This window comes from Streptomyces sp. NPDC056738, from assembly GCF_042790435.1.
In the GTDB taxonomy this organism is placed as follows: domain Bacteria; phylum Actinomycetota; class Actinomycetes; order Streptomycetales; family Streptomycetaceae; genus Streptomyces.
In genome coordinates this window covers 1-55615 of record NZ_JBHTZF010000029.1, presented here as the reverse complement: position 1 = coordinate 55615, position 55615 = coordinate 1, and the positions used below count along the sequence as shown (strand labels likewise).

Annotated in this window: 58 protein-coding genes and 3 pseudogenes (1 of these 61 cut by a window edge); 27 read left to right on the top strand and 34 right to left on the bottom strand. The window is 68.7% G+C overall.

Going from position 1 to position 55615, the window contains the following annotated elements:
* The 5 genes from ACFRIC_RS41320 to ACFRIC_RS41300 all read left to right on the top strand — a co-directional run.
* Nucleotides 1-2306: the 3' portion of a hypothetical protein gene (locus tag ACFRIC_RS41320; protein WP_382797167.1), read on the top strand. The gene continues 1159 nt to the left of window position 1, outside the view; only the last 2306 of its 3465 coding nucleotides appear in the window; the start codon falls outside the window, past its left edge; the stop codon is at nt 2304-2306.
* A 400-nt stretch (nt 2307-2706) separates the two neighbouring features.
* The gene (locus ACFRIC_RS41315) at nt 2707-3093 is read left to right on the top strand and encodes a DUF6192 family protein (RefSeq protein ID WP_382797154.1); all 387 of its coding nucleotides are present in this window, start codon (nt 2707-2709) and stop codon (nt 3091-3093) included.
* A gap of 3 nt (nt 3094-3096) precedes the next feature.
* On the top strand, nt 3097-3507 hold the full coding sequence (locus tag ACFRIC_RS41310; protein ID WP_382797152.1) for a RacP protein: 411 nt from the start codon (nt 3097-3099) through the stop codon (nt 3505-3507).
* Nucleotides 3508-3547: 40 nt separating this feature from the next.
* A complete protein-coding gene (locus ACFRIC_RS41305; protein ID WP_382797150.1) occupies nt 3548-4441 on the top strand; it encodes an IS5 family transposase in 894 nt (297 codons plus the stop codon).
* A 109-nt stretch (nt 4442-4550) separates the two neighbouring features.
* The gene (locus ACFRIC_RS41300) at nt 4551-5519 is read left to right on the top strand and encodes a Tn3 family transposase (RefSeq protein ID WP_382797148.1); all 969 of its coding nucleotides are present in this window, start codon (nt 4551-4553) and stop codon (nt 5517-5519) included.
* 60 nt (nt 5520-5579) lie between these two features.
* Here ACFRIC_RS41300 and ACFRIC_RS41295 read toward each other — a convergent pair whose 3' ends face one another.
* From ACFRIC_RS41295 to ACFRIC_RS41245, 11 genes are all read right to left on the bottom strand, one after another.
* Nucleotides 5580-6311 carry a cation transporter gene (locus ACFRIC_RS41295; RefSeq protein WP_382797146.1) on the bottom strand — a complete coding sequence of 244 codons (732 nt, stop codon included), beginning with the start codon at nt 6309-6311 and terminating at the stop codon, nt 5580-5582.
* Nucleotides 6311-6646 carry an ArsR/SmtB family transcription factor gene (locus tag ACFRIC_RS41290; RefSeq protein WP_382797144.1) on the bottom strand — a complete coding sequence of 112 codons (336 nt, stop codon included), beginning with the start codon at nt 6644-6646 and terminating at the stop codon, nt 6311-6313. The genes ACFRIC_RS41295 and ACFRIC_RS41290 overlap by 1 nt, the downstream gene beginning before the upstream one ends.
* Nucleotides 6647-6743: 97 nt before the next feature.
* Complete coding sequence (locus tag ACFRIC_RS41285; protein ID WP_382797143.1) at nt 6744-6905, bottom strand: hypothetical protein; 162 nt, start codon at nt 6903-6905, stop codon at nt 6744-6746.
* Between the two features lie 26 nt (nt 6906-6931).
* Nucleotides 6932-8368, bottom strand: a complete 1437-nt coding sequence (locus ACFRIC_RS41280) for a sensor histidine kinase (RefSeq protein WP_382797141.1) — start codon at nt 8366-8368, stop codon at nt 6932-6934.
* Nucleotides 8365-9096 carry a response regulator transcription factor gene (locus ACFRIC_RS41275; RefSeq protein WP_382797139.1) on the bottom strand — a complete coding sequence of 244 codons (732 nt, stop codon included), beginning with the start codon at nt 9094-9096 and terminating at the stop codon, nt 8365-8367. The genes ACFRIC_RS41280 and ACFRIC_RS41275 overlap by 4 nt, the downstream gene beginning before the upstream one ends.
* Nucleotides 9097-9281: 185 nt before the next feature.
* The gene (locus ACFRIC_RS41270; RefSeq protein WP_382797137.1) at nt 9282-9935 is read right to left on the bottom strand and encodes a hypothetical protein; all 654 of its coding nucleotides are present in this window, start codon (nt 9933-9935) and stop codon (nt 9282-9284) included.
* Nucleotides 9936-9964: 29 nt separating this feature from the next.
* Nucleotides 9965-10363, bottom strand: coding sequence for a PepSY domain-containing protein (locus ACFRIC_RS41265; RefSeq protein ID WP_382797135.1), 399 nt, complete (start codon nt 10361-10363; stop codon nt 9965-9967).
* Nucleotides 10364-10640: 277 nt separating this feature from the next.
* A complete protein-coding gene (locus ACFRIC_RS41260) occupies nt 10641-11444 on the bottom strand; it encodes an IS5 family transposase (protein WP_382797134.1) in 804 nt (267 codons plus the stop codon).
* Nucleotides 11445-11818: 374 nt separating this feature from the next.
* Nucleotides 11819-12952, bottom strand: a complete 1134-nt coding sequence (locus tag ACFRIC_RS41255) for an MFS transporter (RefSeq protein ID WP_382797133.1) — start codon at nt 12950-12952, stop codon at nt 11819-11821.
* A 39-nt stretch (nt 12953-12991) separates the two neighbouring features.
* Nucleotides 12992-13564, bottom strand: coding sequence for a Chromate resistance protein ChrB (locus ACFRIC_RS41250; protein WP_382797132.1), 573 nt, complete (start codon nt 13562-13564; stop codon nt 12992-12994).
* A 47-nt stretch (nt 13565-13611) separates the two neighbouring features.
* Nucleotides 13612-14448, bottom strand: a complete 837-nt coding sequence (locus tag ACFRIC_RS41245) for an undecaprenyl-diphosphate phosphatase (RefSeq protein WP_382797130.1) — start codon at nt 14446-14448, stop codon at nt 13612-13614.
* A 108-nt stretch (nt 14449-14556) separates the two neighbouring features.
* Here ACFRIC_RS41245 and ACFRIC_RS41240 point away from each other — a divergent pair, with 108 nt between their 5' ends.
* Together ACFRIC_RS41240 and ACFRIC_RS41235 are read left to right on the top strand one after the other, a co-directional pair.
* Nucleotides 14557-14946, top strand: a complete 390-nt coding sequence (locus ACFRIC_RS41240) for a BlaI/MecI/CopY family transcriptional regulator (RefSeq protein WP_382797128.1) — start codon at nt 14557-14559, stop codon at nt 14944-14946.
* A gap of 319 nt (nt 14947-15265) precedes the next feature.
* A complete protein-coding gene (locus ACFRIC_RS41235; RefSeq protein WP_382797126.1) occupies nt 15266-15910 on the top strand; it encodes a M56 family metallopeptidase in 645 nt (214 codons plus the stop codon).
* Between the two features lie 186 nt (nt 15911-16096).
* Here ACFRIC_RS41235 and ACFRIC_RS41230 read toward each other — a convergent pair whose 3' ends face one another.
* The 3 genes from ACFRIC_RS41230 to ACFRIC_RS41220 all read right to left on the bottom strand — a co-directional run bounded on the left by ACFRIC_RS41230 (nt 16097) and on the right by ACFRIC_RS41220 (nt 18154).
* On the bottom strand, nt 16097-16696 hold the full coding sequence (locus tag ACFRIC_RS41230) for a cation transporter (protein ID WP_382797124.1): 600 nt from the start codon (nt 16694-16696) through the stop codon (nt 16097-16099).
* A 46-nt stretch (nt 16697-16742) separates the two neighbouring features.
* The gene (locus ACFRIC_RS41225; protein ID WP_382797122.1) at nt 16743-17615 is read right to left on the bottom strand and encodes a recombinase family protein; all 873 of its coding nucleotides are present in this window, start codon (nt 17613-17615) and stop codon (nt 16743-16745) included.
* A 149-nt stretch (nt 17616-17764) separates the two neighbouring features.
* The gene (locus ACFRIC_RS41220; RefSeq protein WP_382797120.1) at nt 17765-18154 is read right to left on the bottom strand and encodes an ArsR/SmtB family transcription factor; all 390 of its coding nucleotides are present in this window, start codon (nt 18152-18154) and stop codon (nt 17765-17767) included.
* Nucleotides 18155-18249: 95 nt separating this feature from the next.
* On the opposite strand from ACFRIC_RS41220, the gene ACFRIC_RS41215 reads away from it, so the two are divergent.
* A complete protein-coding gene (locus ACFRIC_RS41215; protein ID WP_382797118.1) occupies nt 18250-20241 on the top strand; it encodes a heavy metal translocating P-type ATPase in 1992 nt (663 codons plus the stop codon).
* Complete coding sequence (locus ACFRIC_RS41210) at nt 20238-20645, top strand: (2Fe-2S) ferredoxin domain-containing protein (RefSeq protein ID WP_382797116.1); 408 nt, start codon at nt 20238-20240, stop codon at nt 20643-20645. The genes ACFRIC_RS41215 and ACFRIC_RS41210 overlap by 4 nt, the downstream gene beginning before the upstream one ends.
* 153 nt (nt 20646-20798) lie before the next feature.
* Here the strand turns inward: ACFRIC_RS41210 and ACFRIC_RS41205 are convergent, their stop codons facing one another.
* From ACFRIC_RS41205 to ACFRIC_RS41195, 3 genes are all read right to left on the bottom strand, one after another.
* Nucleotides 20799-21119 (bottom strand): hypothetical protein, encoded by a 321-nt coding sequence (locus ACFRIC_RS41205; RefSeq protein WP_382797115.1) that lies wholly within the window; start codon nt 21117-21119, stop codon nt 20799-20801.
* A gap of 42 nt (nt 21120-21161) precedes the next feature.
* Nucleotides 21162-21488, bottom strand: a complete 327-nt coding sequence (locus tag ACFRIC_RS41200; protein ID WP_382797113.1) for a hypothetical protein — start codon at nt 21486-21488, stop codon at nt 21162-21164.
* 722 nt (nt 21489-22210) lie between these two features.
* Entirely contained in the window at nt 22211-22783 is a 573-nt protein-coding gene (locus tag ACFRIC_RS41195) for a TetR/AcrR family transcriptional regulator (RefSeq protein WP_382797111.1), read from the bottom strand.
* A 121-nt stretch (nt 22784-22904) separates the two neighbouring features.
* Here ACFRIC_RS41195 and ACFRIC_RS41190 point away from each other — a divergent pair, with 121 nt between their 5' ends.
* From ACFRIC_RS41190 to ACFRIC_RS41180, 3 genes are all read left to right on the top strand, one after another.
* Nucleotides 22905-24167 (top strand): MFS transporter, encoded by a 1263-nt coding sequence (locus ACFRIC_RS41190; protein WP_382797109.1) that lies wholly within the window; start codon nt 22905-22907, stop codon nt 24165-24167.
* 7 nt (nt 24168-24174) lie between these two features.
* Nucleotides 24175-25851: a family 20 glycosylhydrolase gene (locus ACFRIC_RS41185; RefSeq protein WP_382797107.1), complete on the top strand. Its 1677-nt coding sequence runs from the start codon at nt 24175-24177 to the stop codon at nt 25849-25851.
* Nucleotides 25852-26260: 409 nt separating this feature from the next.
* Nucleotides 26261-26410 carry a hypothetical protein gene (locus ACFRIC_RS41180; RefSeq protein WP_382797105.1) on the top strand — a complete coding sequence of 50 codons (150 nt, stop codon included), beginning with the start codon at nt 26261-26263 and terminating at the stop codon, nt 26408-26410.
* A 160-nt stretch (nt 26411-26570) separates the two neighbouring features.
* Here the strand turns inward: ACFRIC_RS41180 and ACFRIC_RS41175 are convergent, their stop codons facing one another.
* Together ACFRIC_RS41175 and ACFRIC_RS41170 are read right to left on the bottom strand one after the other, a co-directional pair.
* The gene (locus ACFRIC_RS41175) at nt 26571-26783 is read right to left on the bottom strand and encodes a hypothetical protein (RefSeq protein WP_382797104.1); all 213 of its coding nucleotides are present in this window, start codon (nt 26781-26783) and stop codon (nt 26571-26573) included.
* Between the two features lie 45 nt (nt 26784-26828).
* Entirely contained in the window at nt 26829-27230 is a 402-nt protein-coding gene (locus ACFRIC_RS41170; protein ID WP_382797103.1) for a DUF6233 domain-containing protein, read from the bottom strand.
* A gap of 129 nt (nt 27231-27359) precedes the next feature.
* Here ACFRIC_RS41170 and ACFRIC_RS41165 point away from each other — a divergent pair, with 129 nt between their 5' ends.
* The 4 genes from ACFRIC_RS41165 to ACFRIC_RS41150 all read left to right on the top strand — a co-directional run bounded on the left by ACFRIC_RS41165 (nt 27360) and on the right by ACFRIC_RS41150 (nt 31384).
* Entirely contained in the window at nt 27360-28328 is a 969-nt protein-coding gene (locus ACFRIC_RS41165; RefSeq protein WP_382797166.1) for a hypothetical protein, read from the top strand.
* 224 nt (nt 28329-28552) lie between these two features.
* On the top strand, nt 28553-28888 hold the full coding sequence (locus ACFRIC_RS41160) for an ArsR/SmtB family transcription factor (RefSeq protein WP_382797101.1): 336 nt from the start codon (nt 28553-28555) through the stop codon (nt 28886-28888).
* Between the two features lies 1 nt (nt 28889).
* A complete protein-coding gene (locus ACFRIC_RS41155; RefSeq protein ID WP_382797099.1) occupies nt 28890-29609 on the top strand; it encodes a cation transporter in 720 nt (239 codons plus the stop codon).
* Nucleotides 29610-29779: 170 nt separating this feature from the next.
* Nucleotides 29780-31384, top strand: coding sequence for an ISL3 family transposase (locus ACFRIC_RS41150; protein WP_382797097.1), 1605 nt, complete (start codon nt 29780-29782; stop codon nt 31382-31384).
* Between the two features lie 139 nt (nt 31385-31523).
* Here ACFRIC_RS41150 and ACFRIC_RS41145 read toward each other — a convergent pair whose 3' ends face one another.
* Nucleotides 31524-31760, bottom strand: coding sequence for a hypothetical protein (locus tag ACFRIC_RS41145; RefSeq protein ID WP_382797096.1), 237 nt, complete (start codon nt 31758-31760; stop codon nt 31524-31526).
* Between the two features lie 203 nt (nt 31761-31963).
* Here ACFRIC_RS41145 and ACFRIC_RS41140 point away from each other — a divergent pair, with 203 nt between their 5' ends.
* On the top strand, nt 31964-32161 hold the full coding sequence (locus ACFRIC_RS41140) for a hypothetical protein (protein WP_382797095.1): 198 nt from the start codon (nt 31964-31966) through the stop codon (nt 32159-32161).
* A 445-nt stretch (nt 32162-32606) separates the two neighbouring features.
* Here ACFRIC_RS41140 and ACFRIC_RS41135 read toward each other — a convergent pair whose 3' ends face one another.
* Together ACFRIC_RS41135 and ACFRIC_RS41130 are read right to left on the bottom strand one after the other, a co-directional pair.
* Nucleotides 32607-33074 (bottom strand): SUKH-3 domain-containing protein, encoded by a 468-nt coding sequence (locus ACFRIC_RS41135; RefSeq protein ID WP_351867950.1) that lies wholly within the window; start codon nt 33072-33074, stop codon nt 32607-32609.
* A gap of 132 nt (nt 33075-33206) precedes the next feature.
* Nucleotides 33207-34712 (bottom strand): ISL3 family transposase, encoded by a 1506-nt coding sequence (locus ACFRIC_RS41130; protein ID WP_382797093.1) that lies wholly within the window; start codon nt 34710-34712, stop codon nt 33207-33209.
* A gap of 311 nt (nt 34713-35023) precedes the next feature.
* On the opposite strand from ACFRIC_RS41130, the gene ACFRIC_RS41125 reads away from it, so the two are divergent.
* The gene (locus ACFRIC_RS41125; RefSeq protein WP_382797091.1) at nt 35024-35638 is read left to right on the top strand and encodes a hypothetical protein; all 615 of its coding nucleotides are present in this window, start codon (nt 35024-35026) and stop codon (nt 35636-35638) included.
* A gap of 563 nt (nt 35639-36201) precedes the next feature.
* On the opposite strand, the gene ACFRIC_RS41120 is transcribed toward ACFRIC_RS41125, so the two are convergent.
* From ACFRIC_RS41120 to ACFRIC_RS41105, 4 genes are all read right to left on the bottom strand, one after another.
* Entirely contained in the window at nt 36202-36939 is a 738-nt protein-coding gene (locus ACFRIC_RS41120) for a hypothetical protein (protein ID WP_382797089.1), read from the bottom strand.
* A gap of 566 nt (nt 36940-37505) precedes the next feature.
* On the bottom strand, nt 37506-39293 hold the full coding sequence (locus tag ACFRIC_RS41115) for a WD40 repeat domain-containing protein (RefSeq protein ID WP_382797088.1): 1788 nt from the start codon (nt 39291-39293) through the stop codon (nt 37506-37508).
* A gap of 81 nt (nt 39294-39374) precedes the next feature.
* Complete coding sequence (locus tag ACFRIC_RS41110) at nt 39375-39848, bottom strand: hypothetical protein (RefSeq protein ID WP_382797086.1); 474 nt, start codon at nt 39846-39848, stop codon at nt 39375-39377.
* 31 nt (nt 39849-39879) lie between these two features.
* Nucleotides 39880-41061, bottom strand: coding sequence for a PP2C family protein-serine/threonine phosphatase (locus tag ACFRIC_RS41105; protein ID WP_382797164.1), 1182 nt, complete (start codon nt 41059-41061; stop codon nt 39880-39882).
* Between the two features lie 376 nt (nt 41062-41437).
* On the opposite strand from ACFRIC_RS41105, the gene ACFRIC_RS41100 reads away from it, so the two are divergent.
* Nucleotides 41438-42712: an IS701 family transposase gene (locus ACFRIC_RS41100; protein ID WP_382797084.1), complete on the top strand. Its 1275-nt coding sequence runs from the start codon at nt 41438-41440 to the stop codon at nt 42710-42712.
* 165 nt (nt 42713-42877) lie between these two features.
* Nucleotides 42878-43429 carry a hypothetical protein gene (locus tag ACFRIC_RS41095; RefSeq protein WP_382797082.1) on the top strand — a complete coding sequence of 184 codons (552 nt, stop codon included), beginning with the start codon at nt 42878-42880 and terminating at the stop codon, nt 43427-43429.
* A 15-nt stretch (nt 43430-43444) separates the two neighbouring features.
* On the opposite strand, the pseudogene ACFRIC_RS41090 reads toward ACFRIC_RS41095, so the two are convergent.
* Nucleotides 43445-44327 (bottom strand): annotated as a pseudogene (locus ACFRIC_RS41090) (IS5 family transposase).
* A gap of 121 nt (nt 44328-44448) precedes the next feature.
* Here ACFRIC_RS41090 and ACFRIC_RS41085 point away from each other — a divergent pair.
* Entirely contained in the window at nt 44449-44574 is a 126-nt protein-coding gene (locus ACFRIC_RS41085; protein ID WP_382797081.1) for a hypothetical protein, read from the top strand.
* A gap of 441 nt (nt 44575-45015) precedes the next feature.
* Entirely contained in the window at nt 45016-45513 is a 498-nt protein-coding gene (locus tag ACFRIC_RS41080) for a MarR family winged helix-turn-helix transcriptional regulator (RefSeq protein ID WP_382797080.1), read from the top strand.
* Between the two features lie 253 nt (nt 45514-45766).
* On the opposite strand, the gene ACFRIC_RS41075 is transcribed toward ACFRIC_RS41080, so the two are convergent.
* From ACFRIC_RS41075 to ACFRIC_RS41050, 6 genes and pseudogenes are all read right to left on the bottom strand, one after another.
* Complete coding sequence (locus ACFRIC_RS41075) at nt 45767-46933, bottom strand: PP2C family protein-serine/threonine phosphatase (RefSeq protein ID WP_382797078.1); 1167 nt, start codon at nt 46931-46933, stop codon at nt 45767-45769.
* Between the two features lie 432 nt (nt 46934-47365).
* Nucleotides 47366-47887, bottom strand: coding sequence for a MarR family winged helix-turn-helix transcriptional regulator (locus ACFRIC_RS41070; protein ID WP_382797076.1), 522 nt, complete (start codon nt 47885-47887; stop codon nt 47366-47368).
* Nucleotides 47888-47944: 57 nt separating this feature from the next.
* A complete protein-coding gene (locus ACFRIC_RS41065; protein ID WP_382797074.1) occupies nt 47945-48436 on the bottom strand; it encodes an STAS domain-containing protein in 492 nt (163 codons plus the stop codon).
* Nucleotides 48433-49515, bottom strand: a complete 1083-nt coding sequence (locus tag ACFRIC_RS41060) for a B12-binding domain-containing protein (protein ID WP_382797072.1) — start codon at nt 49513-49515, stop codon at nt 48433-48435. The genes ACFRIC_RS41065 and ACFRIC_RS41060 overlap by 4 nt, the downstream gene beginning before the upstream one ends.
* Nucleotides 49512-51110: a SpoIIE family protein phosphatase gene (locus ACFRIC_RS41055; protein ID WP_382797163.1), complete on the bottom strand. Its 1599-nt coding sequence runs from the start codon at nt 51108-51110 to the stop codon at nt 49512-49514. The genes ACFRIC_RS41060 and ACFRIC_RS41055 overlap by 4 nt, the downstream gene beginning before the upstream one ends.
* An 824-nt stretch (nt 51111-51934) precedes the next feature.
* Nucleotides 51935-52587, bottom strand: a pseudogene (locus ACFRIC_RS41050) (type III effector protein).
* A gap of 138 nt (nt 52588-52725) precedes the next feature.
* On the opposite strand from ACFRIC_RS41050, the gene ACFRIC_RS41045 reads away from it, so the two are divergent.
* The 3 genes from ACFRIC_RS41045 (at nt 52726) to ACFRIC_RS41035 (ending at nt 54324) form a co-directional block, all read left to right on the top strand.
* Nucleotides 52726-53157: an Hsp20/alpha crystallin family protein gene (locus ACFRIC_RS41045; RefSeq protein ID WP_382797070.1), complete on the top strand. Its 432-nt coding sequence runs from the start codon at nt 52726-52728 to the stop codon at nt 53155-53157.
* Nucleotides 53158-53338: 181 nt separating this feature from the next.
* Nucleotides 53339-53779 carry a DUF2267 domain-containing protein gene (locus ACFRIC_RS41040; RefSeq protein ID WP_382797068.1) on the top strand — a complete coding sequence of 147 codons (441 nt, stop codon included), beginning with the start codon at nt 53339-53341 and terminating at the stop codon, nt 53777-53779.
* A gap of 191 nt (nt 53780-53970) precedes the next feature.
* Nucleotides 53971-54324 carry a type II toxin-antitoxin system PemK/MazF family toxin gene (locus ACFRIC_RS41035; protein WP_382797066.1) on the top strand — a complete coding sequence of 118 codons (354 nt, stop codon included), beginning with the start codon at nt 53971-53973 and terminating at the stop codon, nt 54322-54324.
* A 325-nt stretch (nt 54325-54649) separates the two neighbouring features.
* Here ACFRIC_RS41035 and ACFRIC_RS41030 read toward each other — a convergent pair whose 3' ends face one another.
* The gene (locus ACFRIC_RS41030; RefSeq protein ID WP_382797064.1) at nt 54650-54826 is read right to left on the bottom strand and encodes a CsbD family protein; all 177 of its coding nucleotides are present in this window, start codon (nt 54824-54826) and stop codon (nt 54650-54652) included.
* 181 nt (nt 54827-55007) lie between these two features.
* On the opposite strand from ACFRIC_RS41030, the gene ACFRIC_RS41025 reads away from it, so the two are divergent.
* Entirely contained in the window at nt 55008-55178 is a 171-nt protein-coding gene (locus tag ACFRIC_RS41025) for a hydrophobic protein (RefSeq protein WP_067385923.1), read from the top strand.
* 331 nt (nt 55179-55509) lie between these two features.
* A pseudogene (locus ACFRIC_RS41020) lies at nt 55510-55615 on the top strand (PRC-barrel domain containing protein); the annotation flags it as partial.

Sequence of the window (55615 nt, the reverse complement as noted above, 5' to 3'; positions counted from 1 at the left end):
CGCTAAAGGTCAGCTGGCTGAGCGTCCTGGCCCGCACCCCGCTCGTGCTTGCGATGCTCTGCCAGCTCCACGCCGCCCACCCCGACGAACCCCTCCCTAAAAGCCGCTACAGGCTTTACAGCAACTTCATCGGTCTCCTGCAAAGACCTCAGCCTCCTGTCACAGCACCTGCCGAGCGTTATCCAGCCATCCACCGCTACGAGAAGCCAGAGGTCCGCGCCCAAGCGGATATTGTCCTGGCCACCATCGATAACCTCATCGACCACCTGGCCGCCCAACGCCAGGCAGGGGACCGTAGGTCCGCCGTCGACATCGTTCAGAACGAGCCTCGACGCCGTGCGCAGCGTCCCCAGCACGTACGCGCCGACGAGTGGAATACCTTTCTGAATAGCGTCCTGCGCCGCAGCGGCCTGCTCACCCCGCGCTCCGACGACCTTGACTTCCTTCACCAAACCCTTCAGGAATATCTGGCTGCCCGGCACCTCATCCGAGACGTAAGCCCCCAAGCCGTCTCAGATGCATTCCCCCAATCTCGCCGGCACCGGCCCCGAACTGCTGAGGCCGACGCTGCAAGGGCTTGGTTCCTCAGATGCTGGCAGTCCCCCGACGCCAACCCGTTGAAGAGGTTGTGCGCACCTTGGTTCCGCAGATGCTGGCAGTCCCCCCGCGAGGAATCGTCGTACATCGGCTTCCTTATCGAGGGCGCCCAAGAGAGTGGGCTCACGATGGGCATCAAGTGCCTAACGGGCCTGGCATCTAGGGGAGGGTTGAACGGCCGTCGATTCATTGCTGAACTAGCCCGCCTGGGCACTCTCCTGCCCGACGCCATCGTTCGCACGGCCTGCGATGGCTTCCTTGTTTCCACCCGCGACAGCAACCTCAAGGACTCTCTTCGGGTAGAAGCGGCCGAGACACTGATCGAACTGAGAGACTCCCGTGGCGCTGATCCCCTCTACACCCTCATCCTCGACACCACCCGCTCCTACCTCTGGCGGGTGAAGGCGGCGGTGATGTTGGCGAAGGTGAGTGATGCTCGCGGCGCGGATCTCCTCCGCACCTTCGCGCTCGACACCTCTCTCCTCGACTACCAGCGGGTGGAGGCGGCCGAGGCACTGGCCGAGCTGCGTGATCCTCGTGGCGCGGATCTCCTCCGCACCTTCGCGCTCGACAGTTCTCTCCTCGACTACCAGCGGGTGGAGGCGGCCGAGGTGCTGGCCGAGTTGCGTGATCCTCGTGGGGCAGATCTCCTCCGCATCCTCGCCCTCGATGCTTCTCTTGGCAACTCGCGAGTGAAGGCGGCCGAGGTGCTGGCCGAGTTGCGTGATCCTCGTGGGGCAGATCTCCTCCGCATCCTCGCCCTCGATGCTTCTCTTGGCGACTCGCGAGTGAAGGCGGCCGAGGTGCTGGCCGAGTTGCGTGATCCTCGTGGGGCAGATCTCCTCCGCATCCTCGCCCTAGACAGCACCGTCAGCAGTGACCCACGGGTGCGAGCGGCCGAGTTGCTGGCCAAGTTGCGTGATTCCCGCGGCACTGAGCTCTTGTACACCTTCGCCCTCGGGCACACCCTCCACGACTACTGGCGGGTGAAAGCAGCTGAGGCGTTGGCCAAGCTCTGTGATCCTCGTGGCGCTGACATTCTCCATGCCTTCGCCCTTGACGTCTCTCTTGCCAACTACCGGCGAGTGGAGGCGGCTGGGGCGTTGGCCAAGCTGCGTGATCCCCGCGGCACTGACGTCCTCGGTACCCTCGCCCTCGGAAACACCCTTCAGGAGGACTCCTACTGGCCATACTACTGGCAGGCGAAGGCAGCGACGGAACTCATCAAGTTGAGGGATCCTAGGGCTGCTGACATCATTTACACCCTGGCCGGCAGCATAATCCTCGAAGTCCAGTGGCGGGTGGAAGCGGCCGAGGCCCTGGTGATGTTCGGGGATTCACGTGGCGCTGACTGCTTCCATGACTTCGCCCGTGACTCCTCTCTTGGCGGCTATCAGCGGGTGAAGGCGGCCGAGGTGCTGGTCGAGCTCCATGACCCCCGTGGCGCTGATGTCCTCCACACCCTCGCCCTCGATGCTTCCCTTGGCGACTTGCGGGTCCGAGCGGCCGGGGTGTTGGTCGAACTGCGCGATCTTCGTGGCGCTGATGTCCTCTGCGCCCTCGCCGCCGACAGCACTCTCCGGGACTACTGCCGAGCGGAGGCTGAGAAGATGCTGACTGCGCTACACGATCCACGCGTTTCCAAACCGCGTCCCTCGATGGCGGATCGACTTCTAACGACCTTCCGCTGGGGCCAGCGCAGCTCTTGAAGCAAACCTTCAGCGGTATCGGAGGGTGATGGTGGCTGGCGTCTTGTGACGGCCCGTGAGCGATGTCGGGCGCCTACCAGGCGGTGGGGGACCTTGGCCGGGCGATCCCGCTCTACGAGCAGATCTTGACCGACTTCGTCCGGGTCCTGGGCGAGAACCACCCCACCACCCGCATCGTCAGAGCCAACTTCATCCACGCGAAATCGACTAATGCTTGACCAAGCCCAACGAGGAGTACGACCTTTCGTTCCAAGCAGCTTCAGCCTCCAAGCCCAATCCAGCTCCCCCGTTCCCCCACGACCAGCCAGCGCACACCCACCAGCGGCCGGCCTCATGCACGCGTACGCGAGTGCCTCACCCAGTCCTCTGAACAGCGAAGTTATTACAGCCTGAGCAACGCTTGACCGACTTCCTGCGCCGACCGGCGATCGCGTCCAAGGCCATGGCCGACGACACGGCCCGGCACGCCGTTAATGAAGCTCAGTTCGACCGGTTCCGCCAGCAGGCCCAATTCGTGCACCAGGAGGCCGCCCCGCAGTTGCAGCGCATGGAGCACAGCGCGCAGTTCATGGACCTGGTCGCGGCCTGCGCGCAGTTCGTCGCGACGGCCGGGCGGATCGTTCCGAACCTGCGCGGCGAGCACTACGACGACGGCGAGCGCGAGACGATCGGGCGAGGACTTTCGCGGGTACGTGCCGCGGCCGACTGGATCGAGAACGCCGTTACCCGCGGCGAGGTCGATCTCGACGAGCAGCTGGAGAAGCTGCTGAAGGGCTCGGGTGAGTAGGCGATGGGGCGGGGGGTCCCCGCTCACGTCCGCGCCGAAGCGATCCTGAGCGCCCTGCTGGAAGCCCGTCCCGCCGGCCTGACCATCACCCAGCTGATAGCCGCCACCGAACGCACCCGCGCTCAGGTCCACACCGGGCTCGCGCATCTGCGCAAAGTCTCGGCCGCGAAGGGCCTTCCGCCTGTGACCTGGGACAAGCGATGGGGATACCGCATGCTGGACGACGCGCCGGAGGTGTGGATCGGCTACGAACGGGCGTTCTTCGAGACCGTCCACCACCGGGTGGAAAATTTCATCGCCGGGACCCTCCTCCCGCACCAGAAGAAGACCCCCAACGACCCCTACATCCGCACGGTCATGGCACAGATGGGTGCGATCGAGTCCACCCTTCAGCTGCTGGCCAACCTGGAGTGAACCGGAGCACGAGAGGCAAAGGGCCGCGACCGCCCCGCAGTTGGCCCTCACCCACCGGTCGCGGCCCGGCACCAGCATGCCGCTGCCCCGCTACCGCTACCCCTCCGACACCAGCGACCTCGAATGGGCCCTGCTCAAGGCACTCCTCCCGACTCCCGCCTGCCAGACCCCCAAGGGCGGGGCCCCGGGGAAATGGCCCCGGCGCCGCGTCGTCGACGCCATCCGCTACATCACCGACAACGGAGCGAAATGGCGCGCGCTGCCCGCCGACTTCGGCATCCCCTGGCGCACCGTGTTCGGCTACTTCGCCCGCTGGGCAAAGGCCGGAGCACTCAAGCCGATCCTTGACCAGCTCCGCCGGCGGCTGCGGCTGCGCCGCCAGCGCTGTGCCTGGCCGGTCCGGGTGATCGTGGATTCCCAGTCCGTCAAAGGCGCGGAGACAGTGTCGAACGCGACACGCGGATACGACGCGAACAAGCACATCAATGGCCGGAAGCGACATCTCCTTGTTGACCAGGACGGTCTGCTTGTCGACCTGCTCGTCACCCCCGCCGATGTCCAGGACCGCGACGCGGCCCGCGTCCTGCTGACCCGCCTTCATGCCGAACACCCTGAAATCGTCCTGGTCTGGGCGGACAACGGCTACGGAGGCGAAGAGTTCAGCACCTGGGCCCAGGACACCCTCGGCATCACAATCAAGGTCGTCCCCCGCCCCAAGGACGCCAAGGGCTTCGTTCTGCTACCGAAGAGGTGGGTGGTGGAACGGAGCAACTCGTGGACGATGCGGGCCCGACGCAACGCAAGGGACTACGAACGCCTCATGTCCCACGCCGAAGCCCACATCCAGTGGGCCTTCATCACCCTCATGTCCCGCCGACTGGCCCGCCCCCGCCGCCAGACCGAGGCGTTGCCGGTGTCTCTCGCAGCCCTCTGAAGGCCATCGCGCTGCCGCTACCGTTCGGAACAGCGACCATCGACGCCCAACCGAACGGCCAGCGGGATCACCACCGTCCTCTACGCCCCGTGACCTGCGAAAAGAGGATGTGACACAGCTTCTCAACAACCTGCTCTCCGAGACCTCGGTCCGGCTCGGGAAGTCCGGCGGTATCGCCTACCACCAAATCGCCGACACCTACATCGCGCTGTTCACGCACTTCATCCCGTGCGGGGTGTGGGAGGCCGTCTACATCATCGAGGGCCTGCTGAAGAACGCCTCTGAGGTCAAGCCGACCACGATCCACGCGGATACGCAGGGCCAGAGCTTCCCGGTGTTCAGTCTCGCGCATCTGCTGGGCTTCGAGCTGATGCCCCGCATCCGGAACTGGAAGGACCTGAACTTCTACCGGCCCACCCGCAGCGTCCAGTACCGGCACATCGACGCGCTGTTCGGCGAGGCGGGCAAGAACGTCATCAGCTGGGATCTGATCGAGACGCACTTCAAGGACCTGATGCGGGTGGCGATCTCGGTCCGTGAAGGCACGATCTCCTCCACGCTGCTGCTGCGGCGCCTGCGCTCCGGCTCCCGTAAGAATGCCCACTACGCCGCGTTCCGGGAGGTCGGGCGGGTGATCCGCACCGTCCAGCTGCTGACCTACCTGTCGGACGCGTCGATGCGCCGGCGGGTGACGGCGGCGACGAACAAGGTCGAGGCGTACAACGGGTTCTCCGAGTGGCTGCACTTCGGCAACCGCGGGGTCATCGCCGACAACGACCCCATCGAGCAGGAGAAGGCGATGAAGTTCAACTCCCTGCTCACGAACACGGTGATCTTCCACAACACTCTGGACATCGCCGACATCGTCCGCGAGCTCCAGGCCGAGGGCTGGAAGATCGATCCGGAGGACCTGGCGGAGATCTCCCCGTACCTGAGCGAGCACATCATGCGGTTCGGCGAGTACTCCACCCACGAACTGGCTCTCGCGCCGGAAGCGTACGAGGTGCACCTCGACGTCGACTTCACCCGGCTCGATCCCGAGGCCGCGGGCGCCGGTCCCGAAGCCGAAGCGGCCTGAAAGGCCGATGCCCGGCCCGCAGGGTGATCAGCGGGCCGGGTACGGCGGTGCGGCGGTGACTCAGTTGCAGCAGTCGCATCCGGGGCGGCAGCCGCAGGCGTCCGTCTCCTGCTCGGCGTGCTGGGCGGGAACCGTCGCGGCGGCGGGGGTCGCGCAGCAGCCCTTGCCCTGCCAGGCGTCGCGCCCTTCCTTGACCGCGACGGTGGCGATGACCAGGGCGGCGATCGGGTCGGCCCATGACCAGCCCAGGGTGGCGTTGAGGACCAGGCCGACCAGCAGCACGCCGGACAGGTACGTGCACAGCAGGGTCTGCTTGGAGTCGGCGACCGCCGAGGCGGAACCGAGCTCGCGCCCGGCCTTGCGCTGGGCGGCGGACAGGAACGGCATGATCGCCAGGGACAGGGCTGCGAGGACGATGCCGGAGATGGAGCGTTCCGCCTCGCCAGTGCCGGTCAGCGCCCGCACCGCGTCCACGCCCACATACGCGGCCAGCACGAAGAACGAGACCGCGATGATCCGCAGGGTGGTCTTCTCCCGGGCCTCGCGCACGGCGTGCTCGCGGGCCGAGAACTGCCAGGCCACCGCGGCGGCGGAGGACACCTCAATGACGGAGTCCAGGCCGAAGCCGACCAGCGCGGTGGAGGAGGCGATGGTGCCCGCGGTGATGGCGACGATCGCCTCGATCACGTTGTAGGAGATCGTGGCGGTGACCAGCAGCCGTATCCGGCGGGCCAGCGCGTCACGGCGGGCCGCCCCGGCCGGGGCCGGGCCTATGGATATCTCGGCGGTCATCAGCAACACCCCTTGGCTTCCGCGTCCGGGCAGGTCTTGTCGGCCTCGACGGCCACCACGGCAGTGCGCAGGTCGTCCAGCGCGTGCCCGAGGCGTTCGTCGGCAAGCTCGTAGCGGGTGCGGCGGCCGACCGGCACCGCGACGACCAGGCCGCAGTCACGCAGGCACGCCAGGTGGTTCGACAGCCGGGTCCGGGAGATCTCCAGGGCGTCGGCGAGATCGGCGGGGTGGGCCGGAGCCTCGCGCAGGGCGAGAAGGATCCGGCAGCGGATCGGGTCGGCGAGGGCGCGGCCGAACCGCGCCAGCACCTCGATGTCAGCGGCGAGAGTCAGCACACCATCGACAGTACAAGAAGTCTTGAATTCATTGAACCTTGCATTCATGGATCGTGGTGAGTGCGACATCCCGTGGCGCACCACGGGATGTCGCACATTATTCGGTGTCCTCCTGCGGCGGGTGCAGTTGGACGGCGATGTCAGCCCACAGCACGGCGAACGTGAAGTCGGGCGGCTGGCCGCGCACCTGCCGCCGCAGCGCGGTGCGTGAGGATTCGAGGTGGTCCTGCTGGGGCTGCCTCAACGGCAGTATCGACATGGAGTCGCTTTCCACGATCGGGCTGGTCACCGCACTGTCGTTGCTGACCGTGCTGATCGAGACGAGGCGCTTGCGAGGCGTCGTTGCCCCCTGGATCCGTTTGTGGGTGGGACGGGTTGGAGGTGGACGCGGGCGTCCAGGCCGCCGCCGGGGGCGGGGTGCAGGGTGATTTCTCCGCCGGAGGCGCGGACCAGGTGGCGGATGATGGGCAGGCCCAGGCCGGTGCCGTCGTGGTGGGAGTCCGAGGCGCGCCAGAACCGGTCGAAGGCCCGTTCCCGGTCGGCCGGTGGCATGCCGGGGCCCTGGTCGATGACGTGCAGTTCGGCGCCGGGGGCCCGGGTGAGGGTGAGCGTGGTGCCGGGCGGGGAGACGCGGAGTGCGTTGGCGACCAGGTTGTCGATGACCTGTTCCAGGGCCCCCGGGATCGCCCAGACCCTGCCGGCCGTCGTGCCGGTGACGGTGACGGTGACGTACCGTTCGGCGGCGAGCGAGTCCCACATCGCTGCACGCTCGGCCAGCACGGCGTCCAGGTCGGTCGGCTCCGGTGTGGTGGCCGAGTTTTCCAGACGCGCCAGGGCCAGCAGCCCGTGAACCATACGCCCGAGCCGCTCGACCTCCCCGATGGTTTCGTCGAGGCTGTCGTGGGCGCGGGGGTCGAGGTAGGGCTCGAAGTTCTCCAGCCGCAGGCGCAGCGCGGTCAGCGGGGTCTTGAGCTGGTGGGATGCTTCGCCGGCGAATGCCTGCTGGGCGTCCAGCAGTTGTTGCAGGCGGGTGGCGGTGTGCGTGAAGGAGGCGGCGAGTTCGCGCAGTTCGGGCGGGCCGCTGGTGGCGTCGGGTGGGTTGGTCAGGCGGCCGTCGGCGAGCTGGGTGGTGGCGCGGTGCAGGGTGCGCAGTGGGCGGGTGATCCAGCGGGCGAGGGTGAAGGCGACCAGGGCGACGGCGGCCAGGACGCAGGCCCCGGCCAGCGCGAGGGCGAGCCAGATGGTGTGGATGCGGTCGGTGACCATCGCCATCGGGTACGTCAGCCGGAGCGCGCCGCGGATCGTGGTGCCGGAGGATCCGGGCTGGGTGGCGTAGAGCGCCTCTCCTCCGTCGGTGCCGGTGCGGGTGCCGGTGGTGGGCTGGTTGTTCAGGGCGGTGGCGATGTCCGGCTCGGTGGACAGGTTCGTGCCGGCGGGGACGGCGGAGCCGGAGGCGGCGAGCACCACGCCTCTGCGGTCGACCACGATGACCTGGCCGTCGGTGCGGGTGGTGTAGTCGCCGATCAGGGTGGGCAGTTCGGCGGTGTTGCCCTTTTCGATGTTCTCCTCGGTGACCTCGGCGAGCATCGTCGCGTCCCGCTCGACGGTCTGGGCGAAGCGGTTGGTCTCGCCGCGGGCGTAGAGGTAGCCGAGCGGGATCTCCAGGCCGGCCAGTACCAGCAGGGCCAGGCCGAGATAGCTGTACAGCAGGCGTCGGGTCATCGGGCTGCCTCGGGCGGCGGGTCCCCGGGTACGGTCAGCCGGAAGCCGACACCGCGAGCGGTCGTGACCCAGCCGGGATCGCCGAGCTTGCGGCGCAGGGCGGCGACATGGGCGTCGAGGGTCTTGGTGGGGCCGAAGAAGTGCGGGTCCCACACCGCGTCCATGATCTGCTGACGGGAGTGCACGGCGCCGGGATCCTGGGCGAGGTAGGCGAGCAGGTCGAACTCCCTCGGGGACAGGGTCACTTCGCGTCCCTCGAGACGGACCTGGCGGGTGCGCCGGTCGATCTGCAACAGGCCGAGCTGCTGGGGTGCGGGCGCCCCCGCGGGTATCGCGGAGGTCGCGCCCGGTCCCGTGGGGACAGCGGGCAGGGCGCCGGTTCGGCGGGTGACCGCGCGGATGCGGGCCACCAACTCCCGTACGCCGAACGGCTTGGCCATGTAGTCGTCCGCGCCGAGTTCCAGCCCTGCCACCCGGTCGGCCTCCTCGCCCCGGGCAGTGATCATAATGATCGGGATGGCCGAGCGGGCCCGCAGGCTGCGGCACACGTCCAGGCCGTCCATGTCCGGCAGCCCGAGGTCGAGCAGGACCAGATCCGGGGTGTCGGCGGCGTCCGCGAGTCCGGCGGCGCCGGTGCGCACCCGGTCCACGGTGAAGCCGTAGCGGCCCAGCCCCTCGGTGAGGGGTTGGGCGATCCGGTCGTCGTCTTCTATCAGCAGCAGCCGCATGCCGAAAGGCTCGCACAGCTGTGCCACGGGGGTTGGGGTGTTCACGAGAACCCGCCTGGGACCTGGGGAAACGGATGATGCGACGCGACTGCGGTGCAAGGGGAACCGCCCGGCCGGTCGAGCGGGAGTGGGGGACCGGCCGGGCGGCGGTAGCGGGCAGCGACAGCGCCGGACGCCGGGGGGAGTCAGCCGTCGTCGGTAAGGTCGCCGTCCTGGCGGTCGTGTTCCTCCCGTCCGTCTTCTCCGCGCTCGTCGCCGTGCTCACGAGCGCTGGGCAGGAGACCGGTCGGGCTCGGTGCAGCAGACACACCGGCTCCGCCGGCTCCGCCAGCGGCGGGGGGCGAGGCGGAGGCCGTGGCATCCGGCGGAGGAGACTGCTCGTTGGGTGACTTCGGCGCGGAAACCTGTGCGGTACCGCCGGAGCCGCTGGGCACCGCATCGGAGGAGAGCGTGTCGCTCACCATCGAAAGAGCGGCACCGAAGCCGCCCATCGCCACCAGCGCGGCAGCCGCCATCAGAGCCGGCCTGCGCCGGGCAGCCACCTGCCGCCACGGGCCCGCCGGTCGCGAGCGGTCTCCGTCCGCACCCGGCGGCCCCACGTCCGCGCTGTCCGACTCCTCAGCGGGGCCCACAGCCGGGGCGAAGCCGGGCGGCTGTTCACCCGCCGACCAGGACTGCGCCGGCGCGGGCGAGGGGTGGTCGGGGTAGTCGAAGGAGTCCTCCGCGTAACGGTCTCCGTACCCGCCCTCCGCCGGGGCGAGGGCACCGGCGGCGAGTACCGCCGTTGCATCGGAGCCCGGCTGCTGGGCCGGAGCGGGGTGTGCGGGGTCGGTGGGCATGGCGCTCCTCCTTTCGGACCGGCCAGGGATCAGCTGCCGTCGTCGTCGGCCTGCTCGTCCTTGGTCTTGACGACCTTGTACGTCTTCGGGTCGAGGTAGACCTCGACCTCACTGCCGTCGGCCTTCTTGACCTCCACCGCGTACATGCCGGGGTTCTCCGCGTCCTCCTCGGACTTGACCACCGTGCCCGGGTACGCCGCCAGCGCCGCCGCCTCGGCCTTCTCCTTCGCCTCGCCGGTCAGCGGCGTCTCCACCGCATCGCCGCCTCCCGCTTCCGCGGCTGCGTCCTGGGCGGGAGCGGCGGCCTGCGTACCACTCGCGCCGGCGGCGGAATCACCGGAGTCGGATCCGCCGCCGCACGCGACGAGAGCGAACATCAGCACAGCGGAGGGAACGGCGGCCAGGGCACGACGGGGCATTGCACGCATCAGGTGTCTCCAGAGCGATAGGAGCGCGGAGTCCGGGAGGCCGGACTTCCGGGGGAACGTCAACGACCCTAGGAACACGCCGTCGAGAGCAAGCCCAGAGAACCGACAGCAGCAGACCAGTAAACGACCAATCTTTCGCCACCACGGCTGTCACCGTCCCGTGACGACGTACATCGCGATCGACTTCATCAACGGCGAGGAGGCCGAGCACGTCGTACGGTGCCCGGTGCGCGGGACCCGGTTCGCCCTTGGGCACGGGTCACCGCCGTGATGCCGTCTACGATCGCCCCGCCTGCCGGCAGAAGGCGTACCGCGCTCGGCGCCGGGCCGCCGAGCGGGCCGGGAGGGTTTCGTAGTCGCGGGCCAGGCGGCGGTGGAGCATCAGCCATCCGTAGGTCCGTTCCACTGCCCAACGCTTCGGTATGGGGGTGAAGCCTATGGTCCCGGGGGTGCGGGCCGTGATTTCCATGTCGATGCCGAGTGTGGCGGCGTGTTCGACGAGGTGCTGGCGGTAGCCACCGTCGACCCACACCTTCCGGATGCCCGGATGGTCGGCGGCGACCTGGTCAAGGAGCCGGGTGCCGGCCACGGAGTCCTGCACGCTGGCCGCGGTGACCAGCACCGCGAGCAGGAGACCGATCGTGTCGATGACGATGCTGCGCTTCCTGCCCACGATCTTCTTCCCGGCATCTGTGCCCTGGCTTGAGGCGGGGACGTTGGTGGAGGTCTTGACGCTCTGTGCGTCGATGACGCAGGCCGACGGCTCCGCGTTGCGCCCTTCCTTCTGCCGCAAGAGCTCCCTCAGAAGGCCGTTGAGCTGGGCGAACACGCCTTCCTTCGCCCACTTCGCAAAGTATCCGTAGACCGTTTCCCACGGCGGGAAGTCGTGGGGAAGGTAGCGCCACTGGACCCCGGTACGGTCCACATACAAGATCGCGTCCATGATCTCGCGCAGGTCATGTTCGGGCGGCCGCCCGAAGTCCAGGGCCCTGCCGCGGCGCTCGAAGCGCCAGGCGGACAGCACCGGCTCGATCAACTCCCAGCGGGCATCAGACAGATCACTCGGATACGGGCGTCGCACGCTTCTGACGTACCGCCCCGGACCGAGTGCGCCCAGGCGCACACGGCCTTGGTAATGCTCCAGGATTGAACGCTAAGGAATGATCTTGACTCCTCGCCGGTGGTGGAGGGCCGCCGGAGTGCGCCGGAGACGTACCGCATGCGGTACGGGGTCGAGGGGTTCGTTGCGGGCGGCTGGGACTCGCGTACGACGAACGGCTCGGGGAACTTGAGGCCGAGGCGTTCCGTACCGGTCGCACGCTGGCCGAGCACGGCGAACAGCTCCAGCGAATCGGCGAGCCGCAGCCCACGGCGGCCGGCAACATCGCCTCCATCGCTGGCTGGTCCCGTCCATCTGCTGAGGCGCCGACGGGCTGCGCGGCGGATGTGTCGGCGTCATCCAGCCACGGGCCGCCGCACGAGCCCGATCAGCGGGCCAGCGGCGAGCAGCAGGGCGAGGGCCGCGTAGCCGTGGTTGAGCGTGGTGAGGGTCGCGACGCCCGCGACGAGCAGCGGGCCGCCCGCGTCGCCGAGTTCACGCCCGAGTTCGGCGGCGCCCATGGTCTGGCCTAGGCGCTCGGGTGAGGTGGAGGCAGCGAGGGCGGCGAAGCCGAGCGGGGTGATCAGGCCGGTGCCCACGCCGATGAGGGCGGCGCCGGTCAGGATGCCGGTCAGGCCGGGCAGCATGGCGCAGGCCAGTCCGGCGGCCGTCAGCAGCAGTCCGGCGGTGAGGCCGGAGCGGGTCGTCAGCCTCCCGTCGTCCAGGGCGCGCCCGGCACGCGGCTGCACCACGGCCGCGCAGGCGGCAAGGACCGATACGGCAGCGCCCGTGGCGACCGTGCCGAGACCGGCCAGCCTGCCGGAGACCGGGAGGAAGCCCACGCCGACCGAGAGGGCAGCTGTCGCCGCGGACAGGGCGGCGGTCGGGGCGAGGAAGGCGGGGTCGGCCAGCCCCCGGGCCAGGTCGAGCACCGTCTGCCGGGTCTTGGGCAGCGGAGGTACGACGGGCACGGCGAGCGCGGCCCAGACGGCGACCGCCGCACCGAGCACCGCCAGGACCGTGAACAGCAGCCGCAGGCCCCCGGCCCACACCAGGACCCCGCCGAGCAGCGGGCCCAGGGTGTAGCCGACGGACTTGTAGAAGCCGTACGACCCGAAGGCCCGGCCGTGTTTCGCGGCCGGGTTGAGACGGGCGACCAGTGCGGAGGCCGAGGGGGAGAAGGCGGAGGCGGCGGCACCCTGGCCCAGGCGGGCCGCCCACAGCCAGCCGGGGCGGTCCCCGACGACGTACACCGCAGAGGCGACGGCGAAGGCGATGAGCCCGCCTATCATGACCGGGCGGGCGCCGATCCGGTCGGCGAGGGTGCCGAAGACCGGCTTGAGCAGGACCTCGGCGCCGTCGTACAGGGCGAGCAGGCCGCCGAGCACCAGCAGTGAGGTGAGCGCATCCGTCGAGTGGCCGCCGAGGTTCGCGGCGATGCCGTGCGCGCCGAAGGCGGTGGTGAACCCGGCTGCATACAGCGGCCACATCTGCCGGGCCGGGGGCCGCCTGGGCAGTTGCGGGCGTGCTCACCGGTCCCGCTCCGGGGTCTGGTGCAGGGCGGCGAAGACGCGTTCCGCGTAGTCCTCACAGGCAGCGGCACAGTGCTCCAGCCGCTCGCTGGCCTCGGCCGCCTCCGGTGCGCCGAACACGTCCCGTGCGGTCAGGTCGCGGTGCCAGCGCCGCAGCCGCTCCAGCGACTGCTCCTCTTCCTCCAGTTCGGCCAGCGTGAACTTGGCGATGCGGATCTCCTTGGCCAGCTCGTCCTCGAACTTGCCGCAGTCGGCCAGGAACTCCGTCCAGTCCTCCGAGCGTGCGGCGGTGAACAGGGCCTGGAAGCGGGCGGCATCCTCGGGACCGCGTCCGGACGCGTTCAGCGTCACCGCCTGGCTCCCGGCCTGCTCGGTGAGCTCGAGCGCGCGGGCGACGCCGTCAGCGAAGACGGGCACCTCGGGTACGGCCCAGATGCCCTGGCCGAGCGAGAGCGCGCCGATCCTGCGCAGCTCCCGCCAGACCGCGACCCGGTGCCGCGAGGGCTCCGCGGGGAGCTTGATCACGAGGACGAGCCAGCGGCTCCCGGGCTTCCTGTTCACATTCGTCACGTTGCGGAATGTAGCAGGCGTTACATCCAGCACCGTACGGGAAGGGGTCAGGCGTTGAGCGCCCCGGTGGCGGGCAGGCCCAGCAGGCCCACCCCGACGACGATCCGGTAGATCACGAAGGCGTTGAAGGAGTGCTTGGCCACGAACTTCAGCAGCCAGGCGATGGAGGCGTAGGCGACCACGAAGGAGACGGCGGTGCCGACGGCCAGCGGTACCGCGCCGACCCGGGCGCCCACGGCGTCCTTCAGCTCGTACAGTCCGGCGCCGGTGAGGGCGGGGATGCCGAGGAAGAAGGAGAGCCGGGTGGCCGCCCCGCGGTCCAGGTCGAGGACGAGCGCGGTGGACATGGTGGCACCGGAGCGGGAGAAGCCGGGGAAGAGCAGGGCGAGGATCTGCGAACAGCCCACCAGCATCGCGTCCTTGAACGTCACATCGTCCTCACCGCGCTTGTGGCGGCCCATCTGGTCGGCCGCCCACATCGCGCCGCTGCCGACGATCAGCGAGCCGGCGACCACCCACAGCGAGCCGAGCGGGCCTTCGACGAGCTTCTTCGCCGCCAGGCCGACGATCACGATCGGGATGGTGGCGTAGATGACCCACCAGGCGAACTTGTAGTCGTGGTTGTGGCGCTCCTCGCGGTGGGTGAGGCCGCGGCCCCAGGCGGAGACGATGCGCGTGATGTCCTTGAAGAAGTAGACGAGGACGGCGGCGATCGCGCCGACCTGGATGACGGCGGTGAAGCCGACCACCGAGGTGTCGTCGACCGGGATGCTCATGAGCCCCTCGGTGATCTTCAGGTGGCCGGTGGAGGAGACGGGCAGGAACTCGGTCACCCCCTCGACGACTCCGAGGACGGCGGCCTGGCCGATGCTGATGGTGCTCATAGGGGACCCATCTGTGTGGCACACTCGGAACACGGATGCTTTTACACGGGAGTAAAACTCCTACACGGGTGTAGAAGATAGAGGGCGATGCGGGAGAACGACAAACCCATGGCAGCCGATACACAGGGGCGGGGTCCGAAGCGGGCGAACGGCGCCCGGGAGACCGAGCTCCTCGACCTCCTGCAGAAGGCCGGCACCGCGCTGACGCCAGGCGAGGTGGCCGAACGCCTGGGCGGCGAGCTGACGTACAGCAGCGTGGTCACGATCCTGACCCGCATGCACACCAAGGGCCTGCTCACCCGCACCCCCCGCGGACGCGCCTACGCCTACGCCCCCGTCACCGACGACGCCGGCTTCGCCGCCCGCCGCATGCGCACCGTCCTGGAGGAACGCCCCGACCGCGAGGCCGTCCTCGCCCGCTTCGCCGACACCCTGTCCGACACCGACGCCGACCTGCTGCGCCACCTGCTCGGCCCCGAGCAGGACACCGACCGGTAGAGGGTGGCGTAGGGATGCGGATCGCCGTCTATCTGCCATTGCTGCTTTCGCTGATCGCCCCGCTCGCCGCCCGGCCCTGTCCGAGCGCTGCGAACCCCGCCTGGCCACCTGGCTGCTCACCGCCACGGCGCTGGTCCTGGGCACGGCGAGCACGATCTCCCTGGGCCTGCTCGCCGTCACCGGCCTGATCCGCATCCCGCAACTCGCCGCACTCGGCCACTGGTCCGCCCACTCCGCGCAGCACGACGACCCCGCCCGGCTCTCCGTCGCGCTCGTCGCCGGCCTGCTGCTCGGCGGCGCCGTACTCACCGCCGCACGCATGCTCTGGCGTCGCGTCCGCACCCTGGCCGCGGCGGCGCTGGACGCCGCCTGCATGCCCACCCGCGACGGCACGGTCATCGTCGACGACGCGGCCCCGGACGCCTACGCCCTGCCCGGACTGCCCGGCCGGGTCGTCGTCTCCACCGGCATGCTGTACACGCTTGACGAGACCGAGCACGGCATCCTGCTCGCCCACGAACACGCCCATCTCGCCACCCACCACTACGCGTTCGTCGCCGCAGCCCAGCTCGGCGCCTCCGCCAACCCGCTCCTGCGCCCGTTCGCCACCGCCGTCACCTACACCATCGAGCGCTGGGCCGACGAGAACGCGTCCACCGCGACCGGCGACCGCCGCCGGGTCGCGCGCACGGTCGGCAAGGCGGCCCTCGCCGCCCACCGCACCCCGGGTCCGGTACGCGCCGCGGGGGCGGCCCTCGGCATCCTGGGCCGCCGCGGACGCGGCAGCACGCTTGCCTCGGCGGGCCCGGTGCCCCGCCGCGTCGCCGCCCTCCTCGCCCCACCCCTCGGCCGGCCTCCCGCCCTCACGGCCGCGACGGCGCTCGTCCTCGCGGCCACACTGACGGCCACCGCCGAAGCGGCCCACGACCTCCACATCCTGCTCCGGACGGTCGGGGCCTGGTAGAGGGTCAGAACTGGCCGAAAGGGATAGCAGGGCGATCACATGCTGCTGAACATGCTCAAGTCGGTGGGGCTGCGGGCGCTTGGGGCTCTACGCTTGAGCGGAGCCGTCCCGGTGGCCTCCCCCGTGCCCCCGGGACGGCTTTCGTACGTCCGGGCTCGGGGGGCGTGACGTGCGGCGGGTGATCGGTCAGTGCTCGGCGGTGAAGATCTCGCGTACCTCGCGGATTGCGTAGTAGACCAGCACGTATCCGGCCAGCGGGTCGGCCCACCAAAAACCCCAGGCTGCGTTGAGGGCGAGGCCGAGCAGGATGGCGGCGGCCAGGAGCCCGTCGATCAGGGTGACGCGGCCCTCGGTCTTGAGCACCGGGTTGTCCAGGGCGGCGCCGGTGCGGGCCTTGCCCGCGGCGAGGGCGAACATCACGGCGGCGGTGATCGCGGTCCAGGCGATGCCCAGCGGCGAGTGGTGCGGGTGGTGGCCGGCGGCCAGCGCCCAGGTGGACTGCACCAGCAGGTAGGCGGCGAGCGCCGCGAAGCCGACGCCGATCAGCTTGAGGGCGCGGTGCTGGCGTGCTTCGCCGGTGCCGGACAGCTCCCAGATCACCACCGTCGAGGCGCCGATCTCGATCAGGGAGTCCAGGCCGAAGCCGGCCAGTGCCACCGAGCGGGCCGAGACCGCCGCGACGGCGAGCACCACGATGCCGACGACGTTCCAGGCGAGCGTGGTGTACTCCAGGGCGAAGCCCCGGCGGAGCAGGGCTGTACGGACGGTCTCGTCCACGGCGGTCACCGCCCGAGTCTCCCAGACCGCTCTGTGGCGCCGGCGGCCCAGCCCGTCACTCGGCCTCGCCTTCGGAGAGGATGCGGTAGACGGTGGCGACCGAGGGGCGCTGGCCCTTGTTCTTGCCCGAGGTGATGACCAGCTTCTGGGCGATCAACGGCACGGACACGCCGTTGGCCCGCAGGTTGCGGGCGTAGTCGGCCATGTCGTCGTCGACGACCTTGGGGCGCCCGCCGTGACGGCCGCGCTCGCGGGCGGATGCCTGGCCTTCGAGGGACTTCTCCCGGATGTACTCGCGCTCGGACTCCGCCACGCCGGCGAAGAACGCGAAGAGGGCGGCGCCGTGCCCGGACGGGTCGTAGATCCCTTGGAGGGGGCCGGTGAGGAGTTCGAGCTGGATGTCGTGGTGGCGCAGGTCCTCGGCGATGGCCAGCAGCTCGGCGGCGCCGCGTCCCAGACGCTTCATCTCGTGCACCGTGAAGATCACCCGCTGGTGGGGGACGGCCTTCTTGATGGTGCGGGCGAAGTCCATCGCCCTGACGAAGTCCGGCCGCACCTTGATCCGGGTGCTGATCTTCTCGGAGAAGACCGGGTCGCATCCTGCTTCCGCCAGAGCGTCGAGCTGGCTCTGGAGTTCTTGCTGGGCTGTACTGCAACGGGCGTAACCCACTCTCGTGGGCGCCGTGGCGGCCTCGGGCACGGCGACGTCGATGACCGGTCCCCTCTCCCACGCGCGGCCGGGGCCGCGGGCGGCGGGGGTCTTCACCTCCAGCTCGGCACGGAGCTGGGGAACGAGCATGAAGCGCGGGGTGTGGTACTTCGGGGCGACCTTGCCGCCGCGGGTGCGGCAGGTGCTTCCGGCGGGCACCTCACACGGGGGGCAGTCGAACTGTTCGACGGCGGCGGCCGGTTCGGCGAGCTGGGGCATGTCGCAGAAGCTACCTGAAGGGGCTTTGTGCGAAAGCTGTTCTGCGAGAGGTTATGAGAACGAAGATCAGGGACAAACCGGACGCGGTCCAGTGAGGGTCCGTGATCTCTCAGAACTACTCATTTCTGCGAGCCGCCGTACGCGACTGCCTACCGCAGGGCTGCGGCCGGCGCCGCTTCGGCCGTGGGGGCGTCGCGCAGGCCGAGCCGCAGGTGCTCGACGTGGAAGAGGGCCTGTTCCAAAAGCTCGGCGACGTGGTTGTCGTAGAGGGCGTAGACGATGGAACGGCCGCGGCGTTCTCCGGTGACGAGCCCGAGGTTGCGCAGCAGGCGGAGCTGGTGGGAGCAGGCGGAGGCTTCCATGCCGACGGCCTCGGCGAGGTCGCCGACCGCGCAGGGGCCTTCCTGGAGGCGGGCCAGGATGTATAGCCGCGAAGGGGTGGCCAGGGCCTGGAGGGTGGCGGCGACGTCGGTGGCCCCCGCCGCGTCCAGGCGCTCGCGGGGGGTGGCGTGGCTCTTGTCGTCGGCTCCGTGACCCATGCCGCCCATCCTATCGGTCACATGTGAATACCTGTTCAGATGTTCCTGTACGGTGGAGGTGTTGCCGTCTTCCGCCCCTGAAGGGTTGTTTTGTCATGCCTTCCGACCTGCTCCAGCGGCCCGAACGGGCAGCTCCGGCCGCCTCGCGTACGGCGCCGAGGCGGCGTACGCGGGTGTTCGCCCTGGCCGAGGCTCGCTGGGCCGCCGCCGCGCTGGTGCTGTTCCTGATCGCGCTGCCGCTCCAGCTGACCGGCGCACCCGCCTGGGCCTGGGGCCCGCTGTACGCCGCCGCCTATGTCACGGGCGGCTGGGAGTCGGCCTGGGCCGGGCTGACGGCGCTGCGGGAGAAGACCCTGGATGTCGATCTGCTGATGATCGTGGCCGCGATCGGTGCGGCGTCGATCGGGCAGGTGATGGACGGCGCGCTGCTGATCGTCATCTTCGCGACCTCCGGCGCTCTGGAGGCGCTGGCGACCGCTCGCACCCAGGACGCGGTTCGCGGGCTGCTCGACCTGGCCCCGGCCACCGCGACCCGGCTGGCCGATGACGGGAGCGAGGAGAGCGTCGCGACCGAGGACCTGGTGGTCGGCGACACCGTCCTGGTGCGGCCCGGTGAGCGGGTCGGCGCGGACGGCCGGGTGCTGGACGGGGCGAGCGAGGTCGACCAGGCGACCATCACCGGCGAGCCGCTGCCGGTCGCGAAGGAGGCCGGGGACGAGGTCTTCGCCGGCACCCTGAACGGGACCGGGGCCCTTCGGGTCAAGGTCGAGCGGGACGCCTCCGACTCGGTGATCGCCCGGATCGTGGCCATAGTCGAGGAGGCTTCCGAGACCAAGGCGCCCACCCAGCTGTTCATCGAGAAGGTCGAGCAGTGCTACAGCCTCGGCATGGTCTTCGCGACCCTGGCCGTCTTCTTGGTCCCCCTTGCGTTCGGCGCGGACCTCACCGGCTCGCTGCTGCGGGCGATGACCTTCATGATCGTGGCCTCCCCGTGCGCGGTGGTCCTGGCGACGATGCCGCCGCTGCTCTCGGCCATCGCCAACGCCGGACGCCACGGCGTACTGGTGAAGTCCGCCGTCGTCATGGAACGTCTCGGGCAGGTCGACGCGGTCGCCCTCGACAAGACAGGAACCCTCACCGAGGGCACCCCCCGCGTCACCGACATCCGCCCCCTGGACGGCGGTGGACTGGACGAGGACACCCTGCTGGCGCTCGCGGCCGCCGCCGAGCACCCCAGCGAACACCCCCTGGCCCGCGCGATCGTCGACGCCGCCCGGACCCGGGGCCTGGCCGTCGCCTACATGCGGAACTTCACCTCCACTCCCGGCGTCGGTGTCACCGCCACCGTCGAGGGCCACACGGTTGCGGTCGGCGCCCCCGCCCACCTCCTCGACGGCAACCACGACACCGGCTCGGCCCGCGCCGCCCAGGTCGCGGCCGACCTCGAAGGCGGCGGCCGCACGGCCGTCCTGGTCCTGCGCGACGGCGCCCCGGTCGGCGTGCTGGGCATCGCCGACCGGCTGCGTCCCGACGCCGCCACTACCGTCGCCGCCCTGACCACCCTGACCGGCAGCACCCCGATGCTGGTGACGGGCGACAACCCGCCCGCAGCCGCCCGCCTGGCCGCCGAGGTCGGCATCACCGGCGACGAGGTCCATGCCGGCCTCCTGCCCCAGGACAAGGTCGAAGCCGTACGGCGCCTAGAGGTCCGAGGACGCAAGGTGCTGGTCATCGGCGACGGTGTCAACGACGCCCCCGCCCTGGCCGCCGCCCACACCGGCATCGCCATGGGCCGCGCCGGATCCGACCTCGCCCTGGAGACCGCCGACGCCGTCATCGTCCGCGATGAACTCGCCACCGTCCCCACGGTCGTGAGCCTGTCGCGGGCGGCCCGCCGTCTAGTGGTGCAGAACCTGGTCATCGCCGCAGTGTTCATCTCCGGCCTGGTCATCTGGGACCTGGCGGGCCACCTGCCGCTGCCGCTCGGTGTGCTCGGCCACGAGGGCTCGACCGTCATCGTCGGCCTCAACGGGCTGCGGCTGCTGCGCGACGCCGCCTGGAACCGCGCCGCAAAGGACCCGCGGTGAGCCGCCGCACCAAGAAGGCCGCCCCCACGCCGGGGGCGGCCCGGCCCACCGTCACCGTCTGCCGCGGCTGCTGCTGCGGCACCCCGGCCAAGGTGCCGCGCCTGGAACACGAAGCGCAGCTCACCGACCTGCGCACCCAGCTCGCCGGCGTCGCGATGGTCCGGCGCACCGACTGCCTGGATGCGTGCGAGCGCGCCAACGTCATCGTCATCCAGCCGTCCGCCGAAGGCCGCAAGGCCGGCGGACGCCCGGTATGGCTCGGGCAGGTCAACGACCCCGACGCCGCTGCCGACATCACCGCCTGGGTCACGGACGGCGGCCCCGGCCTCGCCGAGGCGCCCGGCATCCTCGACCTGTACACCTTCAGCCCGTCCCGACGCGTGCGCCACGAACTCGAAGACTGACCGGCCCCGGCCCGGGCGCTGTCGCATCCGGCCGCACGCTCAGTTACAACCACATCCCCGACCTGCGCGGATTCCGCACCTCCCGCGTCCCGCGTCAACTGAAAGGCAGCACCGGCGTCGCCTGGCCGAGCCCGATCACCAGGGCGGGGAACGTCAGCAATCCAGTTCGGCCGCGGCCTTGAGTACCCGCCGCAACTGGTCCGCCCCCGGCGTACCTGCAAGGCCGTCCGGAGTGCGGTACACCCGGCAGGCCAGTCCCGGGACGCGCCCCGATTCTGCGAAGGGGTCGCGCCCGTCGACCAGGATGGTCGGCGATCCGGTGAAGCCGATCCGCTCCGCCTCTTCCTGCCCCGTAACCACGCGGGTGGCGAACCCAATGTCACGCAGACCAATATCATCCAGCGCTCGCCGCAGCACGTCGGCCGCAGGCTCCTCGTTCGGGCAGCCCGGCACGACCAAGACCTCGATGTTCATGCCCCCAGGATCGCGCTCATCGCGGCATTGCGGCTTTTGGCCTCACCTTGGCTGAACCCCACCGAGGGCCGCAGCACGCGATACGACGTACGCGACCTCCTCATCTGGGCCCACCGTCGCGGTCACGGCCGCGACCTCGTCGTCCCCGTACGTCCCCGGGCTGCCCCAGTCGCCCTCGGCGACGACTCGCACTGGGAGATCCTTCATCAGTGCCTGGCCGGCACCACGCTTCCACTCGACATTCGCGCCGCCGGTGCTCTGCTCTACCTCTTCGGCCTGGAAGTCACCCGGATCGCTGCGCTTCCGACCGACGCCCTGACTGTTCGAGACGACGAAGTCCTCCTCGCCCTCGACCGTGTCCCCATCCACCTGCCCCAACCTCTGGCTCGGCTGCTCACCCGACTCGCCGAACAATCCCCGCCGCCGGGCTGGGCAGCGACTTACCCCAACCGATGGCTCTTCCCCTCCGCCGAACCCGGGCGACACATCACCGGCAGCCCACTGGCCCGACGTCTCGCCGCTCACGGCACTCCCAACCGACCCGCCAGAGCCGCCGCCCTCGTCCAACTCACGCAGGACATACCCCCAGCCGTCCTCGCCCCCATGCTCGGCCTCCACGTGGGCACCCTCGTCAGGTGGCGCCGACACGCCGCCACCGACTGGACCGCCTGCCTCCAAGCCCGTGCCTCCAGCCGGGTACCGGGAGACGGTGAAGCCAGAACCTGATGGCTTGAGGCATCAAGCAGCGTCCGCAGACCCTTTCGGCGCCGCTGACAACTGTTCGGTGACTTCGGCTGGCGCGGAACTCACATTCCGTGTTCTGGGCCGAACGCCTTGCGAGTGTGTTGGCCTGGGCCTGCGGGCGGGAATTCAGCCACACGGGGCTGGGATAGAAGGTTGTACTCCATCTCCTCGCAGATCAGGTCGCGATACAGCCAATCGGCGAAGGTCTTGGAGTGTCCGACCCAGTCGCCCTCCGCCCCTTGTACCACCACGCTGTCAGGGATTCCGTGGACCTGCGGGGCTCCGAAGACCATGGCGCCTTGATTGGCGGCAGCGAGTGGTGGAACGGGTTGGCCGGTGGCGTTTCGTCAGTCGCCGGCGGGGGCTGGATGACGGGCGAAGAGGGCGTCGGCGACGAACGCCCACTGGGTGCGCAGGTCGAAGTTCTCGGGGTCCATGAGCCAGTGCACCTGCAGGCCGTCGAGCACGGCGGGGAGGACGTGCAGGAGTTCGGCAGGGACGTCGGTGCCGGTGTGCTCACGCAGGGACAGCGCGTACAGGGAGTTCCTGCCGTCGAAGTATGCGTGGGCGGGGTGGGCCGGGTCGAGGGCTTCGGCCTGGACCATGGCGTACAGCTGGGCGCGGCGCGGGTGGCGGGCGTTGTAGTCCACGACGATGTCGAGGGCGGAGCGCAGGTCCCGGCCCTGGTCGCCCAGCAGTTCCTGCAGACGGGCGCGGTCGATCGTGTCGCGGTGGTGCAGCAGGGCAAGCAGCAGCGTGGGCATGTCGGGGAAATGGTGCATGACGCCGGGTGCGGACATGCCGCAGCGGCGGGCGATCTCGCGGAGGGACAGCCCCTTGTAGCCCTCCTCGGAGATGACGTCCATGGCGGTGTCGAGGATGAACAGCCGTCGCTGTTCGGGGGTCATGCGGGTGGCCATGCCGTGCCCTTCTGCCGCTCGAAGCGAGTGGTCTACTCCATTGCCAACCGGATCGAGCTGGCCTACAGTTCCCGCCATCGTATCTGACAGTTGTTAGATAAGGCATCGCAATGGAGCGGCCATGACTACTCACCCCCCTGTGGCGACCGTCGCCGACACGCCCGTGTCGCCGTCGCCGTCGCCGCCGGTGCGCCGGCTGTTCGGGATGATCGTCCCGCTGAACATCGCCATCTATCTGATCATCGGCGCAGTCCCCGGCGTCCTGTTGCCGCTGCAGGTCCAAGAGATCGACCGGGCGGGCAAGGCCGCCGCCCTGGCACTGATCACCGGCATCGGCGCCTTCGCCGCGATGATCGCAAGCCCTGTGGCCGGCCTCCTGTCCGACCGCACCCGCAGCCGCTTCGGCCGACGCACCCCTTGGATCGCCGGGGGCAGTCTCGCCTTGGCCCTGAGCCTGGCCGTCATGGGCATCGCCAAGAACGTGCCCCAGCTGATCGTGGCCTGGGTCGTGGTCCAGATCGTGCTCAACTTCGTCATCAGCCCGGTCACCGCACTGCTGCCCGACCGGGTGCCCGCCGCGCGTCGCGGCAGCTTCGCCACCATCTCTGGTGTCGGCATGATGATCGGCATCGTCAGCGGCCAGGCGGCAGGCGCGGCGCTGTCCGGAACGGGCCAGCTCGCCTATGCCGCCTTGTCCGCCGTCCTGATCGTCGCGGTCGTGGCCTTCGTCCTGGTGTGCCCGGACACCCCGAGCACCGAGCAGGTCAATGAGCCGTTCGACCTGAAGGTCTTTCTGCGGACGTTCTGGGTGAGCCCGCGCCGCCATCCCGACTTCTTCTGGGGATTCCTGGCCCGGCTCGCGCTGTTCACCGGCTACTTCGTGGTCACCGGCTACCAGCTGTTCATCCTGCAGGACTACGTCGGCCTGAAGGACGACGCCGTGGACCTGGTGCCCCTCCTCGGCGGGATCAACCTCGTCGCGCTGGTGCTCACCACCTCCTTCTCCGGCCCGCTCTCGGACCGCATCGGACGGCGCAAGCCGTTCGTCATCGCCTCCTCGGTTGTCATGGGAATCGGCATGGCCGTGCCCTTCTTCCTGCCCACCGTGACCGGCATGATCGTCTACACGGTGATCGCCGGACTCGGGTTCGGCATGTACTCGGCCGTCGACGCCGCACTGATGTCCGAAGTGCTGCCCGGCGAGTCCTCCTACGCCAAGGACCTCGGCGTCCTCAACATCGCCGCCACCCTGCCGCAGACCATCGGCCCCTTCCTCGGCGGCGCCATCGTCACCCTGGCCGGCTACCCGGCGCTGTTCCCCGTCGCCCTGCTCCTCGCGGTCGCCGGCGCCCTGGCCATCATCCCGATCAGATCCGTCAAGTAGGCATCCCATGACCCACCCCATCATCCCCGCACCGCTGCACACGACCACCTGCGTAGGCGACAGCCTTTCCATTGCACCGGGCGCAGCCGTCGTCGGCGGTTCCGAACTCGCAGACGTCCTACGGGTTTTCGTCGACGACGTGGCCCGCGACACAGGTCTGCAGCTCGCTCTGGACCTGAACGGCACCGGCCCGGAACCACACACCGGCGCGACGATCCGGGTGGAGCTCATCACCTCAGGGCCGGCGGCGGAGCAGTTGGCCGCACTCCCCGAGCCCGGCGGCGTGCGAGCCGACAACGGTGACCCGACCGCGGAGCGCTACGGACTGGAAGCCAGCGACACCCACGCCCGGGTCTGGGCCACCACGCCCGAGGGCGTACACCGCGGCCTGACCAGCCTCAGGCAGCTGCTGACCGCCGGCCTGCGCCCCGACGGCACCGCCGAACTGCTGCCGTTGCGTGTCCTGGACACGCCCCGCTACGCCTGGCGCGGTCTGTCCCTGGACGTGGCACGCACCTTCCACGACGCCGACCAGGTGCTGCGTGTCCTGGACATCCTCAGCCTGCACAAGCTCAACGTGCTGCACCTGCACCTGACCGACGACCAGGGCTGGCGCGTCCCCATCACCAACTGGCCCGCCCTCACCGAGGTCGGCGGCGCCGACGCGCTGGGCGACCGGCCCGGCGGCTGGTACACAGCCGAGGACATCGACCACATCGTCACCCACGCACGGCAGCGGCACATCACCGTGGTGCCGGAGATCGACATGCCCGGTCACTGCCAGGCGGTGTTCCGCTCCTATCCCGAACTCGCCCCCGACACCGGCGAAGTCGTGCCCGGGCCGGTCCCGGTCGGCAACCTCGCCCCCCACCGCGAGATCACCTGGCGGTTCGTGGAGGACGTCCTCACGGACGTGGCCCGGCTCTTCCCCGACTCTGCCTATCTCCACCTCGGCGGGGACGAGGCGTTCGGCATGCCGGACGAGGCGCATGCCGCTTTCCTCGACCGAGCCAGGGTCATCGCCCGGTCCCTCGGCCGTCACGTGGTCGGCTGGCAGGAGACCGCGCGCTCCGCCGTCGGCCCCGAAGAAGTCGTGCAGTACTGGATCGACGCAGCCGAGATGCGCGAGGCCCTGGACTCCGGTGTCCTGGCCCAGATGATCCCCGCGGAGATGGCCGCAATCGTCGCCGAGACTATGGCCAAGGCCGAACACGACATCGACCTCGCCGCCGCCAAGGGCGCGAACGTCCTGCTCTCGCCCACCTCCCACCTCTACCTCGACCGGCCGTACGCGGAACCGTGCGCGGACGCCGACGGCGAGGTCCGGCGGGCCCGGGTGGGTCTGCCCGTCTACCCGCCCAAGACCATCGAGCAGATCTACGACTGGGACCCCGACAGCGCACTCGCCAACGCCGCCACCGACGGCGAGGCCCTGGCTGCCGGTGTCGAGGCCGCAATCTGGTGCGAGACCGTCACCTCGGGCACAGATCTCGAATTCCTGCTCCTGCCCCGCCTCGCCGGAATCGCCGAACGCGCCTGGTCGCCCTCCGGCACCGGAAAATGGGACGACTACCGCGGCCGCCTGGCCGTCCAGTCCACGGCATGGCACCGCCGCAACTGGACCTGGTTCGCATCCACCCTGGTCGACTGGCCCTCACACCCGACCGGGGACAACAAGGCCTGAACCACTGACCTCTCCGTTGCGGGCCGGTGGCAGGCCTACCCCGCAACGGACCTCCCAGACCGGGCGGCGTGACCGCTCCCCGGCCGGGTCCGACAGCAGAAACCGGACCGGCCGAGACGCTGCCCGGTCGGCGCAGCGACCTGGTCGCTGCCATGGAAGGCCCCCGGCGCCCGCGCCGGGGGCCTTCTGCCGCCCTGCAAGGCGCCGTCGCTTCTGTAGACCGCACACTCCGGCCGCCCCGAATACCGCGCTCTCGGAATGACGCTCCCCGCCAGTCGGTGCAGCGCTCTGGATAGCGGCGCGGCGTGAGGCGTACGCCAACGACCAAGGCGCGCCGAACAGTCTGATCGCGGTCTCCGGCAGCTCCAACCGCTCCAAGGCGGACAAGGACCCGGCGGCTTGGCTGCCCGTGCCGGCGGACCAGTGCAAGTACGTCGCGGACTGGGTGGCGGACAAGCTCCGCTGGCAGTTGACGGCGGACACCGCCGAGCGGGACGCGCTGGCCCGCCTTGCCGAGACCTGTCCGACCGCCACTGTCACCTACGAACAGGTCCGGTAACCGGTCCGACGCCGACCCCTGGCCTCTTCGGCGAATGCCGACCGGCCGGGTCGTGAAGGCCGTGGCCGTCCTGGCTGTCCCCAAGCGTTAGCCACGGGCCCTGACCGCACCCGTATGCGGGGTGTCCGTGTTGGCCAATAGTGGGGCGGACCGTGTCGCGTCAGGCACCAATTGGGCGGGTGCTGGTGAAGCGGACGGTGGAGCCCCAGCCGTCTTGGGCGGGGGCCATGCACCACTGGCACAGCGGCAGGCCGCCGCTGCCGTATTTGTGTGTCTTCCGCTGACAGCCGGAGCACGGGCCCACCAGGCTGCCGGAGCAGGTGAAGGTGGAGGGGTCCGGTTCACTGATCGGCGGCAGGAGAGCGCTGGTCATCAGAAGGTCCTGTTCCGATTTATTGATGAGTAAATCATCACGAGTTCAGCATAAATGCGTGAAATGCAGAGCGTCGGTCAGCGCGGCGCGGCAGGCCAGGCCGGCGGATAAGTCGATGATCTCCAGTGCGGTGTCCGGCTGGCAGTGACCGCAGGCGCGTACGCCCGAGGTGAGGAGTCGGCGCGCTTCGTCGCGCGGGACGGGGCGTCGGCGTTTTCCTGCGGCGTAGCAGCCGCCGACATGGACCTCGACGGGCGGGCGCCCGGTGCCGATACCGAGTTCGACGACCCAGTCAGGTTCGGCAGGCCGGTTCTTGCGGCCCTGTTCCTGTTCGGCTTCCCGCTCCTGGAGGGCGACGATCTTGGCGTCGATGCGCTGCAGCCACATGGCGTGCCACACCCGCAGAGTGAGCAGGCGTGCCAGGTCGGGCGGCAGGTCATCGAACATGCTTGCGATTCTAGTCCCCCAGGTGACCCTGCCTGTCATCTCGCGTGTTCGAATTCTAGTTCGATAACGTGGGTGGAGGAGGTGGGTGCTGTGGAGACAGGTACTGAGGCACGGCAGGTGTCGAGCGTGATGCATGTGCGCTGCCCGGACTGGCTGCCGGAGGACGCCTACCGGCAGGTGCTGGAGCAGATGGCGGAGCTATCGCCGGTCGTCCAGGCGCTGCCCCCGACGGCGGCCCTGGCCGAGCTCAAGGGCGCGTTGCGCTACCACGGTGTGGACGCCGGCAGGCTCGGAGAAGTTCTGCGCGTGCGGACGATTTCCAGGCTGGGCATCGACATCCGCGTCGGGATCGGCCCGTCCATCACCGTTGCGGCCACCGCCTCCGATCAGATCACCGGGCCGGGCGGGGTTCTCGCCATCGCGCCCGGCGGGGTCGCGGACTTCCTCGGGCCACTGCCCATCGAGGCACTCCACGGCATCGGCCCTCGCCAGGGTCAGACCCTCCGGGATTTCGGTGTGCACTGCGTAGGGCTGCTGGCCACGGTCCCGCCCGCCACCGCCCAGCGCCTCCTGGGCGGCCGAGCGGGGCGTCAGGCCGCCGACCGAGCCCGCGGCATCGACCCCCGCCCCGTCGTCCCGCGCACCTTGCCGGCCACCGCGAGCGTCCACCGGGCTTTCCCCCGGCACGCCCTGGACGGCGCCCCGGTCCGCGCGGCCCTGCTCGACGCGGTCGTCACACTCGCCCTCCAGCTGCGCCGCCGGGACCAGGCGGCCCGGGGCATGACCCTGATCCTGCGCTTCGCCGGAGGTACGACCTGGGAGAAGACCCGTCGTCTCCCGGAGGCCTCGGCCCACGATGACGACCTCCGATCGATGGCGTACCGGCTGATCGACGCGGCAGGACTTCAGCGCGGGAGGATCACCGGGATCACCCTGAAAGGCGAAGACCTGATCGGCGCCGACCAGGTCGCCGAGCAGATCAGCCTCGACGAGGCGCGCGAAGCCCGCCTCGTCGCCGAACAAGTCAGCGACCGCATCCGCGCCAAGTTCGGGCCCGACGCGATCCGCCCCGCCACCACCCTGCTGCGTGTCTCCTGACCCGGACGCGAGCTGGCCCTTTCCCCTATTGCCTGCTCGCGCTGCCCCTATCACCTCGGCCGCTCTGGCTTTGTACGCGAGTAGCGACGGCAGATGTACACCGGCGTGAGCAGCATCCGTTTCTGGTTGGACACGAGAACGAGCAGCACCCGCATGGCGCCTTTGCGCCGGTGATCAATGGTTCATGATTCTATGGATTCAGCATGTCGTGTACTTTCGTTGGTGTGCTGACTCTCGCTGCTGACATCGAGGTGCTGGCGCGGTTTGGCCGCGCCCTCGCCGACCCGATCCGCTGCCGGATCCTTCTCGCCCTGCGCGAGGCTCCGGCTCATCCCGCCGACCTCGCCGACGCCCTGGAGATCTCCCGGACCCGGCTGTCGAACCACCTGGCGTGTCTGCGCGACTGCGGCCTGGTCGTCGCGGTGCCGATCGGCCGGCGTACCCGCTACGAGCTCGCCGACGAGCGCCTCGGGCACGCGCTGGACGACCTGCGCACCGCCGTGGTGGCCGTCGAGGCGGACAAGACTTGCCCGGACGCGGAGACGAAGGGCTGCTGCTGAGATGACCACGGAGATATCCATCGGCATAGGCCCGTCCCCAGGCCGCCGCGACGCGTTGGCGAAGCGCATACGACTGCTGGTCGCGGCCACCATCACCTACAACGTCATTGAGGCGATCGTCGCGATCACCGCCGGGACGATCGCCTCCTCCACCGCGTTGATCGGCTTCGGCCTGGACTCCGTCATCGAGGTGTCCTCCGCCGCCGCGGTCGCCTGGCAGTTCTCCGCTCGCGAGCACGCCGTGCGCGAGGCGCGGGAGAAGACCACCCTGCGGATCATCGCCGTCTCCTTCTTCGTGCTCGCCGCGTACGTCAGCGTCGACGCGGTCCGGGCGCTGACCGGCACTGGGGAGGCCGAACGCTCCATCCCCGGCATCGTCATCGCCGCGCTGTCCCTGGCCGTGATGCCGTTCCTCTCCGCCGCCCAGCGCAAGGCCGGCCGCGAACTCGGCTCCGCCAGCGCGGTCGCCGACTCCAAGCAGACACTCCTGTGCACCTACCTCTCCGCCGTCCTCCTGGTCGGCCTGGTCCTCAACGCCACCCTCGGCTGGTCCTGGGCCGACCCCATCGCCGCCCTCGTCATCGCCGCCATCGCCGTGAAGGAAGGCCGCGACGCCTGGCAGGGCAAGGGCTGTTGCGCGACGCCGGCCGCAGTGGCGCCGATACCAGCGGCTGGAGCCGACGCCTGCGGCTGCCGTCCCGGGTGCGACTGCTGCAAATGATCGGCAGCCCGGTGCTGCCGTAACTCATGAACATTCGCATCCGAGGCTGGGGCTCTGGTCCACTTCATGTGGCCGTGTACGCAGCGTGACTGTCGATCTCCTCGTGAGGCTGGCTGAGATAGCCCGAAAATCGCCCGGTCGGTGTGCGGTGTGGTCGACAGTGCTGCGCCGTGAACGAAGTACGGCCGGAACTGGATGAGTTGCTGTTCTCCTCGCTGGAGAACGTGTTGGTGGAGTCGGTCGAGGCAACCGACATGGTCGTCCGGATCGAGGCCCTGAGCACTGCTCGGCAGGCGACCTGCCCTGGCTGCGGGTACTTGTCGGGGCGAATACACGGCTCCTATCTGCGGTTTCCTCACGATCTACCGACGGCGGGCAGGTCCGTCGTGGTGGCATTGAGGGTGCGCCGGTTCGTCTGCGCGGAGGGCTCCTGTTCGCGCAAGACTTTCGCCGAGCAGGTACCGGGGCTCACCCGCCGGTTCGGCCGGCGGACGGAACGGCTGCGATCGACGCTCATCTCGGTCGGCCTCGCGCTCGCGGGCCGGGCCGGGGCTCGCATGACGGACGTCTTCGGGGCTCCGGTCAGCCGGAATACCCTGCTGAGGCTGATCGCCTCGCTGCCCGATCCTCCGGTCCCGGCGCCCCGCGTGGTCGGCGTGGACGAGTACGCCCAGCGCAAGGGCCGCATCTACGGAACTGTGCTCGTCGACGTCGAGACACGTCGCCCGATCGATCTCCTGCCGGACCGGGAGGCGGACACGCTGGCGGCCTGGCTCGCCAAGCGGCCCGGCATCGAGATCGTCTGCCGCGACCGAGCCCCCTTCTTCGCCGAAGGCGCGACCCGCGGCGCCCCACAAGCCATACAGATCGCGGACCGGTGGCACCTCTGGCACAACCTGGGCGAAGCCGCCGAGAAGTGCGTCTACCGACACCGCAGTTGCCTGCACCCCGCACCAGCACTGCCTGATGAACCACCAGAGCAGGCGGAAGCAGAGTCGGCCGCGTCATCGCCCTGGCCGACGGGCCACCGGTTCGCCGAACGCACCCGAGCAAAGCACGCCACCATCCACGCGCTCTTGAAGACAGGCCACAGCAAGCGGTCCGTCGCCCGGCAGCTCGGCATGACCCTCAACACGATCCTGCGCTTCTCCCGGGCCGCCACACCGGATGAGCTGTTCACCGGCCAGTGGCAAAGCCGCGCGACCAAGCTCGACGCCTACAAGCCCTACCTCGACCTGCGCCGGCAGGAAGGCTGCACCAACGCCTGGAAGCTGTGGGAGGAGATCAGAGAGCAGGGCTACCCGGACGGCTACGGCAACGTCCGCAACTACGTGAGCAGGACTCTGCGCGGCAAACCCCAGCCGGTCGGACCCCGGCCGCCGTCGGCCCGCGCCGTGACCCGCTGGCTCCTGACCCACCCGGACGCCCTGGTCGAGAGCCACCGGATCCAGCTCAAGGCCGTGCTGGCCAACTGCCCCGAGCTGGACGTCCTCGCCAAGCACGTTCGGGCCTTCGCCCACATGGTCACCGACCTGCAAGGCGACCAACTGCCAGAGTGGATCGAATCAGCCAGAGCTGCTACCGGCTTACCCAGTCTCAGCCGGTTCGCCCACCACCTCGAACGCGACCTTGACGCCGTCGTCGCTGGACTCTCCCAACCGTGGAACTCCGGTGTCGTCGAGGGCCATGTCAACCGAATCAAGATGCTCAAGCGCCAGATGTTCGGTCGCGCAGGATTCGAGCTCCTCCGCAAGCGCGTCCTGCTCGCCAAGTGACTAAGGCATCCGCCCGCGTACGCTGGCTTGCCCCACGGTGACCCCCGTTCAGCGCCACAGGCATGCGGCTGGTGGACAAGGCCCCGATCACTAACGCAGCTCGTTACCGCACGGCTGACGCCCACTGAACCCGGAGTTGCTAGTAGTAGAGCCACATGGTGAATGCGCCATTGTCCATGGCGATCACTACTTCGCCCGCCCCTTGCGGCGGAGTCTGGTTCGCCACCGTCGTGCAGTGAGTCCCACTTCCGAGGTTTCCTTGAAAGCGCCACTCCTTGGCTGTGACGCGGCTTGCAGTCCTCTTCTTGAAATCGACTGCCTCCTCTACCGTGACCACTCGGTCAACCGGAAGCTCTTCATACTTCTGATCACCCATGATCATCCTCCTCTCTCGGTTCCCCCACCGAGGATGCGTCGGGGTATGTGTGCTCGCCATTTAACGGCCGCCTTCCGTGTGGGGTGCGGGTAGAGATCCACACCTTCATGCGATGTCCGCATGCTTACAAGCTGAGCGTCGTGAACGGTTTCTCGCCTCCGATCCCGGAGCTCTTCGGCTTCGGCCGGCCTGTGCATGCCGCCGTGGGGAAGCTTCACCAGGCGTACAAGGACAAGGCCCCTACCTCCGACGAAGCCAGGGCTATCGCGGAGAACATGTGCCACCTTATGATCCCGGAGGCCAACCAGGGCGCCATCGTCCACACCGCGCGCCCCACAGCCCCCCAGCCGAGCGCCCGGCCGGGCCGCGCGGCGTCGGCGTACGGGCGCCGCATCGGCTAGTGAGCAGCGGAAGGTGGCGGCGTCCTTGAGGCTGCGTAGGGCCGCCTCGGCTGCCTCGTACTTCTGGCCAGGAGTGGGCGCACGGGAATCCCGAACAGGGGCTCGTCGCGGACGTAGTTGAACTTCACGAAGACATCGCCCACGGCGAGCGCGGAGATGTCGACCTCGTCGCCGGCGACGTATCCCATCTCGTAGACCGGGCAAGGGGGGCCGCCTGGGAGCACCTCGGGCACTCCCAGGCGGCCCGGATCACCGGCGCTCGAACCAGTAGACCGCCAGCCCGGCCAGGCCCATCGTGGACGCCTTCACCGCCAACCGCACGAACTCGTCACTCGCGGTCTCCAGCAGTCGACGAGCCTGCGCCCGCCCCGGGCGTAGGCGCCTTTCCCTGGGCTTCGCACCGAGCGGCGGGCCGTCAAGGTGCTGGTCAGAGTTGCTTTGTAAGTCAGCGGGCCTGATCCGACTGTCTGTGATCGTCATCGATCCTGCGTGGCATCACTCCGAGGATCAGATTTTCGAGGGCGTGCGGCATTGACCCGAAGCTGGCGACCCAGGTCTCGACAAGGTAGATCTCACTGTCCTCATCGATACCGAGAAAGAATCGGCCGTGATCGAGCTCGCCGAGCGGGAAGAGACGTCTCCCCAAGGAGTCGCTCCACTCGGAGAACCGGTCATCCTCTCCCCAAGCCAGCTCCGGGTCCAGCTCGAACGGTTCCCGGGCACGGTTGATTCCCGGGCCGCCGATGCTCACGGTCAGCCCTCCGAACTCCTGGAGAAACCTCCCCGCAGCGTCGTGCATGACGAGGCCGACCGCTTCGAACCGGGACCGCCAGCCGGCCGTGTCGACCCGCCTGCCCGCCGTCCATCCAGAAGCCTCCAGAACCTCCAGCACCTCCGGCGACCACTCGCTCATGACAGGCCCACCCCCCCCCCAAGCTTGAAGAAGCATGAGGCGATCATCCCAGCAGACGACCTGAGAGAGAACAGCGTGTGACCGCACCACACGAAGTGGCTCTGTCGCTGGTTTGGGGGTGGGGTCGGGTGATCAAGGAGACAGGAGAATGCGACGTCGCAGGAGGTCGAAGTTGGCCCGTCCGTACATCTGTCTCTTCAGCAGCTTGATTCTGGTGACGTTGCCCTCGACTGCTCCCGAGGTAAAGGTGGTGGTCAGGGCAGCGAGTACTGCTGCGTGGTCGCGGCGTATGCCGGCGGCCAGAGTGCGGAGTTCTCGTTGTCCGTCGAGGCGGACGTCGGCGAGCCAGACGTCGAGAACCAGGTGCTCGCTGCGGCGCTCGCGCACCATCTCTGCCAGGCGCCGGGCGTATTCGGTAGTTGTGGCCAGTGCGGGGCTGCGTTCGCACAGTTCGTCGAGGCACTTGCGCTCGGTGTCGGTGAGGTGTTCGGGCCGGCGCATGATCCAGTTGGTGACCCGGCGGACGGTCAGATGGGGCAGCGGAGCATCCGGCGGGATTGCCCCGGTTCGGTAGGGCCGCAGGTGGCGGCGGACGGTGTTGATGTCGCCGCGGTAGCCCAACTGCTGGATCTCCCGGGTGAGTGCGGCGGCGTTGGTGCAGCCCTCCATCCAGCGGTGATGCAGATAGAGCCGATAGTCGTCGATCATGCTTGGGCGATGGGTTGCCGCGACGAGTAACTGCTCGACATCGGCGGCCTGGGCGAAGCGCAGGACAGTGCCGCGGCTGAGGCGGAGTTCGCGGGCGATGGCTCGCAGGCTGTCGCCGCGTTCGATGCGTTCGTGGATCTGCTGGTGGCGTTCGCGGGTGCGTGCGACCAGCGGGCGTTGCCGTCCGTGCACGTCGAGTTCGCCCAGGGTGGTGGGAAGGACGTCGCTCTGGCCAGCCTGAACGGTGAGGGGTTCTCGCAGGTCGCCACGGTGTCGTCCGACTATGCGCTCGACGGCCTCTGCGAGGTTGTGCAGCAGGTGCCAGGCATCGGCAACTTGCCGGGCCTGCGGTGCACCGGCTTGGGCGCCATCGCGGAAGGAGCCGGCGCGGTCGCGGCAGACGACCCTCACCTCGGGGTGTTCGCGCAGCCAGGCGGCGAAGGTGCGCGCGGTGCGGTCCGCGAGGACGTCGACAGGGCGGTGGGTGTCCATGTCGACGAGGAGCGTTGCGTAGGTACGGCCGCGGCGCACGGCGAACTCGTCAACACCCAGGCACGGGACAGACTCCGGCTGCGGGAGGGGCAGTGCGCGAAGGAGGCGGAGCAGGGTGTCCTTGCCGGTGGTGACGGCTAGGCGCTCGCACAAACTGGCGCCGGCACGTCCGCCCAGGAACAGGGCGATGTCGGTGAGCTGAGCGGTGAGGGCATTCGTGCGGCGTGCGTGTCGACGCGTCAGGTCCGGGATCTGCTCGGCGAAGGTTCGACGTCCGCAACTGATGTTGCCGCACACGAGACGACGTGCCCGCAGGTCCAGTCGCACCTTCCGGCCAGCAACGGGACGGTCCGCCAGACACCGCTGGTAGTAGCAGTGCACTCGCGAGGATCTCCATCCACATCCCGGGCAGGCGGCCGACCCCACCGTGGACCGCACGGCAAGACGGACTTCAGCGTCCCCAAGAACAACCTCTTCTACCTCGACTCCGGCCCCCTGAAGAAGGAGGTCAGCGAGGCGAACCACATCCCCCACGCACAGGTGATGCCCGCCTGCTCATGATCGTCACCCACCCCCAAATCAGCGACAGAGCCAAGTTTCGTGATTTGGCTACGCAACGTCACGCACAAGAAGGCATTTGCGGAGGAGGCGGAAGCCAGTGCCGCCGAATATTCACGATAGTCCTTGGGCAGGGCACACCTTGGGTCAAGCTGTGACCCTCTAGCCGTACAAGTCCGGGGGCAGGCACGATGAACGATCAGGTGGTGACGGCGTTAATCTCTGGCCTGGTAGCGCTGCTGGTGGCTGGTGCCAGCGGGCTGCTGACTCTGGTGCAGATTCGCCGCGAACGCCGGAGGTGGCTAACGGACCTCAAGGTGGCCTGGGCGCTGGAGAACCACAAGGCACGCCTGTCGTCCTACCCTGATGCCTTCGCCGTTCTCCAGCGTTTGTCGCATGGCGGTGCCGACCCTGTGACGCCGCAGGTTGCCGCCAGGGTCGCGGCCGAGCTGAACGATTGGTTGTACTCCACGGGCGGCATGTGCGCCGATGCGGCCACCCGGGGTGCGCTTCTGGGACTGCGTCAGCGCTGCCGCAGATGGGCCAAGAGCGGGGGCCGACGGCCTGACGACCTCTACACCTGGCGCAATCTGGCGCTCGCGTTTCTGCGGCGCGATCTCGACATTGTGGGGCTCGAGAACTATGAGTCCGACCCAGACGCCGCAATGTTGAAACAGCTGCAACAGGAGCTGGAAGCCTCATTGGGGTCGGATACTCGCTCCACAAGCTGGCTGCGAAGCGTTACGCGAGGAGCACACGCTTCCGGAGGGGGAGGAATCCGGGGCGGCCGAGCATCTGCCGTTTGAACATTTTGATCCGGTTGACAGCTCATTCGGCTGGGCCGGAGTGCCAGTCGGTGGTCAGGCCGGCGGTCACTGCTGGCTCTGCGAGGGCGATCACAGCCCCCGCAAAGTCCCCCTCGGCGACCATCTGCCGCCGCAACAGCGAGCTGCCCTCGAAGCCTGCCTCACTCCCCACTGACCGCCTCAAGCCGCGGTGACAACAGCCTCCCCATAGGCGAGCGAACTGGGCGCTGACCGCGTTGCCGGTACGTCTCCTAAAACGAGGCCTGAGCAGCGGCGTCGCGTTGGGCTCAGTCGCGGTGGGCGTGCGCCCCCGCCGCCCGCGGCCGCGACGACGCCCTCGGTCGCCCAGTCGTCGTCGAGGAGCATGGGCGACCAGGCGGGCGTGAGCCTCGGGGAGCCGGCCGTCGCGGTGTTTGGTGCGGGCCTTGGCGAACCAGGCACCGAGCCTGACCGTGTCGCCGTCGAGGCCTTGCGGGTCATGATCACTCCTCCAGCGGCAGCTCCCGCCCAAAGTCTCGGAGCCAACCAACCCCCTCACCGTCTTCGACCACAGGCTGGTGGCCCTACGCGTCCGTGCGCGCCTTGCTGGCCGCGGGCTTGTGCTGAAAGTAGGCGTCCGCTCCGAACCCTTCCCAATCGACGGTCATGGACTTCCTTGACAGCCCATACACCCGCCCTACTGTCCGGTCGGTATTGCCGTCATCACACTTAAGTCTGATGACGTACAGTCCAGCCTCTTTGGACGCTTTGCCTCGACAGTGATGTTTGCCGTTCAGTTCGACTTGTTGGCCGTCGACAAGGAGGATGACGGCGCTTCCGCCGTTATCCCAGGCGGGGTAGAGCCAATGGCCATCGAGTGAAGGGTCAGCCTCGCCTCCGACGACCTGAGCGCTGGGTGTGCTGGCCGTGCTGCCAGGGCTTGCCGTCGACGTGGGCTCCGAGGAGGATTTCGCTCCCTCAGACTCTGCGCCGCCGCACCCGGAAACAGCGACAGCTGCCACCAGGACGGTCCCGGCAACCTCGCGTACTCGCTTGATCACATGATCCCCTCGAAAGACCCGCCTGGACACGCCGGACGCGGCAGGTCGGCAGCGGATCATAGCTTCCAGGGAACCCATGACACAGCCCCAGCTCATCAGGCGAAGACCGCCACGGGCGCCAGCGATCCTATGGATCGGTGCCCAGACCGCCGGATCGTCCACAACCTGGTTCAGGTCCGTCATCTGGAGCTTCTCCAGCCAGTGCGACAGCACCAGTACCTCGTCACTCGTGAGCTTGATCGTGACCTGGCTATCACCCATGCACACCCCTACGGTTCGGCGAGTTGGGCACCCCAAGGAAACGCGGCGAGCTCCTCCTCGAACTGCGGCCACGCCTTCCCGATGCGAGGGAAGCGGCGCACCAAGTCGTCGATGTCCGGGACGATATGCGACCTCGGAGTCGACCCCTCCCCCGCTCCCGGCCTCCGCCTCCACCAAGCCGCGGTACAGCCCGGTGCGGGCGGTAGGGAACCACCGGACCAGCGCTGCCCCAGGACTGTCCGGTGCAGCCGCATCGAACGAGGCTTCAACGCATACGTTCATCCCGCGCACCCTGCTGGTGCCCGGCCATAGGAAATCCTGCGACGATCCCCACATTCCGAAGCGATCACTGAACTCGCACTTCAGAAGCCTCTCTGGCTCCTCAACCTCTGCCGAAACCGCAGCTCAGGTCGACACATCACAACAACCAGAAATCCTGCAACGATCACTAAGCCAACAGCTCGACGCATCGATCATGCAGTGATCCTTAGTGGATTTGTCACAGCGGCTCCGCAACCTTCTGCAATTGCCTGCGTGCGTTTCCCGGGAGTGTGGCGGGCGTGGCGTCACCGGACGATGGTGGCCGCGTCCCACACGATAAGTGTGTCGCCACGGTCCTTGGTCATCAGGTGTGTTCGGTCGGGTGACATGCGGCAGTCGAGTACGACGTCCGTGTGGGCCTCGAGGGTGTTCAGGAGTTCGCCGGTGCGGGTCGACCGGATCTGCACGCGTCGGGCGTCAGGCACGGCCAGCCAGTCCTCGGTGGTGGCGAAACGTGTACGTGTCTGCTCCAGTGTGAAGCGCTCACGAAAGCCGGGCAGTTCCAGGACCCGGAGTCGGTACAGGTCGCCGATCGCGATCCACGAGCCGTCGGGAGCCAGACCGAGCCGGTAGATCTCGTGCGGCTGATCGGGCAGCTCCGTGAGCAGTCGCCCGGAACGCGGGTCCCAGAGCAGGATCTGACCCCTGCGGCCGCAGGCGGCCAGGGTTGCTCCGTCGGCGGCGAGCGCCAGTTGTGACATCCCCTGCGACGTGGGCTTCGTTCCCACGCGTTCGTTGGTGAGCGGGTGGACGAAGCTGCCGGTTGAGGTGTTGTAGGCAACCCACATGCCGTCCGGACCGTACACGGACTCACCCACGGCGCCGACCTTGAAGGGGACTATTTCCTCGCCGCTGACAGCGTCCCAGGCCTGGGCTTTTTGGCCCACCGTCTTGGTCATGATGAAACTGCCGTCCGGAGCGACGGCGCAGTGCCGGAGCATGTCGGACGGGCCTCGGATCGCCCGTCGCAGCGCCTGGGATTCCAGGTCGTACACGTGGACGAGCCGGTCGTTTCCGACCGCCACCAGCCATGTGGCGTCCGGTGCCAGAGCGAAGTCGAAGGTGAACCGAGGCAACTGCAGCACGGCACGGACCGCCGACTGCGTCTGGACCGCGAACTGCCCGGCGACGGAGGGCTGCTCCGCATCTCCGTGGTGGTCCGCGTGCGCTCGCGGAAGCGGCATATGGCCCAGGGCCTGCAGCAGTTCGGCCTGCCTCCCCGGATCCAGCCGGGAGCCATGCTCCGCCCCGCTCATGACCTCGTCGATCACCGAAGCGGTGGCCCTGGACTCCGGGGAGTCGACCAGGGCAAGATCGGCCAGCAGGCTCTGTGCTCCGAGCCGCTGGATCTTGGCGATCTGCCAGCCTGGAAGTGTCACGAGTCTGGCGGCCTGAGTCGGGTCGCAGTGCTGCATGTGCCACACCAGATGCCGCCACCAGTACCCGGCGCCGGCAGGCAGGGCCGACCAAGGGTCGCCGGGTTTCAGCAGTGCGAGGGCGTTGTCCAAGAGTCGTCCGTGCCAGTCGGCCGCCTCGTCCGCCGACCAGCGCGACTTCAGGCGCTCGTGCAGGGCTTCTGGGACGGTCAGTCGCCACCTGCCGTCGTCGGCCTTGACGGCGCGTACGAGACCCACGCGCTCGAAGTCCTCGAGCAGGAACAAGGCGCGGTGGGGATGGCGATTCGGTCCGGAGTCCACATCGACCCAGGCTTCCTTGACCTCGGCCATGTCCAGTTCGACGCCCGGGGGGACAGCCGCCAGACGGCGGGCGTCGAGGGAATCCGAGCGACTGAGCCCCAGATCCTCCAGCGCCCGGCCGACAGAGTCATCGCCCCAGTCTTTGTAGCCTGTTACCTGCTCCCAGTGCTCCCCGAGCCGGCGATCGAGCCGACGCCGACCCCACCGTGTTCTCATCACCTGCGCCTCTCCCACCCGGACACCCAGTGAAACAGTCCGAACGCCTGGATGCAGGCATTCCCTCCAGGCCGGCGCGCGAACTTTGAGTATGCCCTCAACCCGGGACGGTTCTGCCATTCGGCCATGCCCTCAAGGACTTTCTCAGCCACCTGGGCCGTCACCGCTGGGTCGTGGAGCGGCAACGCTGAAAGGGCTCACTCATTCATCATCCGAACCTTCGAGCCCGAGATGGTCCGGCGTTTCGAGGAGTGCCGCCTGTCTCTGAGCATCGGACTCCCGGCCGGCTACCTCGCGGATGATCTGCGCAAGCCTGTGCCGATCATCCGCGGAGAGCTGGTCGAGCGTGGACGTGACGTCTTCGAGCCACGGCACGCAGATTTCCGGATCTGCGGCGATGAACTCAGCCTGGGTGTCACGCTGGAGCCACGTGTACACAACCGCCTGAGGGTTGCCGCCAACTTTGGTCTTCGAGGGGGCGGCCCAGTAGTCCAGATGCGCCGGGTCCGGGTCCGTGGCGAGGTAGACCCAGCCGTTGAGCCAGCGTGTGGGCGGCTTCGATATGACCTTGACGAGTTGAGAGAACGATGTTCGCAATCGCTGGCGGATCCGTGGCCGCCAGTCCAGTTCGGAGCGAAATCGCAGGTGTGCTCGGGGCGTTTGTGTTGGCATCATGCGGCCTCGGCATCCGCTGGTGGCACGTATGTCATAGGCGGATGATGATCAAGGCGACGTCGTCGCGGGCGCTGCTGCTGACGCCGAGGTCCGCGAGCAGGGCGTCAGCAAGGTGTTCGGGTTCATGATGGGCGTGGTGGGTGAGCGCGTGAGTGAGGCGTTGCAGGCCGACGTCGATGTCCTCGCCGGGGCGTTCGATGAGGCCGTCGGTGTAGAGCACGAAGGTGTCGCCGCTGGTGTAGGGCAGCTCCGCCTGGGGGTAGGGGACGGGTTCGGGACGGGTTCCCAGCGGAGGGTCGGTGGCCTGGTCGAGAAGGTCGAAGGTGCCACCCGGGTGGACCAGGATGGGGGGCGGGTGGCCGGCATTGCTGTACGTGATGCGGGAAGCGCGGGTGTCGACAACGGCTTGGACGACGGTGGTGGCCAGGGCACCCTCCACGTCGCCTGCGTACAGGCACAGGACGTCCAGGGCTCCCGCAGGCTGTTCCACGGCCCGGACGACGGCGGACAATGCGCTGCGGAGCATTCCCATGACGGCGGCGGCCTCCAGGCCGTGGCCGACGACGTCGCCGACCGCGACGGCAAATCTGTCCTCGGGCAGGTCGACGACGTCGTACCAGTCGCCGCACACATTCAGTGACCCGGTGGCCGGCAGGTATCGCACTGCGGTCTCCCGGTGCCGGGCCAAGTGAGGCGCGTGGAGCATGGCCTCCTGCAGGGTGACGGCGACCCGGCGTTCCCGGGTGTGGGCTTGGTGCAGTTCCTCGTTCAGCCGCTTGAGCTCAAGTGCCCGCGCGTACAGTTCGACCTCCCTGGCTTCCACGTCGCTCAGCGCGCCGCCTTCCCCCAGGCGAGCATGGGAGCGGATGAACGAGGTCACGTCCTCCCCCCGGTGCAGGATCCACTCCACCTGCCCATCCGGCCCGAGCACCGGGGTGTTGATCGCGGACCACCAACGCTCCTCGAACACACCAGGCCGGCCGGCCACGGGAATGTCGTACTTCATCGGCGCCATCGTGTCCCGCTCCTTCGAGCGCAGGACCCGGCGTAGGGAGGCGTGCAGATTCCGCACCCCGTCAGCATCTGGGTCCGCCGGATTGTCGGGGAAGGCATCGAAGAGATATCTCCCGAGCAGATCCTCCCGAGTACGGCCCGTCACCTGGCAGGCCGCCTCGTTGATGTCCGCGAGCACCAGATCCGGGCCCAGCACCATGCAGGGGCTGGGCGTGACCGCGAAGAGCGCCTGGTAGTCGATCGCCGACCCTGCCACACGGCGCGGACCCGCACCTGGGCTGTCTTCGTCCCTCACCCTTACGTTTCTACCGGTCGTCGGCGCCCTCGGCACCTGCGCACTCGCGGAGCGGGCGTCGGCCGCTTTGGTGCAGTTGTCGACCCCACGAACAACACCGCGCCCCTGCCTGCGGCATCTGCAGGACCGCGCCCACAGGAGTGTGCAGTGTGACCCGTACCCCCGGGGCACGGACGCCGCATGATCACGCTGCAGGCAACACAGCCCAACCCCCGGCGGGCACTTAGTAGTGCTTCGTTAGGTCTTTCCATCGACCCTGATCAAGAGCATGTTGGGGTGTGTGGATGCGTATGAAGTGAGCCGGTTACGGGCGGCGTTGGCGATGTTCGTGGCGGATGTCTTTGCCTCGGTGCCGCGTAAAGACCAGAGGGCCAGAGGTGAGTCCTATTTGCGAGGCCTGATGCTGGACGGCCGGCGCAAGTCGATCCAGCCGATGGCCGAGCGGCTGCCGGACGGGAACATGCAGGCCCTGCAGCAGTTCGTGAACCAGTCGCCGTGGGATCCGCTGCCGGTCAGGCAGCGGATCGCCGAGCGCCTGTCCCAAGTTGTCCAGCCCGAGGTGTGGGTGATCGACGACGTGTCGTTCCCCAAGTGCGGCAAGGCGTCGGTCGGGGTGGCCCGCCAGTACTGCGGAGCGGTCGGCAAACGGGCGAACTGCCAGGTCGCGGTCAGTGTCCATGCTGCTACCGACACCGCTTCGTGCCCGCTGGAGTGGCAGTTGTATCTGCCGCGGGAGTGGACGGACGAGCCGGACCGCTGCCGCAGGGCAGGGGTCCCCGACGACGTGGGACACCAGGAGAAGTGGCGTCTCGCGCTCGGCCTGCTGGACACACTCGCCCAGTGGCAGCTGACGGCGCCGGTCGTGGTCGCCGATGCCGGCTACGGCGTCTGCACTCCGTTCCGGCTCGGGCTCGAGGAGCGAGGACTGTCCTATGTCCTGGCCCTGAACGGGAAGGAAGTCGCTCATCCGGAGGATGTCGAGCCGCACCAGCCCGCTTATGGCGGACTCGGGCCGCCCACCCTTCCCCGCTACCGCACCCCGCCCCGAGCCATCTCCGCCCTCGCGGCGGAGGCGGGTGCGGAGCGATGCACCAAGGTGACCTGGCGGCACGGCAGCAAAGGCGCGATGACCTCACGGTTCATGGTGCTGACGGTGCGGCCCGGGGGCAAGCAGTCCCTGGCCGCCGCCCAGGAATCGGGCGGCGGCCGCAACCGGTGGGACGGCGTCCTGCCCGTCCAGACCCTCCTGGTCGAATGGCCAAACGGCCAGGACGCACCCACCAACTACTGGATATCGAACCTGCCGGCCACCACACCGGCCGCCGACCTCGTGCGGTGGGCGAAGATGCGCTGGCGGATCGAGCACGACTACCGCGAGCTCAAACACGGCCTGGGACTCGACCACTTTGAGGGCCGCACCTGGCGCGGCTGGCACCACCACGTCACCCTCGTCACCGCCGCCCAGGCCTTCCTCACCCTCCGCAGGCTCGACCCAAAAGCCCAGACACCGGCCCAAGCCTCTACCAGACCCTCGACGCACTCCAAAACCTGCTGAGGTGCTGGACCGGCACCTGCACCACCTGCGGCCGCCAGCTCAAAACCAGCAGAACCAGAACCAGAACCTAACGAAGCACTATTAGGGCCTGTCCGGCGGATCTTGGCTTGCGTCCGGTCGCCCCCCTCAGGTTGGAGTGGGGAAGGTTGCACCTAGGCTTTGGCCATGCTGCTGGTCAACGGCGGAGAAGCCGTAGCTGACGCTCCCGTACTGCGCACGGGGGGAGTGCCACTCGTCCCGGATGGATTCGTCTGGCCGAACTGCCGCGAATGTGGCGAGCCCATGCAGTTTCTCGCTCATCTGCCCCTCGATCTGGGGGCGGTCGCGGTCTTCTTTTGCCAGAACGACCCGGGCATGTGTGACGACTGGGACGCCACCGCCGGCGCCAACCGGGCCTTCGTGTTCAAAGGTCAGCTATCGGCGGCCACCGTCCCCGCCGAGGGCGAGACGCTGCTCGGTGCGGTGACCGCCTTGCACCCCCACCCAGCCGACATCCCAACCGCAGAGCCGGTTCTGGGACGGCTGGGTGGCGAACCCGACTGGCTCCAGGGTGACGAGACCCCCGACTGTCCCTCCTGCACAACCCGTATGACATTCACGGCCGAACTCGAAGAAGGATCCGACTTCGCGACCTCCGCCAACTTTGGCGGAGGTGGCCGCGGCTACGTCTTTCACTGCCACCCCTGTAGCGAGGCCGCCTTCCTCTGGCAGCGATGAAGAGCGCCTGAAAGCTCATGTGCGGAGCCAGAGCCGGATCGCAGCGACGGTGACAGTGCCGTGGAAGACATAGGCTCGCTTGTCGTACCTCGTAGCCACAGCCCGGAAGTTCTTCAGGGCATTGATCGTCCGCTCGACCTCGTTCCTGCGCTTGTACATCGTCTTGTCGAATCCGGCGGGTCGACCGCCTTTGCTACCACGGCGCCGGCGGTTGGCCCGCTGGTCTCGTGGCTCAGGAATGGTGTGCTTGATCTGCCGTCTCCGCAGATAGCGGCGGTTGCGGCGAGACGAGTAGGCCTTGTCGCCGCCGAGGTGATCAGGCCGGGTCCGCGGGCGTCCGCCTTCGAGACGGGCAACGCGGATACGTTCCATGACCGGGATGAACTGTGGGGCATCCCCCCCACTGGCCCGGCGTGACCAGGGAACGCAAGCGGGCGACGTCCGCCCTCACTGGCAAGGTGGATCTTGCAAGTCAGTCCGCCCCGGGAGCGTCCGAGTCCCTCATCGGGGCGGTGCTGCCGAGGCCGTGATCTTTTTTCGGGACATGCGGCGCATCCCTGCGGGCCCCGGCGGCGTGTTGATGAGCGCGGCAGGACGTCGAATCCACGCTCACCATGCTCCAGTCGATACGGCCTTCCGCATCCGCGTCGGCCTGGACGGCATGGAGGATCGTCTCCCACGTGCCGTCGGCTGACCAGCGTCTATGTCGCTCATAGACCGTCTTCCATTTTCCGAACCGCGTTGGCAAATCACGCCACGGGACGCCGGTGCGCTCCCGGAAGAGGATGCCGTTGATCATCTTGCGGTGACTGGCCCATCGTCCGCCCCGCCCGCCGGTTTTCGGTAGATGCGGCAGCAGCCGCGACCATTCGCTGTTCGTGAGATCACCCCGCCCCATGTCCATGCGAACGGACCGGGACACGAAGCGGTTCAAAGATCCGCCGGACAGGCCCTAGGCCAATCACGACCGATCCAGTTCACCACGGGCGGTGGTAATTCAGGTCCGGTCACTGGTGGAAATGCCGGCGGCCCCAGGAGGCGGCGTCGGTGAAGTGGCCACCGCCGCGACCCTGGCCGTGGCGCTGGCCACTGCGTTCGACGCCGCCTTCCTGCCCGAGTCCGCCATCCCCTACCTCGGCGTTTAGGCTGCCCCGACCTGCTGCACAGCGATTTCAGCTCCTGGCCCTGGGGCGCCGACTGCAGCCCTCGGCGTTCGAGGTGGCGAGCCGTCGCTACGCCCTCTCAGCTTCGACTCGCGGTGGCGGATGGGCGCGGGAGCGCCTTAGTGAAACGTCTTCGTCGGAATCGGTGCTTTTACACAGCGTCCATCCGCATGAACTATGAGCGTTTCGTGATGGTTTGCCGTTCACAGCGTCACCGTCCGGGCCGATAAAGGATGTCGTGGTCCCGTGTCTGCTTCTTACGATGCTTGTGCAATACCTGCCCAGAGAGCACACACCGGGAGTCGAGGGACGAAATTGGCGATCGCACACGGCGGGGATTGCTTGTTCGTCGGGACTTCGGGTACTGCGATTGAATGAGCATGGCATCAGAAAATGCCCCGGGCTTACTGAAAGTTGTTGTTCGTGACGCACCTCGACGACCTCGGTGGTGAACAGGCGAGAGGATCACGCGGTGACCCCGAGGCCATCGCCCTGGAGATTTCCGACGCCGTCGAAAGCCTCGCCGACCTGTGGTCCGGCGCCGTACAGGATGCGGCAATGCGGTTGTCTCCGGCCCAGTCAAAGGCGTTGCGCACCCTGAGCAGGTCGCCGGCCTTGAATCTCACGGCCTTGGCCGAGTGGCTGGACATCGGGCTGCCCACGGCCAGTCGGCTATGTGATCGCCTTGAGGCGGTTGGTTTGATGGAACGGGCCTCGCATCCGAGCAACCGGCGCGAGGTGCAGCTGATTCTGACCCGGGCCGGCCGGCACGTGCTCAGTGATATGGCCGGGCGTCGAGCACAAGCTCTGGCTGCCGCTCTGGGAGGGATGGCGCCTGCCGAGAGGGCCGCGTTGAGCCGGGGGCTGAAGGCCTTTCTCGTAGCGCAGGAAGCAGCCTTGTCGCGGTCTGAGGAGACTTGACGGGGTTCGTAGCGCCTGAGGGGTGCAGGGACGTGTTCCGGGGGCGCGGCCGTTCCGGTCCAGGCAGGCGACCGAAGCGTCGGCGGCGAGTTCTTGCTGCCGACGTTCCTGGCCAGGCCCGGGGGCCGTGGCGCGTGCTGCTTCGTAGAGGGAGGCTCGGGTCATGTGGCGCTGAGGGTTTGGCGCAGGGCTCGTTCTCCGAGGAATCCGCCGTCGGCGTCGCGGGCGCCGTGTCTCCAGGGCCTGGCACCCGTCACGATGGCCGTCCGCGCCAGTCCAGGCACACCACTAGGGCGTCGTCGGTCGGCAGGGCCTGGCCACGGTGGCCCGTCAGTTCCCGCAGGACGGCCCGGGGGACGTCGGCGGGCGGCAGCAGCCGGGTGGACATGATCGCCCGGGTCAGGGCGGCATCCCCGTACGACTCTCCGCCGGGAGAAAAGGCTCCGTAGACGCCGTCGCTGACGAAGACGAGACGGTCGCCTGGCTCGACCTGGAATTCCTGGGCTGCGTAGTCGGTCTCCTCGAACATGCCCAGAGGCATCTGCGCCTCGAACGCGACGCGCTCGAGCGTTCCGTTGCGCAGGCGCAGCACCTGCGGGGAGCCGGCGTCCACGACCTGGACCTGTCCGCTGATCAGGTCGAAGTCGAACATGAGGGCAGACAGGTAGCAGCGCCCCCGGTAGTGGGCGTAGACCGCCTGGTCGGCGAGGGCGGCCTGGTCGGCGAGGCCGATGCCGGCCCGCCGGGCGTTGCGCAGAGCGTTGACGGACAGATTGGTCAGCAGGGAGGCCTCCATCCCCTCGCCCATGCCGTTGGAGACGTACAGGAGGAGCCGGTCGGCGGTCACGGACCAGTCGAAGTTGTCGCCGAAGATCGCGTAGGCGGGCTCCAGCTGTGCTCCGAGCTCGTATTCGGGGCAGGCGTAGGAGCGGCCGGGCAGCAGTTGCCACTGCATCTCGGCAGCCAGGGTGAGCCGGTCCTTGCGTCGTGCTTGCAGGTAGAGGTCCGTGTCGCGTTCGGCCACGACGACCTCGTGGGCGAGCACCTCGGCGATCTCTGTCAGTTCGTTCAGGCAGCTGCGTGCGTGCTCCCCGCCGGGGAGGGTCACCGAAAGGACGCCGAGTCGGTCGCCGCGGGCGATGACGGGCAGGTGGACGCTCACCAGTCCGTCTGAAAGCCCCTCGATGAAGGGTTCCTGGGCGCCGAAGGCTCGTCCTGCCGGGCTGTTGTGTATCGACACCGGCTCCAGAGTGTGCGGCAGTCTGGAGACCGGTTGCAGCACGGTCAGGCCGTAGTCGGCCATGAAGAGCTCGACGGTGTCCGCTTCGTACTGCTCAGCCAGGACGCGGCGGACCGCGTCGAGCAACTGGTGGGGCGCCGCCGTGCGCAGAGCGCGCTCAGCGGCCACGAATCTGTTCACAGTGGTGAATACGCCGATCTTTTGTCTGACGTGGGAGGCCTTCGGCTCGCGACGAAGTCATGGAGAGGTGCGGTGTCCGGTGCAATCCATCTCTAGCCAGTTCGCTCGCCCCGTACGCCGGCCGTCGTCTTCGTGCCTGCGAGAGGGTGAACCGGACCTCGTCTCGGCGTTGCCCGGCGCCGGGCACGTCGCGCGGAGCAGTCTCATGGCCACGGAGCGGCAGGCGCCGGGGGTCAACGGCGCACTCGTGCCAGTGTCGCCTTTGTGGGTGCTGCTCGCCCGCGAGGCGGCCAGTGCGGGCTGAGCGGTGCGCCGCGCAATGAGGCGCAATCTCGGCTGCCGGGTCCCGGTGAGCAGAAAGCGGCGCGATCTCCATCCAGCGGAAGGCTGCCGCCCGCTCCTGGAGGGCAGGTGATGGTCGGCGCCTTGCGCTCAGGCTGCCGTTTCTCGATGCCTGTCTGCGGGCGTCGCGCCCTCTTGGGCCAGGTGGAGTGCGGGCTGGCTGAGCAGCGTGTGCTGCAGGCTGGTGAGACCGTCGGTCAGTGCGGTGCGCTGGCTGGAGGGCACGGCAGCAATCGCCTGGTGCAGCAGTTGGTCGCGCAGTTCACGAATCCGGGCCAGTTGGTTGTGGCCGGCGGGAGTGATGGAGAGCAGGACTTCGCGGCGGCTGTCGGGACAGGCACGGCGTTCTACGAAACCGAGGGCCTGCAGGCGGTCGATCAGGCGGCTGACCGAGGGGGGCGCGGCACCCAGGAGCTGGGTGAGGTCGCGCATGCGGATGCCGTCCTCGCGGTCGACAATGCACATCACGCGCAGCTGTGAGGCCGGAATGTAGGGCGGCGGGGTCTGGCTACGGGCCTGTTCCCAGAGGATGTCGAGAAGTTCGACGATGCCCTGGACCTGACGGGCCGCTGCGCGGACGGGTTCGGAGGTGGGGCGGGTGCGCTCGGTCATGCGGTTCCCCTCCGAGAGGTTGGGCCCCCCTTTTACACCGGTCCGTGTGTTCGGACATCACTCGCTGACGTCCGATCCAGCACACGTGGAGCCGGCGGGGGTGCCGTCCTTGGACGTATGACGATATGCCATGCGCTGGGAGTCGTGCAGCCCGCCGGCCGGGCCGGCGTCCTGCGCCTCGTCCCGAGCGCTCTTTTCGACCGTCTGGTCGGGGGCCAGGTGGTCCAGAGTGCCGGTGATGTCCAGCATCCGTTCCAGAGCCGGTGTCCGGTTGTCCAGGTGGAGGGTGACACGCGCGGCGACGGCCCGGCGGTGGAGCATGAGCAGCATGGCGAGCCCCATGGAGTCGATACCGCTCAGGGCCGTGCAGTCCAGGTGCAGGTGGCGCGGACGCGGATTGACGGTGAGGTGCCGGGTGGCGCCGGCGAGGAAGTGGTCGGCGCTGTCGTAGTCGAGGAACCCGTGCACCTCGACGTGAATCGCCTCTCCTTGGGCGGGGGCGGTGGTCAAGCGCAGGTGGTCGAGGTCGAATCCGTCAAGGCGTGTCATACGGTGTTCCTGGTGTCGGAGGCGATCACTGATCCTGCCCGGGTGAGGAGGTCGACGGCCTGGTGGAGCGTGGATGTGGCCCGGGGGAAGTCCTTGAGCTGCTCGCTCAGGATGCCCAGGGCCGGGATGAGGGAATGGGCGGGGACGCCGCGGGTGGTGAGGATGCCGGCTGTCCAGAGGATGAAGTCGGTGAAGAGGTCCACGTCGTCGGTGTAGAGGGCGGTGGCCAGGAAGTCGACGATGTGTGCGATGTCCTCGGCCGTGCGTTCACGCTGGGCGTCGGTGTAGTCCCGCATCGCGGGAAAGCGTTCTTCCAGGGTGCCCGTCACCGTTCGCACCAGGCGGGTGCGGGTGCGGGCGACCATCGTGTACTCCTGGTCAGCCAGGTGCGGCAGGTCGTCGATGGGCTGGTGCGCCGCTGCAGGGCGGGGAAGCGGGCCCTGCTCGAGCCGGTCGGCGGCGGCCCGGGCGTCGGGCGCCCACGCGTCGGCGCCCAGCTGGCGGGCGTACTGGCCGTGCCGGCCGAAGGCTGCGCCGCCGACCAGGACGGGGGTGCTGGTGGCCTGGACCGCGGTGATCGTGGCGTGCGCGGTCGGCAGACGGACGGGGATCGAGCTGGACAGCGCGACGAACTCGGGGCCGGTCTGGTGGATGTGGCTGATCAGATGGCTGGTGGGGACCTGGGCACCGAGATAGTCCACCTTCCAGCCCCGCAGCTTGAGCACTTCGGCGACCAGGCGCGCGGGCAGGCCGTGCCATTCGCCGTCCACGCACGCCACGGTCGCCCGGCCCCGGCCGGCTGCCGTGTGCTGGGCACAGCGGTAGGACAGGGCGGCGACGGCGCGTTCGTTGATGGCGGTGGCCGCATGCTCCTGGGCAACCGTGATGCGGTTCGCCGCCCACTCCTGGCCTACCCTGCGTTGCACAGCGCCGACGAGGTCCAGGAGCACGGTCTCGGGTGAGGCGCCGTCGTCCAGGGCGCCAAAGACGGTGCGGGTGGCTGTCTCTTCGTCGCCGGTGCTGACCGCCTCCCACAGCTGTTCTTCCCACTGCTGCGAAGCGTTTGATATACGGGTCACGCGGTGAACCTGCCCCGGGTGTGGCCGCCCACCGCACTGAGATGAGCCGAGCGGGGTGCAGCGATGATCATCACCGCCATATCGTCGTGGACCTCGGATCCGACCCACTCGGAGGCGAGCATCAGCATGTGCTCGACGACCGCTTCGGCCGGCATGGCCGCGCAGTGCGCGAGGGCCTTCTTCAGCCGGGACTGCCCGAACAGCTCATCGCCCAGCGGACCACCCTTGGCCTCGGTGAAACCGTCGGTGAACAGCACGCAGAAGTCCCCGGGTGCCAGCGTCTCCTGCGTCGTCGTCGCACGGGCCTCGGGCAGCACGCCGACGAGCGTGCCGCGTGACGCGCCTTCCTCGACGCTGCCGTCGCCTCGCACGATCAAAGGCGGCTCATGCCCGGCGCTGGTCACCCGCAGCCGCACGCCGCTCCCTTCCCGCACGACGGACGCCATGATCAGTGTGGCGAAGCGTGTCGCCTGAGAGTTGAGGAGTGCGCTGTTGAGGAGGTCGATCACGCGTTGGTGGTCATCGGCCATCGGCAGCAGCGCCTGCAGCGTGTTGCGGATCTTCCCCGTCAGCACTGCCGCCTCGAGACCCTTCCCGCAGACATCGCCCAGGACGGCGAAGGACTCCTCGCCGTCGGTGGCGGCCGGATGGACGTCGTAGAAATCGCCGCCGATCCGCTCATGGTCCTTCGCCGCCCGATAGCCGCCCGCGAACTCGATGCCGCCCGCCCTCTGGAGAACGGGCGGAAGCAGATCCCGCATCAGCGTCTGGGCGAGGGAGGACTGCTCGGCGTACAGGCGGGCCGCAGACATGGCTGCGCCGGCCCGGGCCGCGAACAGACGGGCGAAGACCTCCTCTTCCGCGCTGAACGCGGCCTCTCCGCTGCGTCGCAGGAGGACCAGGGCACCGGCCGGAACTCCGTGCCCGGGAAGCGGCGTGATGACGATGGAGCCGACCGGCCCGAAGCCGTCCGGGACCAGCCAGCCCGGAGCGGTCGCGGGGTCTATCCACCGCGACGGCACCGGCGGGAACCCCTGCAGGGCCTCACCGAGGCCGAGGACCTCTTCAGGATCAACATTCCACGTGAAGCGCTGCGGTTCACCCCCGCTCAGACACAGGACGACCGGCAAGCCGCGTGCCTTGCGCGGGGCGATGACCAGGGCGGCATCGGCAAGGTACTCCGCCGCGAGCTGCGCGGTCACGTCCATGCATCGCTCCAGATTCAACGACGAGAGCAGCGTGTTGGACGCCTCGGTCAGAAAAGCCGTCCGCTCACGCTCCATCCGCAGAGCCTCACGCGCCAGCCGACGGTCCGTGTCGTCCACCAGCCACCACAGCACGTCCCCGTCGTCCTGCACCGAGGGATGAGCCTCGAAGACCCGCTCGTCCACCGGCCCGAACACCACAGCGCCCGTCAGAGGGGCGCCCGTCATGTGTTGCGCGTGCCCGTCCGCAAGCCATGCCGGAACGTTGCCGCGCAACGGCTCGCCGGGGCAAAGAGCGGGAAAGAGATGGCCGGCCTGTGGGTTCGCGTGACGTACCGTGCCGGACCGGTCCACGATCACGACCGGGTACGGCACCGACACCAAGGCCATGGCCGCGTGCGCCGGAGCGCCAGTGCTCACGGCAGGTCCCTGCTCGATGGAAGTCACAAACACCAAGGCCCGCTGAGCGAACCCCTCACCTCATCCGGTCGATGAATTATTGCCTTACGGCAACCATCCTCTACCGCTGCCTCTCCTGGCAACCCGCACCCCGCTCACCCTTGCTCCAGGCGTGCGTGTCGCCGCCAAAACAGCGGGAGGGACGTGGGGCCGCCACCAGGACGGACCGGCCCCATCGGACAAAGGGGCAGGTCAGCGGCCCTGCAGAGTGAGATGGCACACGTCCGAAGCAGCAGGGGTCCAAGGAGTGAAGAACTTGAGGAGAGCCTGCAAAGTTCACCGCCGAGCAGGCAGCGGACACTCAAGCCGACCATCCGACGGCGGCCGGTCGAGGCAACATCACAGCCGGACGGAAGCAGGCGGCAAGCTACCGCTGACGCCTGTCCCTCACGAGGCGCCACCGCGCCCCCGTGGTCTCACCCGCAGCACGAGGGGTGCAGTGATTGAGGGCGGACAAGGAAGATAGACGACCGCCGCTGGCACTCGAGGCAGCTCCTCAAGAGGCCTCGACTCGGATAGCGGCCCGCAGATGGGCTCTGGAGCGCTGGGCGGACATCAGCAACCGGCGCACACCGAGGGAAGGGCTGCTACCGGGGCGCGGGGCACCTCCCAAACAGCCCGGTCCCGGGCCACCCTCCCGATGAGACCTCCCGCTTGCGGCACCGGCGATGGCCGGAGATCTTGCCGCAGGGCCGAGTCGGGTGGATCACCAACCGGGACGGACGTTCGGAAACCTCCAGGTCACCCGAGGACTGTCACTGCCCGCCGGAAGAGCGCTGACGCTGCTCACCCTCGCGCCTCTCGCGGGTGCGGCGGTCGATGTCGGTGACGCGTGCCGCGAGGTCGGGATGAGAAGGCCGCAGATGGGGGCCTGCAGTGGAGAGAGGACCCAGGAGTTGGGCCGGATCACCGTCACCGAGCGCGGTGTGGAGTGACCTGATCGCGTCCCGCCGCTGTGACCGGCAGGTCCGGCAGGGCGGTGATGGCGCCGGCGAGCTGGCGCAGCACGGCGGCGTGGTCCTGGGCCCAGGCCGTCACGGAGCGGTCCGCGGCCCGCTGGTCGCGGGTGGACCGCACACGCTGCTCCTTGGTGGCGCTGGCTTCACCGGGGCGCACGCGCAGGTAGCGGCGTTCGGCGGCCTGACGGCTGGAGACGCCGAGCGGGTGGGCCAATTCGGCCCAGCTGGCTCCGGCGTGACGGGCCGTCTCGATCAGTCCGGACTCACTCCCAGCCGGCCAGTTGCTCGCGTACCTCTCGCAGTTGGAGCAGGGCCGCTACGGCCTGCCCGGGATCGTCCGCGGGGGCTTCCTCCGCGGTTCGCGCCGTCCGCATGGCCTGGGCAATGGCCTCAAGGGCGGTGACCGTAGCCGTGAAGGACGCCGGTGCCGGGATGGGGTCGTCTGTCATCGTCTCTCCGCCGATTGCGCCCGCCACCCAGTCGTCGTCGTTCGGATGACAGATGAGTTGTCGTCGTTCAGATGACATGCTACAACGGTGTCAGGTGAAGCGCACAGCAACCGCTAAACTCATCTGGAGGTGTATCCCGTGTTGATGCGCACCGACCCGTTCCGTGAACTCGACCGCCTCGCCCAGCACCTGATGGGCCCGGGAACGTGGTCCCGCCCCTCCGCGATGCCGATGGACGCATACCGGGACGGCGACCAGTACGTCATCGCCTTCGACCTGCCGGGCATCGATCCCGACGCCCTGGACATCGACGTCGAGCGGAACATGCTCACCGTGAAGGCGGAACGTCGGCCCCTGCCTCGGTCGGAGAGCGCCCAGACGGAACTGTCCGAGCGGCCGCTCGGTGTCTTCTCCCGCCAGATCGTCCTGGCCGACACCCTCGACACCGAGCGCATCTCCGCGGACTACGAGGCCGGAGTCCTGACGCTCCGTATCCCGATCGCCGAGCGGGCCAAGCCCCGCAAGATCAGCGTCAACAGCACCGGCGACCGCAGGGAACTCGACAGCTGATCCGGTGAACGTGCCCCACCGGCCGGGGCCCGGGCGGATTGCCTGCCATCCCGCCTGGGCCCGGTGGCACCGACTCCTCACGCCAGGCCGGACGACCGACTCCGCGAAAAACGCGGTTCACGCGGAACAGCCGGTCCACCGCAGGAAGACGACGGTCACGCAAGGAAAGCCGACGCGCCCCATGACTCCTCTCCCTCCCTCCGCGCCCCCTGTCCAGACGGCCGCCTCCACCTTCGAGCAGATGCTGGAGAAGGTGCGCTACGAAGGCGCCTACCCCACCCGCGCCCAGGCCGAAGGCGTCGTACGCCGGGTCATCGCAGGCCTCGGCCGCCAGCTGACAGGCGCCGAGCGGACGGCACTGGCCGCTCGCCTCCCCCAGGAGGCAGCCGACATCCTTACCTCCCAGATCCCCACCGGCAGACCTTTGACGGGCTGGGGCTTCGTGAAGGACCTCGAGGAGCGAAGCGGAGGCAGTCTGGCGACGACCCGCTGGGACACCGGGTCGGTGCTCGGCGTCGTCGCACGCCTGGCCGGAGACGACCTGACCGCCCGGATCATCGGACAACTCCCCGACGGCTATGCCCTGTTGTTCGGACGGGCTCAGCTCGTCCGGGCCGCCTGACCGCCGGCTCGGCGCCTGACCGCCGGCTCGGCGCCGTCACCCAGAACGCATCACACCCAGTACTGTGACCGCGAAGGTTCGCCGGGTTCGCCGGCCGCTGCGGCCGCTGGACTGGTTGGATCACGGCCGACAATGAGGTGTTCGGTCCGGGGCGGGCAAGGTTCCCCGGCGATCCTGCGTCGGGAGGGCACATGCAGCGCGGCGAGGTCTGGTTGGCGGACTTTGACGAGCGGAGGCCGGTGGTACTGCTGTCAGGAGACGAAGCGTCCGGGTTCCGAGCGATGCAGGTCGTCGCTCCTGCGGGGACCGAGATCAGCGGTGTGGCCGTCGAGGTGGCAGTGGGGGCGCCCGAGGGGCTGCCTCTTGAGGGCGTCCTTCGAGTGGCGCTGCCACGTCCCGGTCTTGTCCCGTGCACTTGGCTGGTGACGCTGGCCCAGGAAGATCTGACCGAGCAGGTGGGAGTCTTGTCGCCAGCGAAGCTCGGCGAGATCGAGAATGCCCTCCGTGCCGGCGGACTCGAGGAGGCGGCGCACCAGGCTGCTTGATCAGGCAACGAGCGGGGGTCGGCCTCCCCGGCAAAGGCCCTTCTCGCTGCGGATGCGGGCGCGTTCCTTGGGCTGGACGGCCAGGACGTCAGGATGGCGGGCAGCGGTACGCCGCGCGATACAACAAGATGACCACAGCTTCTGCCGTTCTGCCGCGGCCAGTTGGCCAGTTGGCCAGTTGGCCACAAACCGTATGCCCTGCCGGCCTGTTGCCGTCGCCGGCCAATGATGTAGCCCTCCGGCCATCGACCGCCCTCAGCGGGCCGGCACAGACAGCACGGATCCCGGCAGCCACCAGGCTGCCGGGATCAGGGTCGCTGAGCGCCTACTTGGGCCGGACAGCGTCCTTGACCTTCTCCTTCGCCGCACGCAGGTCCCCCTGGGACTCCTCGGCGTGACCCTGGGCCTTCAAGGACTCGTTGCCGACCACGCCGCCGACGACCTTCTTCACCTTGCCCTCGACCTGCTCGCCCTTGGCCTGAGCCTTCTCGTCCGCAGCCACAACCGCTCACCCCTGCCTCACATCGGAACTCACGTACGCCCTCCATGTCACCCCGGAACGCATTCTCAAACCAGCGACGACCGCCACGCCTCCGCAGCCGCGGACCACTTAAGAGATACGTAAATCCCGCAGGAATGAAGATCGGACTGCAGGGCACACGAAGGTCCGGAGGTTGATAACTATGGTTCCTATTCTTCTTGTTCTTCTGCTCGCCCTGATCCTCTTCGGTGCCGGTTTCGCGCTGAAGGCACTGTGGTGGATCGCCGTCATCGTGCTGATCGTGTGGGTCCTCGGCTTCGTGATCCGCCCGACAGCAAGCGGCGGTAAGCGTGGCCGCTGGTACCGCTGGTAGGCAGCAACAACAACAGAAACCATGGGTGGGGCCCGACGCCACGGCGTCGGGCCCCACCCAGGTCCCGTCCCGGTTACCGCGGGTTGCAGGATGTGAGTTCGTAGTTGGGGGGGGCAAGGTACTAAAGGCCGGGGGTGGCCGTGACGCCAGGAACCATGGCCTCCAGCACGGCACCTCCGGCCATCCGCATTCGACGTGAACGTGATGTGTGGGGCCCGGAAGCAGGGGAACCCGACTTTCTGAGAAGGCGTCACCAAATTCGATGATGCCTGCAAAAACCGCAGTTCGGCTGCGGCGGAAGCAATCAATCTCGACAAGGGAGCCGTTCTTTATGAGTGACAACATCTGGGGCTACCAGCCGACCACCGGCCACATCGCGGGCACCGACCTGATCGGATACAAGGTCGAGGCCACCGACGGCAGCATCGGGAAGGTCG

Coding starts and splice junctions, on each gene's coding strand:
- ACFRIC_RS41310 (WP_382797152.1), top strand. CDS start 3,097: ATGGGGCGGGGGGTCCCCGCTCACGTCCGCGCCGAAGCGATCCTGAGC.
- ACFRIC_RS41295 (WP_382797146.1), bottom strand. CDS start 6,311: ATGACCGCCGAGATATCCATAGGCCCGGCCCCGGCCGGGGCGGCCCGC.
- ACFRIC_RS41285 (WP_382797143.1), bottom strand. CDS start 6,905: ATGTCGATACTGCCGTTGAGGCAGCCCCAGCAGGACCACCTCGAATCC.
- ACFRIC_RS41280 (WP_382797141.1), bottom strand. CDS start 8,368: ATGACCCGACGCCTGCTGTACAGCTATCTCGGCCTGGCCCTGCTGGTA.
- ACFRIC_RS41275 (WP_382797139.1), bottom strand. CDS start 9,096: ATGCGGCTGCTGCTGATAGAAGACGACGACCGGATCGCCCAACCCCTC.
- ACFRIC_RS41270 (WP_382797137.1), bottom strand. CDS start 9,935: ATGCCCACCGACCCCGCACACCCCGCTCCGGCCCAGCAGCCGGGCTCC.
- ACFRIC_RS41265 (WP_382797135.1), bottom strand. CDS start 10,363: ATGCGTGCAATGCCCCGTCGTGCCCTGGCCGCCGTTCCCTCCGCTGTG.
- ACFRIC_RS41255 (WP_382797133.1), bottom strand. CDS start 12,952: ATGTGGCCGCTGTATGCAGCCGGGTTCACCACCGCCTTCGGCGCGCAC.
- ACFRIC_RS41245 (WP_382797130.1), bottom strand. CDS start 14,448: ATGAGCACCATCAGCATCGGCCAGGCCGCCGTCCTCGGAGTCGTCGAG.
- ACFRIC_RS41240 (WP_382797128.1), top strand. CDS start 14,557: ATGGCAGCCGATACACAGGGGCGGGGTCCGAAGCGGGCGAACGGCGCC.
- ACFRIC_RS41235 (WP_382797126.1), top strand. CDS start 15,266: ATGCTCTGGCGTCGCGTCCGCACCCTGGCCGCGGCGGCGCTGGACGCC.
- ACFRIC_RS41225 (WP_382797122.1), bottom strand. CDS start 17,615: ATGCCCCAGCTCGCCGAACCGGCCGCCGCCGTCGAACAGTTCGACTGC.
- ACFRIC_RS41220 (WP_382797120.1), bottom strand. CDS start 18,154: ATGGGTCACGGAGCCGACGACAAGAGCCACGCCACCCCCCGCGAGCGC.
- ACFRIC_RS41215 (WP_382797118.1), top strand. CDS start 18,250: ATGCCTTCCGACCTGCTCCAGCGGCCCGAACGGGCAGCTCCGGCCGCC.
- ACFRIC_RS41205 (WP_382797115.1), bottom strand. CDS start 21,119: ATGAACATCGAGGTCTTGGTCGTGCCGGGCTGCCCGAACGAGGAGCCT.
- ACFRIC_RS41195 (WP_382797111.1), bottom strand. CDS start 22,783: ATGGCCACCCGCATGACCCCCGAACAGCGACGGCTGTTCATCCTCGAC.
- ACFRIC_RS41190 (WP_382797109.1), top strand. CDS start 22,905: ATGACTACTCACCCCCCTGTGGCGACCGTCGCCGACACGCCCGTGTCG.
- ACFRIC_RS41185 (WP_382797107.1), top strand. CDS start 24,175: ATGACCCACCCCATCATCCCCGCACCGCTGCACACGACCACCTGCGTA.
- ACFRIC_RS41175 (WP_382797104.1), bottom strand. CDS start 26,783: ATGACCAGCGCTCTCCTGCCGCCGATCAGTGAACCGGACCCCTCCACC.
- ACFRIC_RS41170 (WP_382797103.1), bottom strand. CDS start 27,230: ATGTTCGATGACCTGCCGCCCGACCTGGCACGCCTGCTCACTCTGCGG.
- ACFRIC_RS41165 (WP_382797166.1), top strand. CDS start 27,360: ATGCATGTGCGCTGCCCGGACTGGCTGCCGGAGGACGCCTACCGGCAG.
- ACFRIC_RS41155 (WP_382797099.1), top strand. CDS start 28,890: ATGACCACGGAGATATCCATCGGCATAGGCCCGTCCCCAGGCCGCCGC.
- ACFRIC_RS41145 (WP_382797096.1), bottom strand. CDS start 31,760: ATGGGTGATCAGAAGTATGAAGAGCTTCCGGTTGACCGAGTGGTCACG.
- ACFRIC_RS41135 (WP_351867950.1), bottom strand. CDS start 33,074: ATGAGCGAGTGGTCGCCGGAGGTGCTGGAGGTTCTGGAGGCTTCTGGA.
- ACFRIC_RS41125 (WP_382797091.1), top strand. CDS start 35,024: ATGAACGATCAGGTGGTGACGGCGTTAATCTCTGGCCTGGTAGCGCTG.
- ACFRIC_RS41120 (WP_382797089.1), bottom strand. CDS start 36,939: ATGGGTGATAGCCAGGTCACGATCAAGCTCACGAGTGACGAGGTACTG.
- ACFRIC_RS41115 (WP_382797088.1), bottom strand. CDS start 39,293: ATGGCAGAACCGTCCCGGGTTGAGGGCATACTCAAAGTTCGCGCGCCG.
- ACFRIC_RS41110 (WP_382797086.1), bottom strand. CDS start 39,848: ATGATGCCAACACAAACGCCCCGAGCACACCTGCGATTTCGCTCCGAA.
- ACFRIC_RS41105 (WP_382797164.1), bottom strand. CDS start 41,061: ATGGTGCTGGGCCCGGATCTGGTGCTCGCGGACATCAACGAGGCGGCC.
- ACFRIC_RS41095 (WP_382797082.1), top strand. CDS start 42,878: ATGCTGCTGGTCAACGGCGGAGAAGCCGTAGCTGACGCTCCCGTACTG.
- ACFRIC_RS41085 (WP_382797081.1), top strand. CDS start 44,449: ATGCCGGCGGCCCCAGGAGGCGGCGTCGGTGAAGTGGCCACCGCCGCG.
- ACFRIC_RS41070 (WP_382797076.1), bottom strand. CDS start 47,887: ATGACCGAGCGCACCCGCCCCACCTCCGAACCCGTCCGCGCAGCGGCC.
- ACFRIC_RS41065 (WP_382797074.1), bottom strand. CDS start 48,436: ATGACACGCCTTGACGGATTCGACCTCGACCACCTGCGCTTGACCACC.
- ACFRIC_RS41055 (WP_382797163.1), bottom strand. CDS start 51,110: ATGGCCTTGGTGTCGGTGCCGTACCCGGTCGTGATCGTGGACCGGTCC.
- ACFRIC_RS41040 (WP_382797068.1), top strand. CDS start 53,339: ATGACTCCTCTCCCTCCCTCCGCGCCCCCTGTCCAGACGGCCGCCTCC.
- ACFRIC_RS41035 (WP_382797066.1), top strand. CDS start 53,971: ATGCAGCGCGGCGAGGTCTGGTTGGCGGACTTTGACGAGCGGAGGCCG.
- ACFRIC_RS41025 (WP_067385923.1), top strand. CDS start 55,008: ATGGTTCCTATTCTTCTTGTTCTTCTGCTCGCCCTGATCCTCTTCGGT.